The following is a 54,904-nucleotide window of genomic DNA, read 5'->3' on the forward strand; positions in this document are numbered from 1 at the left end:
AATGGGGCTTCTCGAACCGCATGTGCGACACCACCGTCGCCCTCGCCAAGACCCTCTAACCTTCCGCCCCTTGGTCACTGATAGTTCAGTCGACACCCTCCCCCTAGCGGGGAGGGATCAAGGGGGGGGCGGCTAGCCCCAATATCTTCTGCTGGCTAGTATCGCCCGAGCGGCATGCAACAGGGGCTAGCGATGTTGAACAAGTCCATCCGCTGGCGCGGCCTCGACCCCGTCACCCTCGAGCACTGCCACATCATCCCCGCTAGCTCGGGCACCCGCATCCGGGGCACGGTGATCACCCCCGATTACGGCCTCTTCTACCGCCTCAAGCTCGATGAGGCCGGCCTCGTGCGCAGCATCCGCGTCGAACGCACCAATGGCGCGGTGCTGGAACTGTTCGCCAACGGTGCCGGCAGTTGGTCCGACGATCGCGCCGAACCCCTGGCCTCCCTCAATGGCTGCCTCGACATCGATCTCTGGCCCACCCCGCTCACCAATTCGCTCCCGATCTGGCGCAGCGCCTGGGTCGACAACCAGCCGCAGCGCTTTGCCATGGCCTGGATCGATGGCGACGACATGACCGTTCGGCGCGAAGAACAGCTCTACACCCGGCTCGACCCCACCCACTTCCGCTTCCAAAGCAACAATGGCAGCTTCGAACGCGTTCTTGAACTCGACGGCGAGGGTCTTGTGCTCAACTATCCCGGCCTCTTCGAACGAGCCGACTGAAGCCCCCACAAGGCGGCTTCCCCGTTTCCCCCGTCTCTGCTACGCCCCCAGCAACACAGATCCGGAGCCAGCATGACCGCCTCCTTCAAGACCCTTGATGACTTTGATCTCGCCGGCAAGCGCGTCCTGGTTCGCGCCGACCTCAACGTGCCCGTTGCTGACGGCAAGGTCACCGATGCCACCCGCATCGAGCGCCTGGTACCCACCATTCGCCGCATCACCGAGGCCGGTGGCAAGGCCATCCTGCTGTCCCACTTCGGCCGCCCCAAGGGCGTGGTGAACCACGACTATTCGCTCGAACAGGTCGTCCCCGCCATTGTGGAAGCCGTGGGCGTACCCGTTGGCTTCATCCTCACCGATTGGAACGACGTCTCCAACGCCCAGCGCGGCATCGATACCGGCCCCGATGGCGCCGTTTATGTGCTCGAAAACACCCGCTTCCACCCCGGCGAAGAAAAGAACGATCCCGAACTTGCCGCCCGCATGGCCAGCCTCGGTGACCTCTATGTCAACGACGCCTTCTCGGCCGCTCACCGCGCCCATGCCTCCACCGAAGCCATCGCCCACCTGCTGCCCGCCGCGGCTGGCCTTGCCATGCAGGCCGAGCTCGAAGCCCTGGAAGCAGGCCTCGGCAACCCCAAAAAGCCGGTTATTGCCCTGGTCGGCGGCGCCAAGGTCTCCTCCAAGATCGACCTCCTCGAAAACCTCGTCACGCGCGTCGATACCCTGGTGATCGGCGGCGGCATGGCCAACACCTTCCTTTTTGCCCAAGGCCACGACGTCGGCAAATCGCTCTGCGAAAAGGACCTCGCCGACACCGCCCGCCGCATCCTCGATGCCGCCCAATCCGCCGGCTGCACCATCATCCTGCCGGTCGATGGCGTCGTCGCCACCGAGTTCAAGGCCAATGCCGCCAACCAGACCGTCGCCGCCGACGCGGTCCCGGCCGATGCCATGATCCTCGATGTCGGCCCCCGCTCGGTCGAACAGATCAACGCTGCCATCAATGCCGCAAAGACCCTGGTGTGGAACGGCCCCCTTGGGGCTTTCGAGATGACGCCCTTTGATGCGGGCACCGTTGCCGTGGCCCAGCACGCCGCCGAGCGCACCCGCGGCAATGGCCTCGTTTCGGTTGCTGGCGGCGGCGACACCGTTGCGGCCCTCGCCCATGCCGGCGTCAAGGACAGCTTCACCTATGTTTCGACCGCCGGCGGCGCTTTCCTTGAATGGATGGAAGGCAAGCCCCTGCCCGGTGTCCAGGCACTCACCCGCTGAACCTCAGGAGGGGTCTATCAACTCGGACCCCTCCACCTTGGTTGCATAACCATTCGTCTAATCGACTTTCTAAGGCAGAAGTCTAACTTCCTCCTCAAAGAAACTGAGGGGACTGCCATGCCAATGTCGCTCAATGCCGTCGCGCAAAAATTGATGGAGCCGGGGAAAGGCATCCTTGCCGCCGACGAGTCCGAGCCCACCATCGCCAAGCGCTTTGCCAAGATCAACCTGCCCAACTCGCTCGATCTGCGCCGTGATTACCGCGAAATGCTCTTCCGCTCCGAAGAAGCCATGCGCAACTATATCTCGGGCGTGATCCTGACCGAGGAAACCCTCGAACAGCACGCCGCTGACGGCACCTCGTTCCGTGCCATCATGGCCGATGCCGATGTGATCCCCGGCATCAAGGTCGATCGCGGCGCCTTCCCCATGCCCGGCGACACCGGCGAAAAAATCACTGAAGGTCTCGATGGCCTGCGCCAGCGCCTTGAGCAATATGCCCGTCTCGGGGCCGGCTTTGCCAAGTGGCGTGCCGTCATCACCATCAATGACATTGCCCCCACCCGCAACAATATCCGCGCCAATGCCCATGCCCTGGCGCGCTACGCCATTCTCTGCCAGGAAGCCGGTATCGTGCCGGTGGTCGAGCCCGAAGTCGTCGGCGATGGCGAGCCCGGCAACCATTCGCTGGAGCGCAACGCTCAGGTCACCGGCGATGTGCTCGAGAACGTCTTCAAGGAACTGCGCCTCGCTGGCGTTGACCTTGGCGGCATGCTGCTCAAGCCAAATATGGTGCTCCCGGGCGTCAATTCGCGCGATCGGCCGACCGTGGATGATGTTGCCCGCCGCACCGTGGAAGTGCTGCGCGAGCATGTGCCAGCCGCGGTTCCCGGCATCGCCTTCCTTTCGGGCGGCCAAACCGACGAGGAAGCCACCTCCCACCTTTCTGCGATGAACAAGATCGGGGGCCTGCCCTGGCCGCTGACCTTCTCTTATGGCCGCGCGCTGCAAAACGTTGCCCTGCGCACCTGGGCCGGTCGCCGCGAGAATTTCCCCCAGGCTCAAGCCGCCTTTACCCATCGCGCCCGCATGAACTCGCTGGCCGCACTGGGCCAGTGGACCCACGAACAGGACCGCATCGCCGCCTAGGCGCCTCATCCTCCTTTTCGGCCGGCGACAGCGCTTTCGACCGCTGCCGCCGGCCTTTGCTTGCCGCCATTGCGCATGAGGCGCGTTTGCCCTTATGGGAGAGCGACCCTTTTGTCGCCCCAATGGCGCGCCACAACCCGGTGCGTCCCCTCGTTCCGGAATCCCATGGCTCCTCAGCTTTTGCTTCTCACGCCCGCCGCTGCCACGCCCGAATTGGCTCCAGCCGCACTGATGGGTGTGCTGAGCGCGGCGCCCGTCGCGGCGCTGCTTGTGCGTCGCGGCCAACGCAACGACGCCGATTATGCCACGCTGGCCAAGAACTTCATCAATATTGGCCAAGGCGCCGGCTGCGCCGTGCTGCTCGAAGATGACTGGGCCCTGGCCAAGCGCCTCGGTGCCGATGGCGTGCACATCACCGGCGACGAGGACGATGTTCGCGCCGCTCTCAAGGCCCTCAAGCCCGCCATGATCGTGGGTGCCGGCCCGGTATCCACCCGGCATGATGCCATGGTCCGGGGCGAACTCGATGTGGATTACCTCTGGTTCGGTGCCCTCGATGGTGAGCCCGACGCTGCTGCACCCGATCTGGCGCAATGGTGGGCCGAAACCTTCGAAATCCCTGCTGTGCTGCACGATCCCGCTGCGAGCGAAGGCCATGCCGATGCCCGCGGCGCCGAGTTCCTGGCTCTCGGCAACAGCATCTGGTCCGCCCCCTCTCCGGCTCAGGCACTGGCGCAATTTGCTCAAAGCTTGGGGGTGACCGCATGATCAGGGGCCTCCTGCTACTCGCCATAGCGCTCCTGCCCCTCTCGGCCGGCGCGCAGGAACTGCCGCCCCAACCCAGGCCACGCCCCGCGCCGCCTTCGAGCGAAGCTCCGGCGACCAGCCAACCCACAGCCCCGACCGAAGCGCCATTGCCTGGCGAGCCCGCGCCTGTGCCGGACGCCCCACCAGCCGATGAGCCGGCCGCGACCCCCGATATGCCACCCGGCGACAGCACCCAAGCGCCTTCCGCGCCAGATGCCGCGCCCCCGGAAACCGAAACCGCGCCCGACGCAAACGCCGGTCCCCGCCTGCCGGTGGACGAAGCCTTTGGCGCCTTTCAGCGCGGCTACTTCCTCACCGCCCTCGAATACGCGCTGCCGCGCGCCGAAAAAGGCGATGCCGCGGCTCAAACCTTGATTGCCGAGATCTTCGCCAAGGGCTTGGGCGTCGCCCAGAACGAGGAGCGTGCGGCTGGCTGGTACCGGCTTGCCTCCAACAATGGCGACATCCTCGCGACCTTCGAACTCGCACTGCTTTATCAGGACGGCGTTGGCGTCGAGCGCGACCGCAAGCGTGCCGCCGAGCTCTTCGCCAAGGCGGCTGAGGGCGGCTATATTCCCGCCAAATACAACATGGCGCTGCTGCATGTGGAAGGCATCTACGCCACCCCCAGCCTTGTCACAGCCGCAACCCTGATGAAGGAAGCCGCCGACGCCGAATTGCCTGAAGCCCGGTATGACTACGGCTCCATGTTGATCGAAGGAGCGGGCAGCCCACCCAATCCAGTCGAGGGTGCCCGCTATATCGCCCTTGCGGCCGAACAAGGCCTTGTCCCCGCCCAGATCGACTACGCCACCCTGCTTTATCTTGGCCAGGGCGTGGAAAAGAACGTCGAGGAAGCCGCGCGCTGGTATCGTACTGCCGCTGAAGCGGGCAATCCGGTAGCGCAGAACCGCTTTGCCAAGCTCCTGGCCGTTGGCGAGGGCATTGAGCTTAACCTTGAGGACGCGGCCATGTACCGCGCCCTCGCCCGACGCCAGGGCTTGAGCGATCCCTCCCTTGATCGTCTCCTGGTCTCGCTTTCACCCGAAGGGCTTGCTCGCGCCGAGGAGCGCGCCCGCTTCTGGCCGTCCACCCCCCCAGCTGCCCCAGCTCCTGCTGAGCCTGCCGGTGCCGAGCCGGCGCCCGAAACGCCGCCACCAGCCGACCCGCCCTCCTTGCCAGGCCCTCTCGACGAAGGCCAGGCCCCGGCCGCGGCGGCCCCCGCTTCGCCGATGCCCGGAGCCGCCCCGGTTACCGAGCAGGCTGCCCCTCCTCCGCAAAGCCCTTGAACCGCGTCCCGTTCTAAGGCAAAAAGCTGCCCACGCCCGACCCTCCCGTTCTTTGGCCAATCGCATAACCTGCGCTCGGCCCAAGCCGACAATTGCGCACCGAAAGCATCTGTTTATGGCCAAGATCAATGGCAACGAAGTCCGCCCCGGTTTCGTCATCAACCACCAGGACCGCCTCTGGGTCGCCGTCAAGGTAGACCACGTCAAGCCTGGCAAGGGCGGCGCCTATGCCCAGGTAGAGCTCAAGGCCATCCTTGGCGGCACCAAGCTCAACGAGCGTTTCCGCTCCGCTGAAACCGTCGAACAGGTCGAACTGGAATTTCGCGATTTCACCTATCTCTATGAGCAGGGTGACAACCTTGTTTTCATGGATCAGGACAGTTTCGAGCAGGTTGAGCTGCCCCGCGAATTCGTCGGGGAGCGCGCAGCCTTCCTACAGGACGGCATGAAAATCACGCTCGAAATGCACGAAGACACCCCCTTGGGCATCCGCTTCCCCGCCAATGTGGTGCTCGAAGTCACCGAGGCCGATCCGGTGCAAAAGGGCCAGACCGCGTCCAACCAGTTCAAGCCTGCTATCGTGTCCAATGGCCTGCGCGTCATGGTGCCGCCCTTTATTGCGGTGGGCGAACGCATCGTGGTGGATACCACCGAGGCCACCTATATGCGCCGGGCGGATTGATCCATGTCTCGTTCAGCTCTCCTCAATGTCATGGTTTCGGCCGCCATCAAGGCCGGCAAGTCGCTCACCAAGGATTTTGGCGAAGTCGAGTCGCTGCAGGTTTCCCGCAAGGGTCCCGCCGATTTCGTGTCCAAGGCCGATCTGCGCGCCGAACAGATCGTCTTTGATGAACTGCGCAAGGCCCGCCCGACCTATGCGTTCCTGATGGAAGAAGGCGGCGAAGTGGCCGGCACCGACGGCCAGCACCGCTGGATCGTCGATCCGCTCGATGGCACCACCAATTTCCTCCATTCCATCCCCCTCTTTGCCTGTGCCATCGCGCTTGAGCGGGGCGGCGAGATCGTTGCCTCGGTGATCTTCAATCCCGTGATGGACGAACTCTACACCGCCGAAAAGGGCGGCGGCGCCTGGCTCAACGATCGTCGGCGCCTGCGCGTGGCCTCACGCCGCCATCTGGCCGATGCGGTGGTGTCCACCGGCATCAAGACCCAGGGCACGGCCAATGATGCGCTGCAGCTGCGCCAGGTGGCCGCCATCAACCCCGCCATCGCCGGGCTTCGCCGGTCGGGCTCCATCTCGGTGGATATGGCTTGGCTGGCTTCAGGGCGCTTCGATGCGCTGTGGGAAGCCGGTCTGGCACCGTGGGACGTTGCGCCTGGCCTGCTGATGGTCAAGGAAGCTGGCGGCTTTGTTTCCGATTATGCCGGCAGCACCGGCTCGGTTGCCAACGGCCAGATCGTGGCAGGCAACGAAGCGCTCCAGCCCGCTCTGCTCAAGCAGTTGCAGGCTATCCGGTAAGGCGCTCCAATCTAGAGCGCCTCGGCGACGAAATCCGGCACCACCGAATAGGTCAGCCCCGCCATGGGGCCGACAAACCGAACATCCAGCCCGTCGGGCAGGTACGCGACGGTCACCTGCCCCAGGCCCGCCAGCGTCGTGCGGATCAGGCGCGAGCCAAACCCCTTGACCGCCGGCTCAGCCACGGGCGGGCCGCCCTGTTCGCGCCATTTCAGCATCAGATCCTCGTCGGGCGTGATCTCCCAACTCACCTTCACATGCCCCGTCCCCGACGAGAGCGCGCCATATTTGACAGCATTGGTCGCCAATTCATGGAACACCAAGGCAAACGACAGCGCCGCCTGCGGCGAGATCTCGAAGTCGGGTCCGTCCAGGGTGAAATGCGTGCCGTCCCCGTCATGCACGCTGACCGACGCCACAACGAGCTGGCGGAACATCGCGCTATGAAAGTCGGTGGTCAGCAACAGATCGTGCGCCCGCGCCAGCGCGGCGAAGCGTTCCACCAGCCGGTCCTTGACCGGCCCCATTTCAGGGAATGGCCGCATGGTCTGGGACACGATCGATTGCAGCACCGCGATGGTGTTCTTGACCCGGTGCGCCAGCTCGCGCGTCATCAGCCGCTGCCGCGCTGCACTCTGTTCGAGTTCGCGCAGATGATCGCGCGTCTGGAACTGTCGACGCCGCCCACCCAGTGCCCAGGCCACCGCGCTCAGCAGCGTCGCCGAGCCCATCGGCTTTTCCAGCATCATGACATTGCTCAGCTCGGGCGGCAGCAGGGCATGCGCCGCATTGGGCGACAACTCGGCATTGCGCCGCCCGATGATGAAGATGAACGGATAGGACGACCAACTCGGCTGATCTTCCAACGCCTTGACCAACACCGACCAGTCGCGCCCGACCATGGCATCTTCGGTCAGCACCACGGCGCCCGTATCGTCGCCCAGCGCCTCGGCCAGCTCGTTGAGCGAATGAACCACATTGGTCTCGAACTTGCGGGTCGCAAGGATCGAGCACACGCTTTGGGCATCACGTCCGAGCGGGGCCAGGACGTGGACCACCTCACTCCGGTTGTGCATCGGTGCGGCTCTCGATCAGCCGGCCTTCGGCGCCGATATATTCGGGCGTGCCCGTCATGACGCCCTTGAAGTCCGTCAGGCGTTCCCCAATCCGCACGCCATGGGAATCCACCGCCAATTCACGAATGGAGTCCTCGTGATAGCCCCCACGGTTCTTGATCACCGATACGGCCTTGCGCAACCGCCCTTCGGCTTCAAAGAACCGGAACAACAGCACCACATCAGCGATATAGGAGATGTTGAGCTGGCTGGTGCTCATCGTCCCCATGATCCCCGATTGCGGGTTGACCAGCAGCGTCAGCACGCCCTGTTGGCTGAGATAAGCCAGCAACTCATGCAGCTGCAGCAACAGCTGCTTTTCCTCGGGCATGGACACCAGATAACCGTTCATGCTGTCGATGATCAGCACCCTAACCTGGCGCTGCTCCACTTCCTGGCGCACGCGCCAGGCAAACTCACCCGGGGCAATTTCGGCCGGCTCGACCTGCTCGATCTTGAGCAGACCACTTTGGATATATTTGCCCGGATCGAGCCCCATGCTCCTGGCCCGCGCCATCAGCGTGCCGATCCGCTCGTCGAACTGGTACATGGTGACCGCCTCGCCCCGCGCGCAGGCCGCCATCGCGTACTGGATCGAGACGGTGGATTTGCCCGCCCCCGCGGGGCCGGTCAGCAGCGTACAAGTGCCGCGCAACGGCCCCCCGCCCAGCAAGGCGTCGAGCTCAGGCACCCCGCTTGGCACCGCCGTACCGGGAAATTCACTATGGTGATGGGAGGCGATGAGGCGCGGATACACTTTCATGCCCCCGCGCTGGATGGTGACATCGTGAAAGCCGCCGATGAAGTCGATGCCGCGCATCTTTTGCACTTCGATCCGCCGCCGCGCCGCGCCAAACTCGAGCGTATTGCGCTCAAGCGTAATCACCCCATGCGCCAACGAATGCAGATGCGCGTCGCGCACGCCATTCTCGCCGGTAAGGTCATCGACCAGGATCACGGTGATGTTCTTTCCCGCAAAATACTGTTTCAGCGCCAGCACCTGCCGGCGGTAGCGCAGCGAGTCCTGGCTCAGCAGCCGCAACTCCGACAGGCTGTCGAACACCACGCGCTTGGGCGACACTTCCTCGACCCGCTTGATCAGCAGCTCGACTGTCGCCGTCAGTTCCACTTCCCAGGGATGGATCAGCGTTTGCTCGCGCCCGCCGCCCAGCACATCGGCGGCCGAGGACAGCTCGAACAGGTCGATCTTGTCCAGCGTCCAACCGTGTGAATCCGCCACCGCTGCGATTTCCTCGCTGGTTTCGGACAAGGTGATGTAAAGGCATTTCTCGTTCTGGCGCACGCCCTCGAACAGGAACTGCAGGCCCATCGTGGTCTTGCCCGAACCCGGCGCCCCTTCCAGTAGATACAGCCGCCCAGGCGTCAGCCCACCCCGCAGAACGATATCAAGTCCAGCGGTGCCAGTCAGAATACGAGGGTCGGCCATTGGTGTTGTGTTCCACCGGGGATTTGCTGTCGGCTGCAGCCATTGCGCCGATCTTCTTACATATTCCCCCCAATTCCGTCGACGTGCTGCGCAAAATCCGCGGCAGTGAGGTGAACAAGGCACACAACCCTCTTGGCGGCTCCAAGGTTGCGCCCCTGCGCAACCGGTATATTTGCGCAAAGCCCCGCCAGCCTTGCGACTCAAGGGCACTATCATGCGTTGACGCCACGCCAGGACGGGAGCGATCAACCATGAATGACTGGGCCCCCGACCTTTACATCGTCGCCATGACTGGCGCTGGGCTCCTGATCGCCCTTGTGGCCTGGCTGCCGCTGGCGCTCCGCCGGATGCCCTTGTCGCTGCCGGTCGTGTGCCTGGCGATTGGCGCCGCGCTTGTCGGCTTGCTGCGGCTGCCCATCGATACCTCACCCATCGCCCACCCCTATATCACCGAGCGGCTTACCGAGTTCGTCGTGATCATCGCGCTGATGGGAGCCGGCCTCAAGATCGACCGCGTCTTTCGCTTCCGCGACTGGGCCATCACCTGGCGCCTGCTGCTGATCACCATGCCTCTCGGCATCCTCGCCATTGTTGGAGTCGGAACCGGCCTGCTGGGCCTGCACTGGATCCCGGCACTGCTGCTCGCGGCCGCGCTTGCGCCTACCGACCCGGTGCTGGCCGCCGATGTGCAGGTTGGGCCGCCCCACGAGGGCGGCGAGGACACCGTGCGCTTCGCGCTCACCTCCGAGGCCGGGCTCAACGATGGCTTTGCCTTTCCATTCGTGCATCTGGCCATTGCGCTTAGCATCGCCACCGCCACCGGCGAGCCCTGGCTCGTCAACTGGCTGACCTACAACGTGCTGTGGGAAATCGTCGCGGGCCTTGGCTGCGGCTGGCTCGTTGGCCACATCTTTGGCTGGCTGACCTTCAAGGTCCCTGGCGAACCGCTGGCCAAGACGGGCGATGGCCTCATTGCCATTGCCGCGACCTTTGTGTCCTATGGCGTGTCCGAGCTCATCCATTGCTACGGCTTTTTCGCCGTCTTCGTCACCGCCCTGACCCTGCGTAACGCCCACCGCAATCACGATTTCCAGCGCGACATGCACGACATCACCGAGCAGATCGAGCGCATTTCCATGATGGTGCTGCTGCTTTGCTTTGGCGGCGCCATCATGGGCGGCCTGCTCTCGCGCATCGGCTGGATCGAGATCGGTGCCGCTGTCGTCATCCTGTTTGTCGTGCGACCGCTCACCGGTCTTATTGGGCTCATCGGCTACAAGGCCACCGGTGGCGAAAAGCTCACCATCGCCTTCTTCGGCATTCGTGGCGTCGGCTCGATCTATTACATGGCCTATGGGCTCAATCACGGCCAGTTTGCTGGCGGCGAGCAGCTCTGGGCCATTGTCTCCCTCGTGGTCTTGCTCTCGATCATCTTGCATGGCCTGACCGTCACGCCCGTCATGCGCACGCTCGACCGCTTCCACGGCCGCGATCCGGACGCCGAAACAGCCACCCCGCCGCCGGGCCTGCAGGGCCCCGCCGACACTACGGCCTGAGCCAAGCCGCCCAGCTGGGTCCTCCGCGCGCAGAAAAGCCCGGCAAACCTGCTACACCGCCCCCATTGCAGCACTCGCAGGGTTGTCACACCCCTTGGCGCTCTTTACTGTCCACAGCAGATGATTTGTGGCGTGCACGGGTGAGGCGACGGAAACCGAGATGACGCAAGGATACGATCCCTACCATCTTTCCAGTCCCACCGTTTACCTGGTCAAGATCCTCATCTTCCTGGTGATCGTGGCGCTGGTCGGCGCCATTCTTTATTCCACCATCGTCGCATTTTTCTGGGCCAACCCGTTCATCAACTCGATGATCTTTTTCGCCCTGGCAGTCGGCATCTTCTTGTCCTTCCGGCAGGTAATCCGGCTGTTCCCCGAAGTGAAATGGGTCAACTCGCTGCAGGACGGCACGGTCACGACGGTGCGGCCGCCCATCCTGCTGGCCCCTGTTGCCGGCATTCTGCGCGAGCGCATCGGCGAGGCGATCATCACGCCCTCCTCCATGCGCTCCATCCTGGATTCAGTGGGCAACCGGCTCGATGAAGCCAAGGATACCTCGCGCTACCTTACGGGCCTCCTCGTCTTTCTGGGCCTGATGGGTACCTTCTATGGTTTGCTGGAAACGGTGACCTCGGTGGCGGGCGTCATCAATGCGCTTGATGTCACCTCAGGCGACAGCGCGTCCCTGTTCGGCAATCTCAAGGAAGGCCTGTCGGCCCCACTATCGGGCATGGGTACGGCGTTTTCCTCGTCCCTCTTTGGCCTTGCCGGCTCGCTCGTCCTGGGATTCCTGGATCTGCAGACCAGCCAGGCGCAGAATGCCTTTTATACCGATCTCGAGGACTGGATGACCTCGATGACCGAGCTTGATCATCCCGTCACGGCTATGCAGGCCAATGCGGGGGTCGGCGGCGCCGAGGTCCAGGCCATGATCGATCGGCTTGGCACCTCCATGCAAAGCCAGAACTCCTCGCAGAACGCCATTCGCGCCATGGCCGAACTCGCCCGCGGCATCGACAGCCTCGTCAAGCATATCCGCACCGAACAGGACGATCTGCGCCGCCACATCAACGAGCAGGGCGAAACCAACAAGAAGCTGCGCGAACTGATCGAAGCCGTCCTGTCGCAGGGCGACACCGAACGGCGGAACTAGCCAATGCCGGGAGCCCGCTCGCGCCGCCGGCAGGAAGCCAATTACTGGCCCGGCTTTGTGGACGCCCTGTCGAGCCTGTTGCTCGTCATCATTTTCATGCTGTCCCTGTTCATGCTGACCCAGTTCTTCCTGGGCACCGAACTGCAGGGCCGCGACACGGCGCTTGCCCGCCTCAACAGCCAGATCGCCGAACTCACCGATCTGCTGCAGTTGGAACGCGCCAACTCCGAGGATCTTGACGCCCAGATCGCCAATCTCACCGCCACTCTTTCGGGTGCCGAGGCCGAAAACCAGCAGCTTTCCGGCCAGCTGGCCGGCATCGGCAGCGGGATTGCCGGGCGCGACCAGACCATAGCCGGGCTGCAGACCGAATTGAGCGAGGCGCAGGAGCTATCCGACGAAGCCAACGCCCAGGTTGCCTTGCTGAACCAGCAACTCGCGGCCCTGCGCACCCAGATCGGCGCGCTCGAAACCGCGCTCGAGGCGTCGGAAACCCGTGACACCGAATCGCGCACCCAGATCGCCGATCTTGGCCGGCGCCTTAACGTTGCGCTGGCGCAGCGCGTTCAGGACCTGGCGCGCTACCGATCCGATTTCTTTGGCCGCCTGCGTGAAATTCTTGAAGGTCGCGCCGATGTGCGCGTGGTCGGCGACCGCTTCGTGTTCCAGTCTGAAGTGCTGTTTGATCCCGGCCAGGCCAATGTCCAAGCCGAAGGCACGCCCGACCTGGACGCCCTTGCCGATGCCATCCTGCAGCTCGAAACGGAAATCCCGCCCGACATCAACTGGGTGCTGCGCATCGATGGGCACACCGACCGGCGCCCGATCTCGAACCTGCAATTCCCCTCCAACTGGGAGCTCTCGGCGTCGCGCGCCATTTCTGTGGCCAAGTATCTCGTGACTCGCGGCGTCTCGCCCAACCGGCTCGTTGCCGCCGGCTTTGGCGAATTCACCCCGCTCGATCCCGGCGACACAGAAGAAGCCTATCGCCGTAACCGCCGCATCGAGTTCAAGCTCACCGAAGGCTAACCCAGCGCAAACCAAAGGTTTGTCGCTCCAGCGCAAAGGCGCAGCCTGTCGCGCCCAACGCCCCTCACCCATAGGCTTGGAACGCCACGCCCATTTCGCTGTCGTTGCGCCAAACCACCTTGCACACCTCAAGGCGGTGCCCCGGCATCAGCAGGTAGAAGATTTCAGGTAAGGCTTGGGCCGCCTGGACGGCGATCTTGGCGCCCATAGTCGAGATATTGTGGACGTCGCCGTCCTCGCGGGCCACTCCGCCACCATGAACAATGGTGACAGCCAGCCTGGTTTCCGTGCGCGGCACGGCACGGCGATCATTCTGTGACGCCATAGGATCAATCTTCTCGACGTGGAACCGCCATACTAGATAGGAACCAGCAAACACCGGGTGCAACGGATGGGTCAAATGCAATCAAAAGGCGCATAAAGCTGCGCCAAGGGGCACGGCCCGTCGCACCTTAGTCCACGCGGAACTGCAGCTTGGCCAGCTCGGCATAACGGCCGCCCTTGAGGACCAGCTCGTCATGAGTGCCCTGATCGATGATGCGTCCGCTATCGAGCACGAGGATCGTGTCGGCATCGCGGATCGTCGCCAGTCGGTGGGCAATCACAAGGGTGGTACGCCCGCGCATCAGGTATTCCAGCGCCTGCTGCACCAATTGCTCGCTTTGTGCGTCGAGCGCGCTCGTGGCCTCGTCGAGCAGCAGGATGGGCGCATTCTTGAGGATCGCCCGGGCAATGGCGAGCCGCTGCTTCTGCCCGCCTGAAAGCATCACACCCCGTTCGCCAACCACCGCATTATAGCCAAGCGGCAGATCGAGCACGAAATCGTGCACCAACGCTGCCCGCGCCGCGGCCTCGACTTCCGCCATGCTGGCTTCTGGTTTACCGAAGCGGATATTGTCCGCCACGGTGCCGGCAAAGATGGTGGGCTCCTGCTCCACATAGGCAAAATGCTGGCGCAGATCATAAACGGAGACGTCGCGCACATCGATGCCGTCCACGAGGACGGCGCCGCCCGTCACATCATAAAACCGCTGCAACAGCGACAGGATTGTCGACTTGCCCGAACCGGACGAGCCAACCAGGGCCACCGTTTCGCCCGCGTCGACCTTGAAGCTAAGGTCATGCAGCACGGGCTCGCCACCCTCGGGGTCATAGGAAAACGCCACATTGCGGAACTCCACCGTCCCGAGCGGCGGCTGCGGCAACTTGGTCGGATTGGCCTTCTCGCGGACCTCCGATTTGGTGGAGAGAATTTCGGTTAACCGCTCGGTTGCACCGGCAACCGTTTGCAGCGTGCCCAGCACTTCCGAAACATTGGTCAAAGCCCCCGATGCCATCAGCGCATAAACCAGGAACTGCGCCAACTGCCCGGCCGTGACCGTACCCTCGAACACCGAGCGGGCACCCCACCAGACCAGGAACACGATGGCCGAGGTGCCCAGAAAGATCACCATGCCCACCAGCACCGAGCGCGCCGTCAGGCGCGCAACTTCAGCGGCAAAGCTTTCCTCGCTACGCGCATCATAGGCCCGCGCCTGCACCCCTTCCTGGGTGAAGGATTTGACCGTTCGCGTCGCGCCCAGCATCTCGGTCGCCATCGCCGAAAGATCGGCCAACCGGTCCTGCGTCGAGCGCGACATGCGCCGCAAGCGCCGTGAGTAAGCGATTACCGGGAGCAGGATTGCTGGCGCCGCCACCACCACGCCCAGCGTCAGCATCGGGCTGGTCAGCAGCATCATCGCCACCGCGCCCACAATGGTCACGATTGAACGCAGGGCCAGCGAAAAGCTCGAGCCGATCGCGCCCCGGATCGTCGCCACATCGCCATTGAGGCGGCTGGTCAGCTCACCAACCCGGTGGGTATCGAAATAGCGGGCATCAAGGCTGAGCAAATGCCGGAACGAAGCCTGCCGCAGATCGGCCAGCACCCGCTCGCCCAACACGGAAATGAAGTAAAACCGCGCCCCGCTCGCGATCGCCATGACTGCGGCGATCCCGATGATCAGCCAGCTATAACGCCCCACATTGGCAAGGTTCTGCTCCAGAAACCCCTCATCGATCGCCCCGCCCAGCGCCGCCGGAATCGCCAGCGAGGAAATCGCCGAAATCAGCAGGAACAGCACGGTCAGCGCCAGCCGGGTTGGATAGCGCAGCACAAAAGGCAGCAATTGCCGCAAGGGGTTCAGTTGCTTTGGCTTGAGCACGGAAGGCGTGGCCTGGGTTGGCGCTTTTGCCGGAACGGCTTGATCTGTCATCGCTCGGCTTCAGCCACTTCTTTTGGCGGCGCCTCCGACGGTGGCGCGGCGGGCCTTACATATGCACTGGACCACCCGCTCGCAACGGCTTTGTGCTTGGACAAAAAGCCCCGCCCCTGCCCTTGCGGATTGCCCCGGCTTTGGCTATGAAGCCGCCAACACCAGTTCAATGCTCTCCGGGCGCCACGGCGCCCGTTTGATTTGAGGCACCGCGATGAAGTCCGAAATCCACCCCGACTACCACACCATCAACGTGGTAATGACCGACGGCACCACCTACCAGACCCGTTCGACCTACGGCAAGGAAGGCGACACGCTGCAGCTCGACATCGATCCCAACACCCACCCGGCCTGGACCGGCGGCACGGGCCAGCTGCTCGACCGCGGCGGCCGTGTTTCGCGCTTCAAGGAGCGCTTCAAGGGTTTCGGCATCTAAGCCACTCCCCTTTTCAAGTGATTTGCCCGGCCTTTGCGCCGGGCTTTTCGTTTCTGCGCCCGGCAGCGGAACACCACCATGCGCCTTTCGCTCTTTGCCCTGGCCGCTTTGTTCGAGATCGGCGGCTGCTATCTGGTGTGGCAGGCCTGGCGCCATGGGCATGCCTGGCTCTGGCTCCCCGCCCTTCTGGCACTCGCCAGCTTTGCCTGGCTCCTGGCCCTTGCCGGCACCGACAGCGCTGGCCGCGCCTTTGCCATCTATGGTGGGATCTATATCGCCGCGTCGCTGGTCTTCATGGCTTCGGTGGAACAAATCCGGCCCGATCGCTGGGACCTGCTGGGCGCCGCAATCTGCCTGCTGGGCGCGGCCGTGATCGTCTGGGCGCCGCGTGCCTGAGCGTCAGGGCCGCCCGAACGCTGCCTTTAGGCGCGACAACTGGTCGGCAATGTCATTGGCCACGCTGCCATCGAGCTGCGGCATCCGCCCGCGCTCCATCTGGTCAAACTGCATCACCCGGTCAAACAGCCGGTCGCCCTTGTCGATATAAAGCCGCAAGGCTTCGGGCAGCAGCTCATAGCCGGGCCCTCCGCGCTGCGACGGCGTCGCCGAAAACTTGACCTTCTCCTTTTCGGAGCGGGCATTTTCCTTGCTGATCTCGCCTTCGTTGACGGCGCGCTGCAGCAAGAGCCATGATGCCAGCTGCATCAGCCGGGTCGTCAGCCGCATGGATTCGGTGGCGTATAAGAACGAGGCCTCGCGCCCCAGCAACTGGCTTTCCGCCCGCCCGTGCCCGTCGAGATAGCCCGCGACCTCTTCGATCAGCGCCATGCCTTCGCGATACAGCAGGTCGAAACCGCCCGAAGCCACAATGCGCGGACCAATCGATATTGCCTGCCCGGATTCGCCAGCCTCAGCCATCTCGTTCCTCGCTCTCGCACTGCGTCATGATAGGACGAAACACCCTGCCCGTCACGCTTGCCGCTGCGGGAGCATGAAAGCAGCCTTAATGGGCCAAATGGTGGCCATCAAAAAAGAAAAAGAGCCGCGAAGGGCGGCTCTCGAAGTTTACAGGGAGGGGTCAAACAGAGGAAGAAATCTCTGATCCAAAAACCATCTGGATAACAACACCCTAACTCGTCCGGATTAATTGCCCGTTAATGGCGCAAGATTTTTTAACCCTGCTCCTTTGCAGGTTCTTAGAGCTTGAAGGCCGCCTCCGCTGCCTTGCGGGTTGCCCCGCGTGCGGCGATGGCCGCCCTTAGCCGCTCGATTTCAGCCTCCAGCAAAACGATGCGCCCCTCGAGCTCGGTCACCGAAAGGGCGTCCAGCACGCTGCCGATCTCGTGGCTCTTGGGCTTGCCGCTTACCTCGTCTTCCATCTTGCCGTCCTTTCCTGTCGCGGGGGCAGCTTAACCGCTCCCCCTTGCCGGGCAAGGCCACATGGGCCAGCATGGCCCCATGACCATTCCCGCTACCATGACCGCCATCTCTATCGCCGAGCCGGGCGGCCCCGAAATGCTTGCGCCCATCCAAATGCCACTGCCTGCCTGTGGCAACGGCGACGTGCTGATCCGGGTTGCTGCGGCGGGGGTCAACGGGCCCGACCTCGCTCAGCGCCGTGGGGTTTATGATCCGCCCCCCAGCGCATCGCCCCTGCTCGGCCTCGAAGTGGCCGGGGAAATCGCGGTCCTTGGCGCCGATGTGTCGGGCTGGCAGGTCGGTGACCGCGTCATGGCCCTGACCAATGGCGGCGGTTACGCCCAATATGTCGCGGTCCCCGCCGGCCAGGTCTTGCCCGTTCCAAATGGTTGGAGCCTACCCGAGGCGGCAGCCCTGCCCGAAACCTGGTTCACCGTCACCCAGACCCTCGTCATGCGTTCGGGGCTCGAAGCGGGCATGAGCGTTCTGGTGCATGGCGCTGCCGGTGGCATTGGCGGCGCCGCCGTCGCCATCTCCGCCATTCTTGGCGCTCGCCCCATCGGTGTCGTGTCCTCGCCGGAAAAGGCGGCCTATGCCGAAAAATTGGGGGCCGTGGCCACCATTGACCGCATGCGCGACGATATCGCCGAGCGCGCTTTGGCGCTTACTGAGGGGCGCGGGGTTGATCGGGTGGTTGATCTCCTGGGCGGCGCCATGGCAGCCGTCAGCATTGCCGCCAGCGCTCGTGGTGGCCATATCGTCCAGATCGCGACCCTTGCCGGCAGCAGCGCCAAGATTTCCTTGGGCACGCTCATGGCCAAGCAACTGACGATCTCCGGCTCCACCCTGCGCCCGCAAAGCGCGGCCACCAAGGCGGCCATTGCCGCCCGGATCCGCGCCGATCTGCTGCCCGCGCTTGAGCGTCCCGGCTTCGTCCGTCCGGCGCTGACCACCTTTCCGCTTGAGGAGGCGGCCGAGGCGCATCAGGCCATGGAACAGCGCGCCCATGCCGGCAAGATCGTGCTTCTCACGGCCTTTGGTGCTGGGGAACCGCCGTTATAGCCATTGCGGATCAGGCCCTGACGCCATATATTGTGGTCATTCCCCCTCAGCATGAAGCAAAGAGGCGGAGCGGCCCGGAGGAATACCGGCCGCGCCACCAGGAGTGATTTGACGATGACCCAACCCTTGTTGATGCCCAAGGCAACAGCTGTCTGGCTCGTCGACAACACGGCGTTGTCCTTCGAGCAGATCGCAGCTTTCTGCACGCTTCATCCGCTCGAAGTGCAGGGCATCGCCGATGGCGACGTCGCCGGCGGCATCATGGGCGTGAACCCCATTCAGAATGGCCAGCTGACCCGCGAGGAGATCGAAAAGGCCGAGGCTGATCCCAATTATCGCCTCAAGCTGTCTGATCCCAAGGTCCGTGTTGCCGCTGCCAAGCGCAAGGGCCCGCGCTATACCCCCATTTCGCGTCGCAATGAGCGCCCCAATGCCATCAAGTGGCTGGTGCGCAACCACCCCGAACTCAAGGACGCGCAGATCATGCGTCTGGTCGGCACCACCAAGTCCACGATCGATTCGGTGCGTGAATCCACCCACTGGAACTCGGCCAACCTGACCCCGATGGATCCGGTGACGCTGGGCCTGTGCAGCCAGATCGATCTCGATCTCGAAGTTGGCCGCGCGTCCAAGGGCGTTGTGGGCTCCGAAGTTGCCGAGGAAGGCACCATGCTGATGACGGCCGAGGAAGCGCTCGCGCGTTCCGGTGCGCGCGGTCATTCCGATGCCGAAGGCTACAATGACGAGGAAAGCACGCGTCGCTCTTCTGACCAGCACACCGAGTTCGATGCCGACTCGGTGTTCTCCAAGCTCAAGTCCCTCAAGAGCAACAGCGACAACTAATCCTCTAGCCCCGAACAGCTCCGCTCCATGGTCGACCTCTACTTTGTTTCAGTGGCCGGCCTGGCGGTTCTGATCGTTGGCCTGTCCAAAGCCGGCCTGCTGGGCGGCCTGGGCGTTGTCGGCGTCCCCCTCCTCACCCTCATCATGCCGGCCCGCGATGCCGCCGGCATGATGCTGCCAGTGCTGCTGGCCATGGACGCCATCGCCATCTACGCCTATCGCCAGCAGTTCAGCTGGCACATTCTCAAGATCATGCTGCCCGGCGCGGCGGTCGGCACGCTGATCGGCTGGGCGCTTTGGTCGGTGGTTTCCGACGCCATGGTGCTGCTCTTTGTCGGCATCATCACCCTGCTTTTTGTGCTCGACGCTGTTTTGCCGCTGCGCAAAAAGCTCGAGGGGCTACCACCCTCCACGCCATGGGGCGGGTTCTGGGGCGGCTTTGCCGGATTTACCAGCTTTGTGTCCCACACGGGCGGCCCACCCTTCCAGATCTATGTTCTGCCCCAGCGCCTGCCGCCGCCAATTTATTCGGGCACCAATGCCATCTTCTTTGGCGCCGTGAACTCGGCCAAGCTGATCCCCTATTTCTTCCTGGGCCAGCTCTCCGTCCAGAATCTCACCCTGTCCGCCGCGCTGATCCCGGTGGGCGTTGCCGGCGTGCTGATCGGCATCTGGCTGGTGCGGCGCATCTCCGTCACCCTCTTCTACCAGATCGCCTATGGGCTCGTGTTCTTCCTGGCGCTCAAGCTGATCTGGGATGGCGTGCGGGCGGTGTTCCTCGGTCTCTGACCGCAACAAAAAAGGCCACAGCTCCCGCCATGGCCTTCCCGGTCCAACTGTGTTGGAGCGCAGAGCTTACTGCATGCCGCTATTGAATTTGTAGAGTTCGTCCTTGATTTCGAGCTTCTTTCGCTTCAACGCGCTCACCGTGAGATCATCGAGCGGCTTGTTCTGCAGCTCCGCCTGGATCTGACGATCCAACTCCTGATGACGGCGCTCCAACGCCGCGATGTGGCCTTCAGTCGTCATGACAACTCCTTACGCCTGACTGGACGACGCTAAGGTTCCAGATAAAATGTGACTTGTCGATGACAATAGGTCCGCCGATCAAATCCGTGTGCAAAACGCCGCCGGATCGGGTAATGGGGAACAATGTTGCGTGCCCTGGGGGAACCGCCGTTCGATGCTGCCGCTGACCAAGGAACAGGAAGCCGGCCTCGGGCTTGAACTGGCCACGAAACGCCAGGAACACGCCGATCTGGACGCTGCCATCCACACCCTGACCGGCTCGGCTTTTGCCGACCGAATGCTGATTCAGCGGCTCAAGAAGCGCAAGCTCGCGCTCAAGGATCGCATCGTCCAACTCGAAAATATTCTCCTGCCCGACATCATCGCCTGACCCCTCCCCCGCTTGAGTTGTGGCAACAATTGGGCTAGGAGCGGCCTTTGTGCAGCCCGCGGGGGGACCGAGGCCATGCTCACCAAACCAGCCGTTGCGATTGTCATGGGCAGCCAGTCCGATTGGCCCACCATGCGCCTTGCCGCCGAAACGCTTGAAGCGCTGGATGTGGAATATGAGGCGCGCATCGTTTCCGCGCACCGCACGCCCGAACGCCTGGTCGAGTTCGCCACCACAGCCCGCGCGGATGGCTTCCAGATCATCATTGCCGGCGCTGGCGGCGCCGCCCACCTGCCCGGCATGATCGCCGCCATGACCCCGCTGCCCGTGTTTGGCGTGCCGGTGCGCTCCAAGGCGCTTTCGGGCCAGGATAGCCTCCTGTCCATTGTGCAGATGCCCGGCGGCATCCCGGTCGGCACCCTCGCCATCGGTGAGCCCGGCGCCATCAACGCCGCCCTCCTCGCCGCTGCCGTATTGGCGTTGCATGACGACGAGCTTGCTGAACGGCTCGATGCCTATCGCGCCAACCAGACCGCTTCCGTTCCGCTTTTCCCCACCGACACCGAGTAGATCATGCCCGACACCACGCCCCTGCCGCCCGGGACCACCATTGGCATCCTTGGCGGTGGTCAGCTCGGCCGGATGCTGTCGCTTGCCGCCAGTCGCCTGGGCATGCGCACCCACATCTACTGCCCCGACCCCGATAGTCCCGCCTTCGAGGTAACCCCCCACAAGACCGTCGCCGCCTATGACGATGAAGTGGCGCTCGCGGCCTTCGCCGATGCCGTCGATGTGATCACCTACGAGTTCGAGAACGTCCCCGCCGCGACTGCAGCCTTTCTCGCTGAGCGGAGGCCCCTGCGCCCGGGCGCTCAGGCACTGGCCGTGTCGCAGGACCGCCTGGCCGAAAAAGCCTTCCTTGCCTCCAAGAACATACCGGTAGCCCCTTATCGGACAGTGGAATCACTCGATCAACTGCAAACCGCCATGGCCGAGCTCGGTTTCCCCGCCGTGCTCAAGACCACCCGCCTCGGCTATGACGGCAAGGGGCAGCGGGTGCTGCGTGATCGCGCCGAAGCTGCCGAGGCTTTTGCTGCGCTCGCCCCCAAGCCGCTCGTGCTCGAGGCCTTCATCCCCTTCAGCCAGGAGATCTCTGTCGTTGTTGCCCGCAGCCTTTCCGGCGAGGTGCGCAGCTACGAGCCGGCCGAGAATGTGCACCGCAACCACATCCTCGCCACCAGCACCGTACCGGCGGCGATTCCCCCCGCGCTCGCTAAGCATGCCGGCATGATCGCCAAAGCGATTGTCGTCGCCCTCGATTATGTCGGCGTGCTGGGTGTCGAGTTCTTTGTTGTCCCAGGCGAGTCGCGCCCTACCCTGCTGGTGAACGAAATCGCGCCGCGCGTACATAATTCCGGTCACTGGACCGAGGCGGTGTGCCTCACCGATCAGTTCGAGCAGCACATCCGGGCGATTCTCGGCTGGCCGCTCGGCGATCCCGCCCGACTCGCCGATGTCGTCATGGAGAATCTGGTGGGTGACGAGGTCGGCCGGGTGCCCACTTCGCTGCAAGGCTTCACCCAGCCTCACCTTTATGGCAAACTGGAAACGCGGCCCGGTCGCAAGATGGGCCATATCAATCGCCTGTTGCAGCCGGACCGGCCCTAAACTTGGGCTTTTTCGCTTGCAAAGGTGGACAAGTCCGCGGGGTTGGGCTATAGAGCCCCCACGGTGACCGGCCCTGCTGGTCGGCGACGTGGCTTTATTTAGTCGCGGCGCTTCCATCCAATCATATTTCACCAGGCTTTAAGGGGCGGTTGACCTTTGCAAGTAGTCGTTCGCGATAACAACGTTGATCAGGCGCTGCGCGCGCTCAAGAAGAAGCTGCAGCGCGAAGGCGTCTTCCGCGAGATGAAGCTGCGCAACTACTACGAGAAGCCCTCCGAGAAGAAGGCGCGTCAGAAGGCCGAGGCCGTGCGCCGCGCTCGCAAGCTGGCTCGTAAGCGCGCCCAGCGTGAAGGCGGTCTGCCCGCTCCAACTCCAACGGCACGTCCCGGTCAGCCCGCTCGCCCAAGCGCAAGCACGCTGCCCCGCACCTAAGTCGTTCAGAATTCATTCATAATGCGTTCATAACGCCGCTCCTTTCGGGGCGGCGTTATGCTTTTGGCCCTTCAGCCTCCGGCTGCAGGGACCACCCGCTCAAAGAACGGCCGCGCATGCTCGGGCCAGATACCCCGCTCCCACAGGTCCACATGGGTCCCGCCGGGCTCGATCCACAGCTCATCCTTGTTGGGAACAAGCTCGTATAACCTCTGGCCATTGCTGACATCTATGGTCGTGTCCGCAGTTCCATGCGCCACCAGCACCGGCTCGGCCACATCCGTGATCCACTCATTGACGGGGAACTGGTCCTGCATCACCCAGTACACCGGCAGCATTGGATAGCGCTCCCCGGCTACCGTCACCGCCGACAGGAACGGCGTTTCCAGCAGCAACGCCGCCGCATCCCGCTCGCTCGCGACATAGGTCGACGGCCCTGACCCCAGAGATCTCCCCCAGATTACAACGGGATAGCCTTTGCCCGCGGCCCAGTCGAACGCGGCCAAGGCGTCGGTTAGAATGCTATCCTGGCTCACCGAACCAGGGGAAGCGGGGAAGCCGCGATAATCAAATGCTAGGAACCCAAAGCCTTCCGACGCCCATTGTGCGAAGCGCTCATTCTCGGCCGAAAAGCTGCCGCTATTGCCCTTGTAATAAACGATCAGCGGCTTGCCCGGCTCAGGCGCCTTGTACCAGCCATTGACCACGCCATCGCCTGAGGGAATCGCCACCGCCTCGGCCCCGGCGATTCCCGCCGCCTCAAGTGGCGTCACCTCCCCTTCGAGGAAGTACTGCAGGCTGCGCTGGTTGAAATACATATACCCGACAATGGCGGCATAGCCGAGCACCACCAGCACCGCCAGCCCGGCAACCAATCTCCCAACAATCCGCATCTAGAACTCCGAAATGGTCTTGTCCAAGGCCTGGGCGAACACCTCAGGGGGCTGCGCACCGGACAGGGCATATTTCTCGCCGAACACAAAGAAGGGCACCCCGGTAATGCCCTGGGCTGCCGCCTGCTCAGCCAACTGCTGGGTGATTGCCAGCTCGTGCTCATCATTCATGGCATCAAGCGCATCGCCCCGGTCAAACCCGAACGAGGCCGCGATGTCGGCCAGCACATTGTCATCGAAGATCTGCCGGTGCTCGAGAAAATAGGCCTCGGCTATGGCATTGGCCAATTCGTGCTGAATGCCGAGCGGCTTGCTCAGCCGGGTTATGGTGTGGGCCTTTGCCGTCGGATACATCCGCGGCTGGCGGGAGAGATCAAGCTCGATCCCTGCCTTGAGCGCTTCGCTTTCCACTCGCTCCCACATCTCGGCGGGGTCACGGCCATAACGCTGGCGCAGCATTTCGCCAACATCCACGCCCTCGGCGGGCGTATTGGCATCGAGGTAAAAGGGGTGATTTTCAATGATGACGTCGATGTCGTCGGGCAGTGCCGCCACGGCCTGATCGAGCCGAGCGGAGCCGACAAGGCACCAGGGGCACACGACATCGGTGAACACATCAATTTTGAGGATAGGTGACATGGCAAATCCTTGAGCCAACGCGGCCCGTTGTTTGCCATCATGTCGCGCGAAATGGAGCGGGGGACAATCCCACTGCCATCAATTACGCGTCGCCACCCTGGGTGACCGCAAATGGCGGCGACCAGCCGCCGGCAACCACGCCAAAGCCAAGAACGGCGCCAAAGCCCAGCCACGCAAGGCCTGGCAGCACCAGCAGCGTGGCGCGGCCCGAGACGCTTGCGGCACGCCCGGCGGCCGCCAGACCGATCAGCATCAGCACCATGGAAACAACCGTGCTCATGAAGGGATCGGCCACGGTCAGCAGGAATGGTGCAAGGATCGCGCCGACCATCAACGCAACAATCCAGCGCGCCGCTGAGCGCCCTTCATAGCCACGCCCGGCCACCAGCCACCGGGCAGCGCCCCAAAGCGGCAGGCTGATGGCGAGCGCCAAAGCACCCGTCCACTCCGGTAGGCCCAATGGCGCATGCAGTACCGGCTGGACACCAAGCGCTTCGGCAGCACCATAGGCAGCAACCAGACCCAGCAGCGGGAGGGCAGCGCTCAGTCCCGCGCCAATCCCGTCATGCCGATCGGCATCGAGCAGCGAAGGAAAGTTGTGGGTAACTGCCGTGAAGGTGGCCATTTTGGCTCTCACTGGTTGCTAAATTCTTGCAAACCAATGGCCGCGGGGCCTTAGGAGTTCCTTTTTGGGAAACACGCCCTCGTGAAGGGACCATTAACGCCCGCCCATACCATGCCCTGCTGGTACACTTCTGGGAGAATATCGTGACGACTGAGCTCGATTCGTCAGCGCGTCTGGAGGCACTGGAAACGCGTGTCGCTTTCCAGGATCAGACCATCGAAGACTTGAATGCCACCATCACCGAGCAGTGGCGCGTGATTGACGGGCTCACTCGTCGGCTCACCGTGCTGGAGGAACAAGTCCGGGCGGGTGGCTTTATCGCTGATCCCCGCTCCGAACCCCCTCCTCCGCACTACTAGAGCAGGTTGCCGCTTACGGCCTCACGAAGATGTAGAGCAGCACGATCACTGCCGCGATCGAGATCGTCGTCCACTTCACCAGCGTCACAAAGCGCGCATAGGTCGACTCATGCTGGGAATAGTCCATCGCCGATTCATGCTGAAGCGGTGGATGCAGGTGGGAATGGGCTGGGTGGTCTTCTGCGGCCATTTGGTCCTCGAAATTCGTCGTGTTCATCTGCCCGGAGGCGTTCAGGGGCTCGTGCTTTCCAGCTCGTCGATCAGTCGCTCGATCATGCCAAGTCCCAGCGACCAGAACTGCGGATCCTTGGCATCAAGCCCGAATGGCGCCAGCAGTTCCGTATGGTGCTTGGATCCACCAGCCTTCAACAGCTCGAAATACCGCTCCGCAAAGCCCTCGTCGGCCTTCTCATACTGCGCGTAAAGCGAGTTCACAAGGCAGTCACCGAAGGCATAAGCATAGACATAAAAGGGCGAGTGGATGAAGTGCGGCACATAGGCCCAGAAGATATCGTAACCCTCATTGGGGATGATCCCCTCACCCAGCGATTCCTTTTGCACTTCCAGCCAGATGGCGTTGATTTCCTCAGTGCGCAGCTCACCCTGCCGACGTGCCGTGTGCACCCGGCGCTCGAACGTGTAAAAGGCAATCTGCCGCACCACCGTATTGAGCATGTCCTCCACCTTGGAGGCTAAGAGGGCAAAGCGCTGCTTGGGGTCGGTGGTCTTTTCCAGCAGGTACCGGAAGGTCAGCATCTCACCGAAGACACTCGCCGTCTCGGCCAGGGTCAGCGGCGTATTGCTCAGGATCGGCCCCTGCGCCGCCGCCAGCCTTTGATGGACACCGTGACCCAACTCATGGGCGAGCGTCATCACGTCCCGCGAGCGGCCCATATAGTTGAGCATCAGATAGGGATGCGCACTCGGCACCGTGGGATGAGCAAAGGCGCCCGAGAGCTTGCCATTGCCCACTGGAGCGTCGATCCATCCACTATCGAAAAACGGCGCTGCGACTTCCGCCAGGTCAGGCGAAAACCGGCCATAGGCCTCCAGCACGGTAGATTTGGCGGTTTCCCAATCAAAGGTCCGCTCGTCGCTCGTCGGCAAGGGCGCATTGCGGTCCCAGGCATTGAGCTGGTCCTTACCGAACCACTTGGCCTTCATCTTGTAGTAGCGGTGCGACAGCCGTGGATAGGCCCCCTGGACGGCGGATTGCAGCGCATCCACCACTTCGCGCTCCACCGAATTGGCCATGTGCCGGCTGTCGGCAATGTCCTCAAAGCCGCGCCAGCGATCGGAGATTTCCTTGTCCTTGGCCAGCACATTGGTGATGTGGGTGAACAAGCGTCCATTCTCGCGCAAGGTCTTGGCCAAGGCATGGAACGCGCTTTCGCGCCGCTTCTCCTCGGGCTCGGACAGCAGATGCAGCGTTTCCTCGAGCTTGAGCACTTCCCCATCGACCTCGAATTCGAGGCTGGCCATGGTCTCGTCGAACAAGCGGTTCCAGGCTGAAAAGGCCGTGACCGACTTGTCGTGGAACAGCTCCTCGAGCTTTTCGTCCAACTGATATGGCTTGGCCTTGCGCAACTCGGCGAACCAGGTGCGGTAGCGCGCCAGTTCCGGATCGCGCTCGAACGCCGCGTCAAGATCGGCATCCTCGATCCGGTTCAACTCGAGCTCGAAAAACAGAATGCGCGTGGAGAGATCCGTCAGCGCCTGGTTGGTGTCGCCCATGAACTTGGCCCGGTCGGGATCGGTGGATCGCTGCGCATATTGCAAAAAGGCGAACGAGCCGATGCGCCCACTCAGATCCGCCAGCGCTTCGCTGCGCTTGATCACATCGGTGAGCTTGCCCGCCCGGGTTAGCTCTGCGAGCCTGCCCTTGTAGTCGCTCTCAAAGCGCGCGGCATCATCCTTGGCCTGCTGCAAGGCGGCGGCAAACTCAGGGCTCTCGCGTCCCGGGTAAAGATCGTTGAGATCCCAGACCGGCAAGGTACCCAATTGATTGTGCCCCTTCTGGCTCGCGGCTTGTTCGGTCATCGGGGTTCTCCAGCGCGGTTCTTGGTGAGGGGCGGACCATAGCCAGCACCTCACGGGATGAAAAGGGGGCCTTCGCCGCCTATCGTGCCAGCCGCAATATGGCGCCCCGCCATTATGATTAATGCTGTCTTAATTTGCCGGCCGCATACTTCCACAAAACCGCACAGCGCGATTCGAGCGCCTGGCAAGAGAAGTGGATTTTGCATGACGCGTGTTCTGGTGGTCGACGATGACCCGGTGCAATTGCGGCTGACGGCCGAAGTCGCCAATCAGGCCGGCTTCAAGCCACTCACCGCAACCAGCGGCGAACAAGCCCTGCAGATCTTGCGCGAAGACCCCAATCTGGGTGCGATGATTCTTGACCTGGTAATGCCTGACCTCGACGGCATGGCCGTGATGGAAACCATGCGCCGGGAAGCTCTTTCCACGCCGGTGATCGTCCAAACCGCCAACCCGTCGCTGGAAACCGTGGTCAGCGCCATGCGCCACGGGGCCGTGGACTATTTCGTCAAGCCGGTCGCCCCCGAGCGGCTGGTGATCTCCTTGCGCAACGCCATGAAGCTGGGTGCGCTGGAAGCGGCGATCCGTGCCGAACAAAGCCGCCGCGCCGGGACCTTCTCGGCTGCCGACCTTATTGGCCGTGCACCGGCGATGACCCGCGTCCTGACCCTTTGCGGCAAGGCCGCCCGCAATCCCATACCCGTGCTGATCGAAGGCGAAACCGGCGTCGGCAAGGAATTGATCGCCCGCATTATTGGGGGCAGCGGGGATCGGGCCGGCAAGCCATTCATCAGCGTCAACTGCGGCAGCATCTCCCCTTCCCAACTCGACGCCGTGCTTTTCGGCTTCAAGAAAGGCGCCTTTGCGGGGGCCCTCGCCGATACCCCCGGCAAGTTCGCCGAAGCCCATACCGGCACCATCTTCATCGATGAAGTGGGCGAACTGCCTCCCGCCACCCAGGAGCGGCTGCTGCGCGTTCTCGCCGATGGCGAAATCGTACCGCTGGGCGCCGGGCGCCCGGAGCGCGTCAATGTGCGCGTGATCTCGGCGACCAATCGCCGCCTGCTCAATCTGGCGAAATCGGGCGAGTTCCGTGAGGACCTTTATTATCGGCTGAACGTGCTGCCCATCTACGTGCCCCCGCTCCGGCAGCGGCTCGAGGACATCCCGGCTCTGGTCAACCACTTCCTTGCGCGCTTTGCCGCTGAAGCTGGCAAACGCATCCTCGGCATTTCTCCCGAAGCTTTGGAACTTCTCGCCAGCTATCCCTGGCCCGGCAATATTCGCCAGCTGGAAAACGTCGTTTATCGCGCGACCGTGCTCTGCGAGGAAGCCTTCCTCGAGCCGGCCGATTTCCCGCAGATCATGGCCCATGCTCAAGGGCGCGACGCCGCCATTCTTTCCCTCGCGGCCATGCCGGTGCCCGCCGCGCCGGTTCACATCGATAACGCTCCGCCGCGCCAGCGCGAAATGCTCGAAACCAGCCCCGTCGAAGACCGCTTCCTCGATGAATCCGGCAATGTGGCGGCTCTGGCCGAGATCGAACGCGCCTTGATCGTTTTTGCGATCGAGCACCATGGCGGGCGCATGTCCCGTGTTGCCCGCGCACTCAAGATCGGCCGCTCGACCCTCTATCGCAAATTGCATGAATATGGCCTCGCGGAGCAGTTGATTAACGACGCCGCTTAACCGCACAGCATCGACAGGATGGCGGATCGCCGAGCGATTGCGGGCCTTTGCACAAGGCCTTGCAGACCGTTGCACCATAGCCACATCGCTCGCTCACAACATTGCGAGTGATTGTTCCTGTTAACATTTGATGCTTATGCTTTCGATGTATGGGGCGGCCCGCCGGACCTTGGGTTGAGGCACGGCTGGGCTGCGTAACGCCTCGTACACGGAGCACAAATGCACAAGATCCTGGTTTGTTTTCTCGCCGTTGCTGCCGCCAACGCCCCTCTTCCCATCCTGGCGCAGGATGTAGCGAGTATCACCCCAACCCGGATTGTCATCGCTCCCGCGCAAAGCGCATTGGCGCGAACCATAAAGGCCAGCCTGTCCGCCGCCTATACAGCCAATGGCCGCGGTACCGCGGCCTATGCCGAAGCGCAGAAGCTCTACTTTCTTTATGGCGAGCGCTATTTCGAGCCAATCTGGCTGAGCGAACAGGCCAATGGGCAGGTCGTGTTCTCACCTGCTGCCCAGCAGATCCTCGATCTGTTTGCCCGGGCCGAATCCGAAGGGCTCAATCCCGCCGATTACCTCACTCCTGACCTGCAGCTTCCCGCAACGGGCGGGGATCCTGTCGCCATGGCGGCGCTCGAAACCGCGTTTTCTGCCGCGACCCTGCGCTATGCGACCCACATCTATACCGGACGCGTCGCTCCTCGCTCCGTCGATGCCAACCTAGATGTCGAGCCCAAGACCCTTGATGCCGGCGCACTCCTTGTGGAACTGGCGGCCAGCAAGGATCCGGCCAAGGTGCTGGCCAAGCTCGAGCCAACCCATCCCGAATTCCTGGCGCTTAAAGCGGCACTGGCCAAGTTCAACGACAATGCCACTAATCGTCCCGCCCCCATTCCGACCGGGGTCGTGCTCAAGGCTGGCATGACCGATGAGCGCCTGCCCCTGATACGCCAGCGGCTGGGCCTCGTGGCCGATGCGTCCCTGGTTTACGACCAGGGCGTGGTGCAGGCGGTCAAGGATTTCCAGCAGGGCCTGGGTCTTGAACCTGATGGCGTCGCTGGCCCTGCCACGGTCGCGGCCCTCAACGGCGGGAACGCCGCCACCCGTGAGCAGATCATCGCCAATATGGAGCGCTGGCGCTGGATGCCGCGCGAGCTCGGCAATTTCCACGTCCTGGTCAACATTCCCGAGTTCCGCCTGTCCATCAACCGGAACGGGGCGGAAACCTATACGACCCGCGTCGTCGTCGGCACGGTCAAGAACCAGACGCCGGTGTTTTCCGACAACATCCGCCACATCGTGGTCAATCCGTACTGGAATGTCCCCAGTTCCATCGTCAAAGGCGAGATTGCGCCCAAGACCTGGCGGAACCCGGGCTATATCGACGCCCAGAACATGGACCTGATCTATAACGGCGACGTCGTCAGCCCCTGGCAGGTGAACTGGTCCGCGGTTGGCAACACGTTCCCCTTCAAGGTGCGTCAGCGCCCCGGCCCCAGCAATGCCCTGGGCCAGATCAAGTTCTTGTTCCCCAACAAGCACGATGTGTATCTGCACGATACCCCGTCAAAGGCTCTGTTCAGCCGCTCCCAGCGCGCTCTCAGCCATGGTTGCGTGCGGGTGCAGAACCCGATGGAGTTTGCCGACGCGCTGATGGCCAACGAAACCAAGATCAGCCGGGCCTCGCTCGAAGCCATGTTTGGCTCCAGCGAGCGCTGGGTGAACCCCGAGCAACAGATTCCTGTCCATCTCAGCTATTTTACCCTGCGGCCCCAGGCCGACGGCAACCTGCAATCCTATGGCGACATCTACGGCCACGACACCAAGCTGATCCAGGCGCTCGGCTTGTCGCCCGCAGCGCTCCCTCAACCGGTGATGGCCGAAACCATTGCCGATGTCGGCCCCTGAGCCGCACAACACCATCTCTGATCAGGCGCTGGCAGTTTCTGCCGGCGCCTTTTCTTTCGGCGGGTTTCTACCCTGTTCCCCGTGGAGCCGAGCGCCCCTTAACCGCTCGTCAACATTTTCGCCTTGGTTCGGCCCGGATTTTGTCCTTAAACATTGGCGTGAGTGGCCGCCATCGTGTTCGAGTTTTGTTAGCGTTAATCAAACTCTAGTCACTTGGCCGGTACGATCCGAAATGCAGATAGCTTCAACCGGGCAGTGTTTAGTGTGGCGGTAAAATCGGATAACCTGGCCCTTCGTGGCACTCGACTCCTGGCAGCAGCGCTGCTGAGTTTTTCGCTCCTGATCGGCCAGGCCGCCGTGGTTCCGGCCAATGCCGCCTCCGAGCGCAGCCTTTATCTCTACTACACCCACACCAAGGAAACGGCCCGCATCGTTTTCAAGCGCAACGGGCAGTATGTGCAGTCCGGGCTCAACGAGCTCAACCGCTTCCTGCGCGATTGGCGTCGTAACGAACCAGCCAAGATGGACCCACGCCTGTTTGACCTGGTTTGGGAAGTCTACCAGGAAGTGGGGGCTACCCAGCCCATCAACATCGTTTCCGCTTATCGCTCGCCCGCGACCAACAAGATGTTGCGCCAGACCTCCTCCGGTGTTGCCGAAAACTCCCAGCACACCAAGGGCCATGCCATGGACTTCTTCATCCCAGGCATTTCGCTGTCCAAGCTGCGCGCCGTCGCGATGCGCAAGCAGGTCGGCGGCGTTGGCTATTATCCCAGCTCGGGCAGCCCCTTTGTTCACCTTGATACTGGTTCGGTCCGCGCCTGGCCACGCATGACCCGTGCGCAGCTCAAGGACGTGTTCCCTGATGGGCGGACCATGCACTTGCCTGCCGATGGCAAGCCCTTGTCGCAGGAAGGCTATCGCCTCGCCCAGGCCGAATGGCAACGTTGCCGCGCCGTGCCCTGCGGCAATGGCGGCTCGGGCACTCAGGTAGCCAGCGCCGGCAATTCTTTGGTCGACATGTTCTTTGGCGGCAACAAGGGCAACAACCAGCCCGCGCCCAGGCCAGCCCCCGCTCCGGTGCAGGTTGCATCAGTAGCTGCGGCCGCTCAGTCCCCGCAAGCGGCTGCCCGCGTCGCCGTTGCTCCCCCCATTCCGATGATGCGGCCGGCGAGCATGTCCGCGCCTGCCTCGAGCACGGTCGCCGTTGCTGAACAGGAGGTACCGGTGCCCTTCTCCACGGTTGGAAGCGCCCCCTTGGCAGAGGCAGAACTTGTCACCGCCTCGAACGCACCAGTGCCGGCCACCAAATCGCCGACCCTCATGATGGCGACCGCCTCCACTCTGCCAGCGGGCAATGGCGAAACCGCTGTGGTCGCCCTGGCAGCGCTGAGCCAGCCTTTCCCGCATCCGCCGCTGCAGGCCGGCCGCTCGTCCGAGCCTGACATGATGACGGCTTACCTGCCGCCCCTCGGCCAGAACGGCCAGGCACAGGACATGCTCCAGCAACTCATCGAGCAGGAAACCGCAGCCCAGGTTGCCGCCGCCCCCGTCGCGCCGGTACCCAACCTGCCCCCCCTCGGCGCTGCCGGTGTGAAGACCGCCTCGCTGGGTGGCGAGCCCGCCCGAGACTCCACGGCATCGCTCTTTGCCTCGACCTTCAACTCGGTTCAGGGGCAAAGCGAACCTGTCGCCAAGGCGCTCGCCGCCATGATCGCCAAGGACGAGGCTTCTGCCGCGCCAACGCCTGCCGCATTGACCGCCCCCGATCTGGAGCATGCCGCAGCCCTTCTGGTCGCGCCCGCGCCGCTGTCTTCCGATCACTTCGCCTTGATTGAAGCCCAGTCCCATGATGTCGATACGGCAACGGCACTGGCCCCCGCGGTGGCGCTATCCCCCAGCAATGCGCCGCTGGCCGTGACCCATACGCGCTTTACCGCGTCCAATTAGCCTCACCCGCCGGCCTCTCCACAACCGGGGAGAGGCTGGCTGAGGCACGCCGGCTTGTTGCAAAGCCTCTCGGCGCCCCGTAAAACCTTGAGCTATCTTTTAGTTCGGCAAAGGAAGCCAGCATTGGCCGATAAGCCATCGACGCCCCTGCTCGATACCGTTCAAACCCCCGCCGAACTCCGCGCCCTGCCCCGCGAGGATTTGCGTCAGCTTGCCGATGAGTTGCGCGCCGAAGTCATTGACGCCGTTTCGGTGACTGGTGGTCATCTGGGTTCCGCCCTTGGCGTCATCGAACTCACAGTCGCCCTCCATGCCGTGTTCGACACGCCCCATGATCGACTGATCTGGGATGTCGGCCACCAGGCTTATCCCCATAAGGTTCTGACCGGCCGCCGCGATCGCATCCGCACCCTGCGCCAGCGCAGTGGCCTGTCCGGGTTCACCCGCCGCGCCGAAAGCCCCTATGATCCCTTTGGGGCCGGGCATTCCTCCACCTCGATTTCTGCCGGCCTTGGCATGGCTGTCGCCAGCGATCTTCAGGGCACCAAGCGCAATGTCGTGGCCGTGATCGGTGATGGCTCGATGTCCGCGGGCATGGCTTATGAAGCCATGAACAATGCGGGCGCCATGGATGCCCGCCTGATCGTCATTCTCAACGACAACGACATGTCGATCGCCCCGCCCACCGGGGCCATGAGCGCCTATCTCGCTCGCCTCGTGTCCGGCCCGCTTTATCGCGGTGCCCGCGAAGCGGCCAAGACCATCGCCAAAAAGCTCCCTTCGTTCCTGCACGAGCCCGCGCGCCGCACCGAGGAATTTGCGCGCGGCATGCTGACTGGCGGCACGCTTTTTGAGGAACTCGGCTTTTACTATGTGGGCCCGATCGACGGGCATAATCTCGATCACCTCCTGCCCGTCCTCGAAAATGTGCGCGATGCCGATGAAGGCCCGATCCTCATTCACGTCGTCACCAAGAAGGGCAAGGGCTACGCGCCCGCCGAGGACGCCGCCGACAAATATCACGGCGTGTCCAAGTTCAACGTGATCACTGGCGCCCAGGCCAAGGCGCCCTCCAATGCGCCGTCCTACACCAATGTTTTTGCCCAATCCCTGATCCAGGAAGCCGCCGAGGATCCCAGCATTGTTGCGGTTACCGCCGCCATGCCGTCCGGCACAGGGCTCGACAAGTTTGCCGAAATCTATCCCAGCCGCATCTTTGATGTCGGCATCGCCGAGCAGCACGCTGTAACCTTTGCGGCGGGCCTCGCCACCGAAGGCATGCGCCCGTTCTGCGCGATCTATTCGACCTTCCTGCAGCGCGCCTATGACCAGGTGGTCCATGACGTGGCCATCCAGGGCCTGCCGGTGCGCTTCGCTATCGATCGTGCCGGCTATGTCGGCGCCGATGGTCCCACCCATGCCGGCAATTACGACGCCGCCTATCTCGGCGCCATTCCCGGCATCGTGCAGATGGCCGCCGCCGACGAAGCCGAACTCAAGCACATGGTTGCAACGGCCGTGGCTTATGACTCCGGCCCGATTGCTTTCCGCTATCCGCGCGGCGATGGGGTGGGCGTCGATATGCCCGAGCGCGGCATCATCCTGCCCATTGGCAAGGGTCGTATTGTTCGCCCCGGCAGCACCATCGCCATTCTCTCATGGGGCACGCGCCTGGCTGAAGCTCTGGCCGCTGCCGACCGCCTCGCCGCCCTGGGGCTCAACCCGACCGTTGCCGATGCGCGGTTCATGAAGCCGCTAGACGAGGAACTCGTCACGCAGCTCGCTCAAAGCCATGATGTGATGCTGACGCTGGAAGAAGGCTCGATCGGCGGCTTTGGCAGCCATGTCGCCACCTTCCTCGCCAGCAATGGCCTGCTCGATGGCAAGCTGCGCTTCCGCCCGCTGATGATCCCCGATCGTTTCGTGGAACACGCCACTCAGGCTGATATGTATGCCGATGCCGGCCTTGACCGCACCGGCATCGTCACTGCAGCACTTCGGGCTCTTGGATATGACGAAGCCGCCATGGCGGCGGCTATCGGGTCTATGGCAATTCGGTGATGGATCGGGCCCTGCCGCCGACAAGCTCGGCGGCGGGCCGGTTCTGGCCTCAGTCTTCCGGCGGTGCCGCCACCATGCCCAGCGCGCTCATGTAAAGCTCCAGCAGGGCTTCCTGCTCCATGCGCTCATTGGCATCCTGTTTGCGGATGCGAACGATCTGCCGCAGGATCTTGACGTCAAAGCCATTCCCCTTGGCCTCGGCATAGATTTCCTTGATGTCGGCGGCGATGGCTGCCTTCTCTTCTTCCATGCGTTCGATGCGCTCGACGAACGCCCGGAGCTGGTCCTGGGCAACACTATCTTCGGCCATAAAAACATCCTTCTCGCTTTAACCCTGCTTCAAACAGCAGCACAGGTTCGGGTTCAAGCGCTTTCGCCGCCAATCCACACCTGCGTCCCTGGGCCGCACGCCACTGCAGGCCGGAGCATTGCTCTGCAATACCCGGCCTATTTCCGCCCAAAGGCTTGTTTATGCATTGACCTATTGGTCACCATACGCTCAAACACCAACGGTCCTCCGATGTATTCCGGCATGCTCTTGTACCTCTTTCGCCTTAGCTTGACGCTTGTCGGCGCGCTGGTTTCCAGCTTCCTGCTGTTTTCCGCACCGGCTCGCGCCGATCTGCGCATCTGCAACGAAACCGCCAATCTGGTGTCCGTGGCGATTGGATACCGGGCTGAGCGCGGCTGGATGAGCGAAGGCTGGTGGCAGGCCCCGTCCGGCGATTGCCGGGTACTTTACCAAGGCGATCTCGAGCGGCGCTTTTATTACATCTATGCTGTTGATGATATTGGCGGCGGCGCCTGGGACGGCGCGGTCTTCATGTGCACGCGTGACGAAACCTTCACGATATTCGGGGTTGAGGATTGCCTCGCCCGGGGCTATGAGCGCACCGGGTTCTTTGAAATCGATACCCAGAACCAGACGGACTGGACCTTGCAGCTGACTGAAAACATGGGCGCTCCCGATGTGGTGGGCCCGGACAGCCAGGAAAATCTGGAAGACCCGGCCCTTGTGGTTGATCCGGATGACGTGACCATCGATGCGCCGGCGGCCTCCCCAGGTTCACCTGCCGCCAATTCGGTCCCGCCCCCGGATGCGCCCCCGGCTTCGGACCCGGCGCCGACGGATCCTCCGCCGGCGAACCAGTAGTTTAACCGAACGGACAAGCTATGAGACGTATGCGACGTGTGAAGATCGTGGCGACCCTCGGGCCCGCCAGCCACGACGAAAAGATGATCGAGGAACTGGCGCGCGCCGGCGCCGATGTGTTCCGCATCAATATGAGCCACGCCAGCCACGAAGTGCTGCACCAGACCGTGGCGCGCATTCGCAACGTCGAAAAAACCCTAAACCACCCGCTTGGCGTTTTGGTCGACCTGCAGGGTCCCAAGCTGCGCGTGTGGAAGTTCGCCGAAGGCAGCATCCAGCTGACCGCCGGCCAGAAATTCATCCTTGATAGCTCCGATACGCCCGGCACCGTCGAGCGCGTTTACCTGCCCCACCCGGAAATCATCGAAAGCGTTTCGGTGGGCGACCGCCTGCTGCTCGATGATGGCAAGCTCCAGCTGCGCGCCACCAAGGTTGGCGACGGTGCCATCGAAACCGAAGTCGTCTATGGCGGCAAGCTGTCGGACAAAAAGGGCGTGTCCCTGCCCGATACGCTGCTGCCCACTGGCGCCCTGACCGAGAAGGACCACAAGGACCTGCTCGAAGGCCTCAAGGCCGAGGCCGACTGGATCGCTCTGTCCTTTGTGCAGCGCCCCGAGGACATCATCGATGTCCGCAAGATTGTCCAGGGCCGCGCGGGCGTCATGGCCAAGATCGAAAAGCCCCAGGCCATCGATCGCCTCGAGGAAATCATCAAGCTGTGCGACGCCATCATGGTCGCGCGCGGCGATCTGGGCGTCGAGCTGCCGCTTGAAACCGTACCGGGCCTGCAAAAGCGAATGATCCGCATGTGCCGTCGCTACGGCAAGCCCGTGGTGGTCGCGACGCAGATGCTGGAATCGATGATCACCTCGCCCGTGCCGACCCGCGCCGAAGTCTCGGACGTGTCGATTGCCGTGTTCGAGGGCGCCGACGCGATCATGCTCTCGGCCGAATCCGCCTCGGGCCAGTACCCGGTGGAAGCGGTCGCGACCATGAACAAGGTCGCGGTGGCAGTGGAAAGCGACGCCAATTACCGCGGCATCATCCGCGCCGCCCAGACCGAACCGGAGGCAACCGCCGCCGACGCGATCTCGGCTGCTACCCGCCAGGTCGCCGAAACCCTCGATCTCGCGGCGATCGTCACCTACACCGCCTCGGGCTCCACCGGCATCCGGGCGGCCCGCGAGCGGCCCTCCAAGCCCATCATTCTTCTCTCGCCCAATCAGCGCACCATCCGGCGCATGTCGATCTGTTGGGGCGTACATTGCGTGCAAACCGAAGACGCCGCGAGCCTTGAAGACATGGTCGATCGCGCCTGCATCATCGCCTACCAGGAAGGCTTTGCCCGCCCTGGCGACCGTATCGCCATCACCGCCGGCATTCCCCTGGGCACGCCCGGCGCCACCAATATGCTGCGCATCGCCTTTGTCCGCCAGGACGGCGCCGGCTCCAGCTAAGCGCGCGACACGGCACCACAACAAAGCCCGCCATTTGGCGGGCTTTTCTTTTAAGGTCGACCGCATCGTCACCAAGCTCGTGCACCACCAGGTGCCACCCAAGGTCGAATACGGGCTAACAGCGTGGAGCCAGTCGCTTTGCCCCGCCCTCGACGCGCTGCTGCAATGGGCCGAAGCCAGGCGCCCTGAACATCTGGCGTTCCCTAAAACCCTAAAGCCAACCCTTGCGCTTGAAATACAGGAACGGCAGCAAGGCCGACAGCACCATCAGCCCAATCGCCCAGGGATAGCCCAGCTGCCAATGGAGTTCGGGCATATGCTCGTAGTTCATGCCATAGATCGACGCCACCAGGGTTGGCGGCAGGAACACCACGGCAGCCACCGAGAAGATCTTGATGATCTGGTTCTGCTCGAGATTGATCATGCCCAGCGTCGCATTGAGCAAAAAGTCCAGCCGGGCCGACGATGCCCGTGCATGCTCGCCCAGCGAAGTGGCATCGCGTTGGATCAGTCGAACCAGATAGCGGCTTTCCTTGTCGTCGGACGTGTCCTCGACTGCCGAATAATAGGTCACGAGCCGCGACATGCTCACCAGGCTTTCCTGGATCATCGTCAGCAGCTCGGCCTTCTGCCCGATCTGGGAAATAACCTTTTCGAGGCTGCGCGTCTTCTTGTTGGCCTTGGCCTTGGTGGTGTTGAACACCTCGTGGGACAAATTGTCGGTCTCGTTGCCAATCCGCTCCAGCGCGTCCGCCGTGCGGTCAATCATCGCTTCGATGAGCCCGAGCATGATTTCCTCGCCCGAGCCGTGCACTGCCCCCTTCGCCCGCTGCGCCCGGTTGGTGTAGGCCAGGAAAGGTGTGGGCTCGGCGTAACGGACAGTGACCAGGGAATTGTTCTTGAGGATGAAGGTGATCGGCGTCTTGATCGGCGTTTCCGTGTCCAGATGCGCCAGACCCGTGAGGGTCATGAAAATCGCGCCATCTTCCATATAAAGCCGGGCCGAGAGCTCAATTTCCTCCATCTCGGCTCGGCTGGGCACGTCAACGGCCAGCAGCCGCTCGACCTCCTGCACGTCCGTGTCACTCGGGCTGATCAGGTCGAGCCAGATCGGCACGACGCCGGTGTGCCCGCTTTCAAAGGGCACCAGCCGATCCTGGGTCCGGGTATAGATGCGCAGCATGGCAGCTCCTCGTTCTGGGTGGTGAGCTTAACGGACAAACCAGTGCCTGCTCGAGGGTGAAACGAACGGCGCCTCGAAGCGCTCCTGCCGCGCGAGCATCATTGTCGTCCGGCAGGCGCCTGCTGCGTCCTTGGAGGCCACCAGCAAGGGAGAGGCATGTTGTCCCCATCCGTCCGGCCAATTACGCTCCGTGCCTATCTAGCGCGTCCTCAACCCGGTCCCGGCCTGCCATGATCCCCACCATCACCGCCTTTGCCGATTCTCCTGACCAAGGTGCGGGCCTCGCTCGCGACATGCGCGTGCGCTGGGCGCTCGAGGAAGTGGGCCAGCCCTACCAAGTGCGCCTGGTGTCCTTCGCGCAAATGCGCGCGCCCGCCCATCTGGCCCTCCATCCCTTCGGACAGATCCCGACCTACGAGGAGGGCACGCTCACCCTGTTCGAATCGGGGGCCATCGTCCTGCACATCGCCGAGCAGCATCCCGGCCTCCTCTTGCCCGAGGAACCGGGCGCCCGCTCCCGCGCCATCACCTGGATGTTTGCGGCCCTCTCAACGGTCGAGCCGCCCATCGTCGAGCTCGAAGTCGCCGAACTCCTTGAACGCAACGAGAGCTGGTCGCAGCAGCGCCTACCGCTGGTGAAGGATCGCATCCACCACCGGCTGCGCCAGCTTGCTGCCTTTCTGGGCCCCAAGGACTGGCTTGATGGCGCCTTCAGCGCCGCCGATCTGATGCTGGTGCATGTGCTGCTGCGCTTGAGCGGAGCCGGCATCCTCGAGGATTATCCCGATCTCTGCTGCTATCTCGCCCGCGCCCAGGAGCGACCGGCTTATCGGCGCGCCTTTGCCGCCCAGCTCGCCGTCTTCACCGCAAGCCAGCCCTCAACCTGACGCCGGGGCTGTTTTCGGTCCACAGCCCAAAAACAACAAAGCCCGCACAAGGCGGGCTTTGCAGAAACTTGCATGAGCAAGCAGATCTTAGCCCTGGCGGGCCTTGAAGCGCTTGTCCACCTTGTTGATGATGTAAACGCGGCCGCGACGGCGGACGAGCTTGTTCGCGCGGTGGCGAGTCATCAACGCCTTCAGCGAGTTGCGGACTTTCATCTTGATATCCTCGGGTCAAACAAAAGGGGCGCCTAGGCGCCCGGAACTTGCGGGCATTCATAGGGATTTCCCCCTGCCCTGTCAACGCGGCACAAGCAGAGTTTTCACCCTCTTTTCACCGCTTTGCGCACCCCGGCAAGCTCGGCAAGCCGAGGCGCCGATTCCCTTGAGCCTAGTGCCCCAGCACCGCATCCTCGGGCACCCCGATCTCGCGCCAGCGATGGCAGGCAACGAGCCGCCCATCCTCGATGGTTTCGAGCACTGGCCGCTTTTCCGCGCAATAAGGCTTGGCGAAGCGACAGCGGGTGCGGAACGGGCAGCCTGAAGGCGGATTGATCGGTGAGGGGATTTCCCCCCGCAGGGCATCCACATTGCGTTGCCGCGCCAATTTGGGGTCCGGAATGGGCACGGCCGTCAGCAGCGCCCGCGTATAGGGGTGCTTGGGATCCTCATAGATCTCGTCGCCCGTCGCCAGCTCCACGATTCGCCCAAGATAGAGCACAAGGATGCGGTCGGACACATGCCGGACGACGCTCAGATTGTGCGAGATGAAGATCAGGGTCAGCCCGAACTCGTCCTTGAGCTCGGCGAGCAGGTTGAGGATCTGCGCCTGGATCGACACATCCAGCGCCGAAACCGGCTCGTCGCAGACAATGAGCTTGGGCTCGGTGATCAGCGCCCGGGCAATGCCGATGCGCTGGGCCTGCCCGCCCGAAAACTCGTGCGGATAGCGGTTGATCATCTCGGGCAACAAACCCACCGCGGCCATGATCTTGAGCACGCGGGCCCGCCGCTCGGCCTTGTTGAGCTCGGGCCGCAAGGTGCGCAAGGGATCGGCGATGATGTCGCCCACAGTCATGCGCGGATTAAGCGATGCCAGCGGATCCTGGAAGATGATCTGCAGGTCCTGCCGGCGCTTGCGCATCTCCTCCGCCGGCACCCGGGTCAGATCCTGCCCCAGCCACAGCACCTGCCCCTCGTCCGGCGCAATCAGCTGCAGGATGCAGCGCCCGAGCGTTGACTTGCCGCAGCCGCTTTCCCCCACAATGCCAAGGGTCTCGCCCTTGCGGATGGAAAAGTTGATGTTCTCGAGCGCCGTCAGCGTCAGCTTGCGGCTGAACAGGCCGACGGAAATGGAGAAGGTCTTTTTGAGATCCTTGATCTCGAGCAGGTTGATCGGGGTCTGGTCCATCAGGCGACCTTTCCATAGGCCATCGGGCCTTCATAAAAGCAGGCTTTCTCGCGCCCATTGCCGGTGTCCATCAGCGGCGGGCGCTCTTCGAGGCACCGGTCAAAGCAGAACGCGCAGCGCGGATTGAACGAACAGCCCTTGGGCAGGTTCTCCAGACTTGGCGGCAGCCCCTGAATCGGGTCGAGCCGCTCGGCGCGCTTGGCGATATGGGGCGTCGAATGCAGCAGCCCCAGCGTATAGGGATGGCGCGGATGGTAGAACAAATCGTCCACCGTGCCCTTTTCCACCGCCCGGCCGCCATACATCACCATCATGCGGTCGGCGACCCCGGCAACGACTCCCAGGTCATGGGTGATCAGCACCAGCGACGTGCCGAAATCCTCGGTCAGCGTCTTGAACAGCTCCAGCATCTGCGCCTGCACCGTCACGTCGAGCGCCGTGGTCGGCTCATCGGCGATCAGGATCTTAGGCTGGCACAGCAGCGCCATGGCGATCATCACGCGCTGCCGCATTCCGCCCGACAGCTCATGGGGAAAGCTGTTGGCGCGCTTGGCCGGTTCAGGAATCCCGACGCGCTCAAGCATGTCGACGGTGGCGCGGGTGGCGGCCTTCTGCTCGAACCCGCGATGCTTGACCAACACCTCGGCCAGCTGCGTGCGGATGCGCAGCGTCGGGTTGAGTGAGGTCATGGGATCCTGAAAGATCATCGCGATGTCCCGGCCGCGATAGCGGTCGAGCTCATTGGGTCCCAGCGCCAGCAGGTCCACATCACCCATTATAGCGCGCCCAGACGCGCGCCCGTTCTTGGCCAACAGGCCCATGATCGACAGAAAGGCCTGGCTCTTGCCCGAGCCGCTTTCCCCCACCACAGCCAGCGTTTCACCCCGCGCGAGGGTAAAATTCACCTCGCGCACCGCCTGGACTTCGCTTTCGTGCAGCGCGAAGGTGACCGACATATCCTGGACGTCGAGTACGTGCTTCATTTCAAACAGGGCCTTTCTGGCGCGCCCGGCACGAAGCCGGGCAGCGCTTAGCGATCCTTGGGGTCCAGCGCATCGCGCAGGCCATCCCCGATATAGGTGAGGCAAAGCAGGAGGGTGACCAGCACCACCGCCGGGCCGATCAGCATCCAGGGCAGCGTTTCCGCCACGGGCGAGCCGAACGAGATCAACGTTCCAAGCGATGTCTGCGGCTCTTGCACCCCCAGCCCCAGATAGGAAAGGAAACTCTCCGTGAGGATGATCTCGGGCACGGTCAGCGTCGCATAGATCACCACCGGCCCGGTCAGATTGGGCACGATATGGCGCATGATGATGGTCCAGGGCTTGGCCCCGCCCGCCCGCGCCGCCTCAACGAACTCGCGCTCCTTGATCGACATGGTCTGGCCGCGCACGATCCGCGCCATGGTCAGCCATTCCAGGCACCCGATACCCACAAACAGCAGCACGGGATTGCGCCCGAAGATCACCACGAGAATGATGACGAAGAGGATATAGGGCAGCGCGTACATGATATCGACAAAGCGCATCATTACCGCGTCGACCTTGCCGCCGAAATAGCCGGCGACCGCGCCATAGATCACCCCGATCACCACCGAAACCAGCGTAGCAACGCCGGCCACGATCAGGCTCATCTGCGTGCCCTGCATGATACGGGCCAGCATGTCGCGCCCGTTCTGGTCGGTCCCCGCGAAGTGCCCGTTCTCGAAATTGGGGGGCTTCCTGATCGCGCTCCAGTCGATCTTGTCATAGGTCCAGGGCAGCAGATACGGGCCGACAAAGGCGAAGAGGATGATGAAGCCGATCAAGAAGATCGACACCACCGCGGCCTTGTTGCGCACGAGGCGCCGCATCGCATCCTGCGTCAGCGACCGCCCCTTGGGGCCGTCCTCCAGCGCCTTGGCATAGTCGGAAAGAATGGCGTCCTTGCCTGTGATGCCGGCCATCAGCGCAACCTCACCTTGGGGTCAAGCCAGGCATAAAGCAGGTCAACCACGAGGTTCACGGCCAGAATAATAAACATGTACAAAATGGTCGTTCCCAGCACGAGGCCATAGTCGCGGTTGAGCGCGGCGCTGATGAAATATTTGCCGATCCCCGGCAGCGCGAAGATCTGTTCCACGACCAGCGAGCCGGTCAGCAGATAGCTCAGCCCCGGCCCCAGATAGGACACGACGGGCAAGAGCGCCGGCTTGATGGCGTGCCGCGCCAGGATCAGCCGCGTACCCAAGCCCTTGGAGCGCGCGGTGCGTACATAATTGGTGCCCAGCACTTCGATCATCGAGCCGCGCATCAGCCGCGCCGTGCGCCCGGCATGCGGCAACACCAGCACCGCCACGGGCAGCACCAGATGGGCGATCGAGCCGTTCTGCCAGCCGCCCGCCGGCAACCAGCCCAGATACACCCCGAACACCAACTGCAAGATGCTGCCGATCAGGAAATTGGGCACGACGAGCCCCACCATTACCAGCATCACCAGCAGGTAGTCGGGCCACTTGTTCTGGTTCACCGCAGAGATCGCGCCCGCGATCAGCCCCACCACCGTGCCGATGATAAAGGCAGTGAAACCCAGCATCAGCGTGAAGGGCAAACCGATCCACAGCATCTGCGACACGGTGAAGTCGTTGTAGACCATCGAGGGGCCGAAATCGCCCTGCAGCAGCCGGCCGATATAGATGAAATACTGGCTGATCAGCGGCTGGTCGAGGTTGTAATGCGCCCGCAGATTGGCCAGGGTCTGGGGCGGCAGCGCGCGCTCCCCGTCGAAGGGCCCCCCGGGGGCCAGCCGCAAAATGAAAAAACACGCCGTCACGGCGATCAGCGCTACCGGCAAAGCCGACAGCACGCGCCGCAAAGCAAATCCGAACATGGGTGAACCTTTCTGGTCCCCCGCAGCAGCACCGCGGTGCGCTCGAGGCGGAGGATGCCGGCGCCGCTCGGGGCGGCGCCGGCCCTAGTGTTATTCGGCCTTGGTCAGCCAGCGCGTACGGTGGATGTCCTTGGCATTGTTGACAAAGCCGGTGATCGAGGGCGTCACGACGTTCTGGGCGATATACCAGTAGATCGGGATCGCACCGGTTTCATCCATGGCGATCTTTTCGGCGTCGCCCAGCATCTTGGCGCGAGCGGCCAAGTCAGACTCGGCAGCGGCCGACTTCACCAGCGCATCGAACTCGGGGTTGGAATAACGGCCATAGTTGTTGCCCCAGTTCATCTGGCCATCCTGCATGATGCCGGTGGTCAAGAGCTCCAGCGTGTTGGACGGATCGGAATAATCGAGCAGCCAGCCGGCACGGCCGACCTGGAAGTCCCCGGCGCGCAGCGCGTCATAGTGCACGGCGGTTTCGGAGTTGAAGAGCTCGGTCTTGATCCCGATCTGCTCCCACATGGAGGAGATGGCGACGGCCACGCGCTGGTGGTTGTCATTGGTGTTGTACTTGAGCTGGACCGGCAGCGGGTTGGAGGCGTTGTAGCCCAGCCCTTCCATGATCGCCTTGGCTTGCGCCACGCGCTCTTCATAAGGCAGGTCGATCCATTCAGGCTGATAGGGCTCGACGCCTTCATAGTTCGCCGTGCCTTCCGGCACCCAGCCATAAGCGGGCAATTCGCCCGTGCCCAGCACATCGGGGCCGATCACGTCGCGATTGATCGCCATCGACATGGCCTTGCGCACCTCGGCATTGTCGAAGGGCGCTTTTTCCTGGTTGATCACATAGTAATAAACGCCCAGGAACGGGGCGAAGAAGTCCTGCCCGGGCAGGTTGGTCTTGATCCACTCGGCCTGGTCAGCCGGGATATCAACGAGGATGTCGTATTCGCCGGCACGATAGCGCGCGAGGGCCGCGGCCAGGTCATCCTGCACGAAATAGTTGACCTCATCGATCTGCACATTGGCAGCATCGTAATAGGTCTCCGACTTGACCGACTTCACATAGGAGCCGGGCACCCATTCAGTGATCTTGTAGGGACCATTGCCGACGATGTTCTCGGGCGCCGTCCATGCATCGCCGACCTTGTCGACCACATGCTTGGGAATGGGATAAGCGGTGTAGTGGGTCAGCGCCTGGAGGAAATAGGGCGTCGGGCCTTCAAGCGTGATCTCGACGGTCTTGTCGTCGAGCGCCTTGACGCCCAGTTCATTGAAATCGGTGATCGCCCCTTCTGCCAGTTCCGAGCCATTCTTGATGGGGAACTGCAGATAGGCATATTCCGAGGCGGTGGCGGGATTGAACAAGCGCTGGAAGGCAAACACAAAGTCTTCTGCCGTTACCGGCTCGCCGTCGCTCCACTGAATGCCGTCGCGCAGCTTGAAGGTATAAACCAGCCCGTCTTCGGAAACCGTATAGCTTTCGGCCTGGCCGGGAATGGCATCGGCATTGGCGTCTTCAGCCATCAGGCCTTCGATATAGTCGCCGATGATCCGGTTTTCCCAGTCGCCCGAGGCCTTGTGCGGGTCGAGCGAGCCGGGCTCGGAGCCGTTCATCATGTTGAGCGTAACAGCGGAGGCCGCGCTGCTCATCAGCAGCGCCATGGCGCTCGCTACTGACACAGCCTTAAGAGTTTGCGCGAATTTCATGCTCGTCCCATCTCCTTGTGGAAGTCCTGATGTCGATTCTTGTGTGCCCGCTTTGCCGCGGTTGCCTTGTTTACCGGCAGTTTTGACCTGCCGGTCATTTTCTGGACGGTAAACCGCCTTTCCGCCCACTGACAAGCAAAACCTTGACCTATGCGTCAACGTAACCACGGCTTGCACAATATAGGCGCCAGTAAACGCCCCTCCCGGCCATGCAGAGGCGCTGCAACATTACAATTTTCGCAAAATAGTGCAGAACTAGCCGCCGAGAATACCTGAGCGCTGCACTCCATATATGGCGAGCGCCACAACGATCAGCAGTGCAAAAGGCAGCCAGGCTGGCGGCTCTCGCCGTTTGCGCGGGGGCTGTTCCGGCTTTTTCTCGATCCGGCGAAACTTGACCACATTGTCCTTCACGCCGCCCGCTCCACAATCGCCGCCACGCCCTGTCCACCTGCCGTGCAGACCGACAGCAGGGCCCGCTGCCCCTGCCCTTCGGCCAACATCTTGGCCGTCAGCCCCAGAATGCGCGCGCCCGTTGCCGCAAAGGGATGCCCATAAGCGATGCTCGACCCCTTGAGGTTGATCCGCTCGGGATCGATCGGCCCCAGCACCTCCTCGCGGCCCAGCTCGCGCCGGCAATAATCGGGATCGTTCCAGGCCTTGAGCGTGCACAACACCTGCGCGGCAAAGGCCTCGTGCAGCTCGAACAGGTCGAAATCGGCGAAGCCCAGCCCCTTGCGCGCCAGCATCTCGGACACGGCAATGGTCGGCGCCATCAGCAGGCCCTCACCATGGGCAAAGTCATTGCCCGCCACCCGCCCGGCAGTCAGATACGCGAGCACCGGCAGCCCGCGCTCGCGCGCCCAGTCTTCGCTCGCCAGCAGCACCGCTGCCGCCCCGTCGGTCAGAGGCGTCGAGTTGGCTGCCGTCAGCGTGCCATGGCCCGAACTCTTGTCGAAAGCCGGCTTGAGATCCGCCATCTTGGCGAGATTGGCATCAGCCCGCACATTGTTGTCGCGGTCGAGCCCCGCGCAGGGCACCAGCAGATCGTCGTGGAAACCTTCGTCATAGGCAGCCGCGGCCTTGCGGTGGCTGTCGACCGCCCACTCATCCTGCGCCCGCCGGGTGATGCCCCATTCGCGCGCCATCAGCTCGCAATGCTGCCCCATCGACAGCCCCGTACGCGGCTCCTGCGTCGAAGGGGCCACCGGCGTCAGCTCCCCGAGCGAGAACCCCTTGAACACACCGAGCTTGTCGCGCGTGGTGCGCGCCTTGTTGAGATCGATCATCCGGTGCTGGAACTTGTCCCCAAAAACCACCGGGCTGTCGCTGACGCTGTCGGCACCGGCCGCAATGGCGCTGTCAATCTCGCCGGTCGCGATCTTGGCCCCAAGGCTGAGCGCTGCCTGCAGGCTCGTGCCGCAGGCAATCTGCATTGTCGTGCCGGGCGTGCGCGGTGACAAACCTGCATCGAGCAAGGCTTCGCGGGCGAGGTTGAAATCGCGGCTATGACTGATCACCGCCCCCCCAATCACCTCGTCGATCTTTTGCCCCTTGAGCCCGAACTTGTCGGCGAGACCACCCAGTGCCGCCGCCAGCATCGAAAGATTGGTTTGCTCGCTATAGGCCGTGTTCCCCCGCGCAAACGGGATCCGCGCCGACCCCACAATCGCGACTTTGCGCAGTTCAGTCATCTTGCTCTCCAAACAGCGCCATCACGCCTTCCCATCCCGGCGCGCCTGCAGCGGCCCGCCCAGGAACGGCGCAAAGCCGGTGCCCAAAATCACCCCGATATCGGCCAGATCCGCATTGGCGACCACGCCCTCAGCCAGCACAACTTCGGTAGTATCGACCAGCGGGCGGACCAGTTCACGCCCCAAACCTGCGAGATCGGCATGGGCCGGGGTTTCACCCTTTTGCGCCTTGCCGTCGCTCCACTTGTAAAAACCCTGCCCGCTTTTGCGCCCAAGCTTGCCGCGCCGCACCAGTTCGGCAAAGCGCGACCCCTCGGGCACGGCATGCCCCAGCTCCGTCGCCACCGACTGGCCGACATCGAGCCCCACCGTATCCATGAGTTCGATCGGCCCCATCGGCATGCCGAAGGCCACGGCCGCGGCATCGAGCAGTTCGGGGCTTTCCCCCGCTTCCACCCGCTCCACCGCGCCCAGCATATAAGGCATCAGCACCCGGTTCACGAGAAAGCCCGGCGCCGATTTCACCACCACCGGCGACTTGCCGATCGCCACCGCAAAACCCGCACCCTTGCCGATCTCCTCGTCGCTGTTGAAGCGCGAGCGGATCACCTCGACCAGCGGCAGTTGCGCCACCGGATTGAAGAAATGCAGCCCGATCAGCCGGGATGGATCGCTCAGCCCCTCCGCAATCCGCTCCAGCTCGATCGATGAGGTATTGGTCGCCAGGATTGCCCCCGGCTTGATCTCGGTCTCGAGCTCGGCAAAAATCTGCCGCTTGATCGCCAGATCCTCCACCACCGCCTCGATTACCACATCGGCCCGCGCCACGCCCTTGCCATCGGGATCGGCCTGCAGCCGCAACATGGCGGTATCCACCTCGAAGCGTTTCTTCAGCCGCTTCTTGAACAGCGCCTTGCCCCGCTCCAGCGCCGGCTTGATCCGATTCATGTCGAGGTCCTGCAGCGTCACGCTCATGCCGCGCAGCGCGCACCAGGCGGCAATATCCCCGCCCATCACCCCGGCCCCGATCACATGCACGCGCCGGAACTGCTGCCCCTTGGCTGCCTGCTTCTTGAGCCCCTCGGACAAAAAGAACACCCGGCGCAGATTGGTCGCCGTGGTCGAACCCATCAGCGGCACAAAGGCCGGCACCTCGCCCGCAATCATCGCGCGCCAGTCATTGCCGTGTTCTTCAAACAGCTCGATCAGCCCATAGGGCGCCGGGTAATGCTCGCGCTTGGCCTTCTTGCCGACCTTCTGGCGCATCTTGTCTGCCACATAGCCGCGGATCGGCCCCATCGCCATGATTGTCTTGGCGATCGGCGCCACAGTGGACCGGCGCTTTTGCAGCACGGCCTTGCGCCCTTCCCAGCGCAGATTGTCGCGATGGCGCACCAGCTTGTCGACGAGCCCCAGCCCGCGCGCTGGGCCCGCCCGCAGCATCTTGCCGGTGAGCATCAGGTTCATGGCATCCACCGGCCCGGCCTGCCGGATCGAGCGGCCGGTTCCACCAAAACCCGGAAAAATCCCCAGATTGACCTCGGGAAAGCCGAGCTTGGTTTTCTCGTCCTTGACCGCGATCCGGTAGTGGCAGGCCAGCGCCAGCTCCAGGCCGCCGCCAAGGCAAAAGCCGTGAATGCCCGCGACCACCGGAATCTTGAGGTTCTCGATCCGGTCAAACAGTTTATGGGCCTGCCGCAGCGCGTCTGGCAGCAGCGCCAGGTCCATCTTGTCGAATTCGCGCACATCGGCGCCGGCGATAAAGCCGCTATCCTTGCCCGACAGCAGCACCACGCCCACGAGTTCGCGCCTGTCGGCCATCCCCTCGATGCGCCCGATCAGCTCTTCAAGCTCGAGGATCGCCGCGGTGCTGAGCGTATTAACTGGCGCATCGGGGCTATCGATGGTCAGCCAGCCGATATCTTCCACATCCTTGTGGAAGCGCCACGAGCCCGTCACGCCCTCAAAGGGCAGGATGGGGGTGTCCATCAGCTCTTCGATCATTCCGCTGCCCTCCGCGCCGGTTCCGCTGCCAATTTGTCGGGATCGAAATCATCAACCCGCACCGCGCGTTCCGTCGCCGCGTCGGCTGCACGCATGATACCCGCTTCATTGTCGTTGAGAACGCCCGCCGCTACCGCATCGGCAATGGCGTCGCGGTCGAGCCGGCGCTCGATCACCCCCTTGCGGGCGGCCTTGACGAACCGCGCCTCGATCTCCTCGGCCTCGGTGACCTTAAGCAGCGCATCTTCCAGCACGCCCGTGACATCATCGGGGTCCATCGACACATAGGCGCCCGTGGTCATGCGGTCGCGGAACTGGCCGGGCTGCAGCACGGCGCGGGCATACCGGTTGTTCACCCGATCCGCTGCCGGGCGGGCATGCCACCCCAGCGGAAAGCACAATACCCGCATCGCATTAGCCATGACCCTATTGGGGAAATTGGCGAATACCTCGCCGAATTTGCCCTCAAGGGCAGCAATGCGATCCGCCATGATGGCATCCACCAGTTCCCGATCTTCGGCCAGCCGCCCCTCATCCTCGAAGCGCTTGAGCACCGCTGACATCAGGTAAAGCTCGCTCAAAATATCAGCCATGCGGCCCGACAGCTGCTGCCTGGCCTTGAGCGCGCCACCCAGCGACACCGTGATCCAGTCAGCCACCAGCGCGAAGCACTGGCTGTAGCGATGCAGCTGCCGATACCAGCGACCCGCCTCATGCTCGGCTGGGCTCGAAGCAAAGGAGCCGCCCGTCAAGCCATGCAGGAAACTCGCTACGATATTGCGCAGCATGAAGCGCGTATGCCCGCCAAAAGCCTGGTCGAACTGCTCCAGCCCATGCGCCTTGTCCGGGTTCTGCACCGCCTGGATTTCGCGATAAAGGAACGGGTGCGCCCGCAGCACGCCCTGGGCAAAGGTCATCAGCGTACGGGTGAGGATATTGGCCCCTTCGACGGTGATGGCGACCGGCGTCGCCATATAGGCGCCAAACAAATAGTTGCTCGGCCCGTCCTGGATCGCCCGGCCCCCGTGGATATCGAAGGCATCATCGATGGTGTCGCGCATCGCCTCGGTGGTCCGATATTTCAGCAGCGCCGAAATCACCGCCGGCCGCTGGCCTTCATCCACCATGGAGGCTGTCAGCCGCCGCGAAGCTTCATAGACATAGGCGTTCTTGACCATCCGCCCCAGCGGCTCGGCCACCCCTTCCATCATCCCCACCGGCATGCCGAACTGGCGCCGGATCCGCGCATAGGCGGAGGTCACCCGCAGGCTCTGCTTGATCGAGATCGTGCCGATCGCCGGCAGCGAGATCGCCCGCCCGGTGGACAGGCATTCCATCAGCATGCGCCAGCCCTGCCCGGCATAGGCCGTGCCCCCGATCAGGTAATCGAGCGGAATAAACACGTCCTTGCCCGTGGTGGGGCCGTTCATGAAGGCTTGCCGCGAGGGATAATGGCGCCGCCCGATCTCCACCCCGGGGTGATCAGAGGGCACTAGCGCCAGCGTGATGCCGATATGCTCGCCCTTCCCCAGCAGGTTCTCGGGGTCCTTGAGGATGAAGGCGAGGCCCAGCAGCGTCGCCACGGGCGCGAGCGTAATATAGCGCTTGTCCCAGGACAGGCGCACCCCCAGCACTTCGCGCCCTTCATACATTCCCTTGGTGACAACACCGATATCGCGCATCCCGCCGGCATCGGACCCCGAATGCACGCCCGTCAGCGCAAAGCACGGCACTTCGAGGCCGGTCGCGAGCCGCTTGAGATAGCGCTCCTTTTGCTCTGATGTGCCGTATTTTTCCAGCAACTCGCCTGGCCCCAGCGAATTGGGCACCATCACCGTGATCCCCGCCGCCACCGAGCGGCTGGCGATCTTGGACACGATCATCGATTGCGCCTGTGCCGAAAATCCGAGCCCCCCATGCTCCTTGGCGATCAGCATGCCAAAGAAGCGGTTGTCCTTGAGGAACTGCCACACCTCGGGCGACAGATCAGCCAGATTATGCCGCGCTTCCCAGTCATTGATCATCGAGCACACCTGCTCGGTGGGCCCGTCCAGAAACGCCTGCTCTTCCGCGCTGAGGGTCAGCGGGCGGATCGCCGTCAGCTTGCTCCAGTCCGGCCGCCCCGAAAACAGCTCCGCATCCCAGCCAACCGTGCCGGCATCGAGCGCTTCCTGCTCGGTACGCGACACGCGCGGCAACATGGATTTGACCACCCCATAAAGCGGGCGCATCACCACCGCCTTGCGGATCGGCGCCAGGCTTAACAGCAGCAGCACGATCCCGGGCAGCAGCGCCAGCACGAGCCCCGCGCCCGTCAGCCGATAACCGACTTCGAGATCGATGCCCGACATCAGCCCGATCACGAGGGCCGCCACGCCCCACTGCCAGAGCGGCGCCTCGCGGATGGCCAGCACGGCGATGGCGACCAGGGACAGCACAATCAGCAACAACGCCACGGCAACATCTCCTTGAGGCACACCCGCAACCATCGGGCACCTAACCACTCTAACCAGCCTTACGTAAACGTCAACTCCGCGCCCCTTGCGTAGAGCGCCAGCGCTGCAGCCTTCAAAAACCCGGGCAATTGTTTGACGCTAACGTAAACCCATGGGATAAACTGCCGGCAAACAGGCGCCCCGAAAGGGCGCGCCTACCCGCAAGCGGGCACGCACCCGCGGGACGGCAGGAGGAGAACAGCAATGGATATGGTCAATCCCGAGCCGGGACCGCTTCGCCCCTGGATTGCCAATTATCCCGAGGGCATCCGCTGGGATATCACCATCGATACGCGCCCCGTCCATGAACAGGTGCTGGCCGGCTGCGCCAAGAACCCCTCGGCCGTCGCGCTCGATTTCCTCGGGGGCACCACCAGTTTCGGCGAACTGGCCAAAAGCATCATCGCTCTGGCCGGCGCGCTGCAGCACCAGTTCGGCATTGGCAAGGGCAGCCGCGTCGCGCTGATGCTGCCCAACACGCCCTTTTATCCCATCGCCTATTACGCCGTGCTGCGCGCCGGCGGCACCGTGGTCAACTGCAACCCGCTTTATACCGTCCCCGAGCTCAGCCACATCATGGCCAATGCGGGCGCCGAGCTGATGATCACGCTCGATCTCAAGCAGATCTTTGACAAGGCCGAGGCCCTCGCCGCATCGGGCCACGTCAAATCGCTGGTCGTCTGCCACTTCCCCGAAGCGCTGCCCCTCGCCAAGCGCGTCCTCTATTCGGTCGCGAAGCGCAAGGACCTTGCCGACCTCAAGCGCTCCCCCGCGCGCGATCGCATCACCACGCTCAACAAGCTGCTCGCCCGCCGCGAAACCCCGGACGCCGTGGTCATTGACCCAGAGCGCGACATCGCCGTCCAGCAATATACCGGCGGCACCACCGGCCTGCCCAAGGGCGCACTCCTGACCCATGCCAATATCTCGGCCAATATGAGCCAGATCGACAAATGGGGCTGCGAGCTCTTCTACCCGCCCTCCAAGGTCGTGGCCGTCCTGCCCTTTTTCCACATCTTCGCCATGACGGCCTGCATGAACGTGCCCCTGTGCAACGGCACCCCCGTCATCATGCTGCCCCGCTTCGAGCTAAAGGCGCTGCTGGACCTCTTCACCCGCACCAAGGCCAATGTCCTGCCCGCGGTACCGACGCTGCTGGCGGCCCTCGGGCGCTCCTCCGCCGTCAAGCCCGAACAGCTGGCAAGCCTGCAGGTCGCCATTTCCGGCGGCGCCCCGCTCAGCAACGAAGTGCGCGCGCAATTTTCCACCAAGTCCAAGGCCCTCCTGGCCGAAGGCTACGGCCTCACAGAGGCCTCCCCCGTCGTGTGCTGCGCCGCGCTGCGCGTTCCCTCCAAGCCCATGAGCATCGGCATGCCGCTGCCCGCCACCGATATCCGCTTTGTCGATGTCGATAGCGGCGAGGTCGTGGGCATCGGGGTCGATGGTGAATTGCAGGTCAAGGGCCCCCAGGTCATGGTCGGCTACTACAATGACCCCGAAGCGGACGCGCAGGCCTTCAGCGATGGCTGGCTGCGCACCGGCGATGTCGGCCATATCGATGAAGACGGCTATGTGTTCCTTGTGGACCGCATCAAGGACCTCATCATCTGCTCGGGCTTCAATGTGTATCCGCGCGTCATCGAGGAAGCCCTGCTCACTCATCCCGCGGTCGAGGAAACCAGCGTCATCGGCGCCCCCGACCCCTATCGCGGCGAAGCGCCCGTCGCCTTCGTCAAGCTCCAGTCCGGCCAAACCGCGACCGAAGCCGAGCTCAAGCACTTCCTCACCGATAGGCTCAACAAGATCGAGCTGCCGCGCGAGATCATCTTCAAGGATGAATTGCCCAAGACCCTGATCGGCAAGCTTTCCAAGAAGGAGCTGCGCGCCGAATACGCCAAAAGCCATCCGGGGTCGGCGAGCAAATGAACCGCGCCGAACCGGAAAACCGCGATCTCTTCGCCATCGCCGATCTGGCGCGCGAATTCGGCATTTCAACGCGCGCCATCCGCTTCTACGAAGCCAAGGGCCTGCTCGCGCCCGAACGCGTGGGCGCTGCCCGCATCTTCCGCCGTCGCGACCGGGCCCGCCTGATCCTGATCCTGCGCGGCAAGCGCCTCGGCTTTTCCCTGCGCGATATCTCCGACTATCTCAGCCTCTACGACGCCGACCGCAACGAGCAGCTCCACCTGCTCGCCGGCAAGGTCGAGCAACGCCTCGGCTCCCTCGAACAACAACGCGCCGACCTCGAACTCACCATCGCCGAACTGCGTGAAATCAAGCAACTAGCCGAGGAGCGGCTGCACAAGCGCTGAGTTGAATTTTTGTACGTAAGTGCGTACATTAATGGCAAGGAGAAGCCCCATGCGCACCAAATCCATTTCCGACTTCCGCAAAAACATCGCCGCTGACATCGATGCAGTGGTAACCGACCTCGAGCCCTTGATCGTCACCCGCAACGGCGGCAAGCCGCCGGTCGTGGTCATGTCACTGGAGGAATTTGAATCCTGGAAGGAAACTATTCACCTTTCCAGCACCCAGGCTAATGCCGATCGGCTGGCCCAGGGGAATGCCGATTTCGAAGCGGGCCGCGGCATCAGTGCCGACTGGCCTGAATGAGGCTCCTCTTCACCGAGCCTGGTTGGGATGACTATCAGTATTGGCAGGCCAATGATCCAGATACGCTGGCCAAGGTCAACGAGCTGATCAAAGATTGCCGCCGCTCGCCATTTTCAGGCATCGGCAAACCCGAGCCCCTAAAGGGCAACTACAAGGGCTGGTGGTCACGCCGCGTCACCCAGGAGCACCGGCTGGTCTACCGCGTCGAGGCCGCCGTCTTGTGGATCAACCAGTGCCGCATCCACTACGACCGGCGCTGACGATCTGGCGCCGCTAACTCCCGCCCCGCGGCTTGACGTTCTTGGTCAAGAGATCCGGCTTTTTCGGCTTCACCCAGCCTTTGGGTGGCTGGCGCACCGGCACATGCGTCCCGAGGCCCATCGCGCCTGGCGGCGGCTGGCCCACGGTCACCGTGCCCTCGCCCTCCTCGCCCGGAGCACCACCCTCTCCCTTGAGCCGGGCAATCTCATTGCGCAGCCGAGCGGCTTCCTCGAAGTCCATCGCTTCCGCTGCCGCCTGCATCTGCGCTTCCAGCGCCAACAGCCGCTGGTGATTGGATCGTGATGACATGTTTTTCCGCCCTTTTCTGCCACGCACTGCTGTCACCCCGGCCTTGAGCCGGGGTCCATCCTGAGATGCCAGCATTATACAACCGCTCAAGTAGCCTCGATAAACACCGCCATATCTTCCAGTGTCGCCGCTTCGTTCGCCGGCTTGTCCCAGCGAATGCG

The 54,904-nt window shown here is 63.1% G+C and carries 58 protein-coding genes and 1 pseudogene (2 of these 59 only partly in view); 33 read left to right on the forward strand and 26 right to left on the reverse strand.

What is annotated here, in order from left to right; all coding sequences use genetic code 11:
- From gap to HRU92_RS10455, 8 genes are all read left to right on the forward strand, one after another.
- A protein-coding gene (gene gap, locus HRU92_RS10420) for a type I glyceraldehyde-3-phosphate dehydrogenase (RefSeq protein ID WP_172124131.1) crosses the window boundary here: on the forward strand, positions 1 to 59 show its 3' portion. 949 nt of this gene lie to the left of the window's left edge; 59 of the gene's 1,008 nt are visible here — the last part of the coding sequence; its start codon lies off the left edge, out of view; it ends in the stop codon at positions 57 to 59.
- Positions 60 to 192: 133 nt separating this feature from the next.
- Positions 193 to 729, forward strand: coding sequence for a putative glycolipid-binding domain-containing protein (locus HRU92_RS10425; RefSeq protein WP_172124133.1), 537 nt, complete (start codon positions 193 to 195; stop codon positions 727 to 729).
- Between the two features lie 72 nt (positions 730 to 801).
- Positions 802 to 2,004 carry a phosphoglycerate kinase gene (locus tag HRU92_RS10430; RefSeq protein WP_172124135.1) on the forward strand — a complete coding sequence of 401 codons (1,203 nt, stop codon included), beginning with the start codon at positions 802 to 804 and terminating at the stop codon, positions 2,002 to 2,004.
- 123 nt (positions 2,005 to 2,127) lie between these two features.
- A complete protein-coding gene (locus HRU92_RS10435) occupies positions 2,128 to 3,153 on the forward strand; it encodes a class I fructose-bisphosphate aldolase (protein ID WP_127755286.1) in 1,026 nt (341 codons plus the stop codon).
- Positions 3,154 to 3,318: 165 nt separating this feature from the next.
- Complete coding sequence (locus HRU92_RS10440) at positions 3,319 to 3,921, forward strand: thiamine phosphate synthase (protein WP_172124137.1); 603 nt, start codon at positions 3,319 to 3,321, stop codon at positions 3,919 to 3,921.
- Positions 3,918 to 5,249, forward strand: a complete 1,332-nt coding sequence (locus HRU92_RS10445) for a tetratricopeptide repeat protein (protein ID WP_172124139.1) — start codon at positions 3,918 to 3,920, stop codon at positions 5,247 to 5,249. The genes HRU92_RS10440 and HRU92_RS10445 overlap by 4 nt, the downstream gene beginning before the upstream one ends.
- Positions 5,250 to 5,364: 115 nt before the next feature.
- Entirely contained in the window at positions 5,365 to 5,931 is a 567-nt protein-coding gene (efp, locus tag HRU92_RS10450; RefSeq protein WP_127753973.1) for an elongation factor P, read from the forward strand.
- Between the two features lie 3 nt (positions 5,932 to 5,934).
- Positions 5,935 to 6,729: an inositol monophosphatase family protein gene (locus HRU92_RS10455; protein WP_127753974.1), complete on the forward strand. Its 795-nt coding sequence runs from the start codon at positions 5,935 to 5,937 to the stop codon at positions 6,727 to 6,729.
- Positions 6,730 to 6,740: 11 nt separating this feature from the next.
- Here HRU92_RS10455 and HRU92_RS10460 read toward each other — a convergent pair whose 3' ends face one another.
- Entirely contained in the window at positions 6,741 to 7,805 is a 1,065-nt protein-coding gene (locus HRU92_RS10460; RefSeq protein WP_172124141.1) for a sensor histidine kinase, read from the reverse strand.
- Positions 7,789 to 9,291, reverse strand: a complete 1,503-nt coding sequence (locus HRU92_RS10465) for an ATPase domain-containing protein (RefSeq protein ID WP_172124143.1) — start codon at positions 9,289 to 9,291, stop codon at positions 7,789 to 7,791. The genes HRU92_RS10460 and HRU92_RS10465 overlap by 17 nt, the downstream gene beginning before the upstream one ends.
- 251 nt (positions 9,292 to 9,542) lie before the next feature.
- Between HRU92_RS10465 and HRU92_RS10470 the strand changes: the two genes are divergently transcribed.
- The 3 genes from HRU92_RS10470 to HRU92_RS10480 all read left to right on the forward strand — a co-directional run bounded on the left by HRU92_RS10470 (position 9,543) and on the right by HRU92_RS10480 (position 13,029).
- A complete protein-coding gene (locus HRU92_RS10470) occupies positions 9,543 to 10,847 on the forward strand; it encodes a cation:proton antiporter (RefSeq protein WP_172124145.1) in 1,305 nt (434 codons plus the stop codon).
- 160 nt (positions 10,848 to 11,007) lie between these two features.
- Entirely contained in the window at positions 11,008 to 12,000 is a 993-nt protein-coding gene (locus HRU92_RS10475; protein WP_127753978.1) for a flagellar motor protein MotA, read from the forward strand.
- A 3-nt stretch (positions 12,001 to 12,003) separates the two neighbouring features.
- Entirely contained in the window at positions 12,004 to 13,029 is a 1,026-nt protein-coding gene (locus tag HRU92_RS10480) for a peptidoglycan -binding protein (protein ID WP_127753979.1), read from the forward strand.
- A 64-nt stretch (positions 13,030 to 13,093) separates the two neighbouring features.
- Here HRU92_RS10480 and HRU92_RS10485 read toward each other — a convergent pair whose 3' ends face one another.
- The gene (locus HRU92_RS10485) at positions 13,094 to 13,354 is read right to left on the reverse strand and encodes a PilZ domain-containing protein (protein ID WP_172124147.1); all 261 of its coding nucleotides are present in this window, start codon (positions 13,352 to 13,354) and stop codon (positions 13,094 to 13,096) included.
- A 127-nt stretch (positions 13,355 to 13,481) separates the two neighbouring features.
- A complete protein-coding gene (locus HRU92_RS10490) occupies positions 13,482 to 15,284 on the reverse strand; it encodes an ABC transporter transmembrane domain-containing protein (protein ID WP_172124148.1) in 1,803 nt (600 codons plus the stop codon).
- Positions 15,285 to 15,498: 214 nt separating this feature from the next.
- Between HRU92_RS10490 and rpmE the strand changes: the two genes are divergently transcribed.
- Complete coding sequence (gene rpmE / locus HRU92_RS10495; protein WP_127753982.1) at positions 15,499 to 15,720, forward strand: 50S ribosomal protein L31; 222 nt, start codon at positions 15,499 to 15,501, stop codon at positions 15,718 to 15,720.
- A 78-nt stretch (positions 15,721 to 15,798) separates the two neighbouring features.
- A complete protein-coding gene (locus HRU92_RS10500; RefSeq protein ID WP_172124150.1) occupies positions 15,799 to 16,116 on the forward strand; it encodes a YnfA family protein in 318 nt (105 codons plus the stop codon).
- 3 nt (positions 16,117 to 16,119) lie between these two features.
- Here HRU92_RS10500 and HRU92_RS10505 read toward each other — a convergent pair whose 3' ends face one another.
- Both HRU92_RS10505 and HRU92_RS10510 read right to left on the reverse strand, forming a co-directional pair.
- The gene (locus HRU92_RS10505) at positions 16,120 to 16,638 is read right to left on the reverse strand and encodes a DUF1465 family protein (RefSeq protein ID WP_127753984.1); all 519 of its coding nucleotides are present in this window, start codon (positions 16,636 to 16,638) and stop codon (positions 16,120 to 16,122) included.
- Between the two features lie 278 nt (positions 16,639 to 16,916).
- The gene (locus HRU92_RS10510) at positions 16,917 to 17,099 is read right to left on the reverse strand and encodes a DUF1192 domain-containing protein (protein ID WP_127753985.1); all 183 of its coding nucleotides are present in this window, start codon (positions 17,097 to 17,099) and stop codon (positions 16,917 to 16,919) included.
- A gap of 79 nt (positions 17,100 to 17,178) precedes the next feature.
- On the opposite strand from HRU92_RS10510, the gene HRU92_RS10515 reads away from it, so the two are divergent.
- The 3 genes from HRU92_RS10515 to HRU92_RS10525 all read left to right on the forward strand — a co-directional run bounded on the left by HRU92_RS10515 (position 17,179) and on the right by HRU92_RS10525 (position 19,833).
- Positions 17,179 to 18,201 (forward strand): NAD(P)H-quinone oxidoreductase, encoded by a 1,023-nt coding sequence (locus HRU92_RS10515; protein WP_172124152.1) that lies wholly within the window; start codon positions 17,179 to 17,181, stop codon positions 18,199 to 18,201.
- 114 nt (positions 18,202 to 18,315) lie between these two features.
- Positions 18,316 to 19,044 carry a cell cycle transcriptional regulator TrcR gene (locus HRU92_RS10520; protein WP_172124154.1) on the forward strand — a complete coding sequence of 243 codons (729 nt, stop codon included), beginning with the start codon at positions 18,316 to 18,318 and terminating at the stop codon, positions 19,042 to 19,044.
- Positions 19,045 to 19,071: 27 nt separating this feature from the next.
- Positions 19,072 to 19,833 (forward strand): sulfite exporter TauE/SafE family protein, encoded by a 762-nt coding sequence (locus HRU92_RS10525; RefSeq protein ID WP_172124156.1) that lies wholly within the window; start codon positions 19,072 to 19,074, stop codon positions 19,831 to 19,833.
- Positions 19,834 to 19,899: 66 nt separating this feature from the next.
- Here the strand turns inward: HRU92_RS10525 and HRU92_RS10530 are convergent, their stop codons facing one another.
- Entirely contained in the window at positions 19,900 to 20,073 is a 174-nt protein-coding gene (locus tag HRU92_RS10530; RefSeq protein WP_127753989.1) for a YdcH family protein, read from the reverse strand.
- Between the two features lie 154 nt (positions 20,074 to 20,227).
- On the opposite strand from HRU92_RS10530, the gene HRU92_RS10535 reads away from it, so the two are divergent.
- From HRU92_RS10535 to rpsU, 4 genes are all read left to right on the forward strand, one after another.
- Positions 20,228 to 20,443 (forward strand): DUF465 domain-containing protein, encoded by a 216-nt coding sequence (locus tag HRU92_RS10535; protein ID WP_127753990.1) that lies wholly within the window; start codon positions 20,228 to 20,230, stop codon positions 20,441 to 20,443.
- 75 nt (positions 20,444 to 20,518) lie between these two features.
- Entirely contained in the window at positions 20,519 to 21,013 is a 495-nt protein-coding gene (gene purE, locus HRU92_RS10540) for a 5-(carboxyamino)imidazole ribonucleotide mutase (protein ID WP_127753991.1), read from the forward strand.
- Between the two features lie 3 nt (positions 21,014 to 21,016).
- Positions 21,017 to 22,111 (forward strand): 5-(carboxyamino)imidazole ribonucleotide synthase, encoded by a 1,095-nt coding sequence (locus tag HRU92_RS10545; protein WP_172124158.1) that lies wholly within the window; start codon positions 21,017 to 21,019, stop codon positions 22,109 to 22,111.
- Positions 22,112 to 22,267: 156 nt separating this feature from the next.
- Positions 22,268 to 22,543, forward strand: a complete 276-nt coding sequence (gene rpsU / locus HRU92_RS10550; protein WP_127753993.1) for a 30S ribosomal protein S21 — start codon at positions 22,268 to 22,270, stop codon at positions 22,541 to 22,543.
- A 71-nt stretch (positions 22,544 to 22,614) separates the two neighbouring features.
- On the opposite strand, the gene HRU92_RS10555 is transcribed toward rpsU, so the two are convergent.
- From HRU92_RS10555 to HRU92_RS10565, 3 genes are all read right to left on the reverse strand, one after another.
- Positions 22,615 to 23,436 (reverse strand): alpha/beta hydrolase, encoded by an 822-nt coding sequence (locus HRU92_RS10555; protein ID WP_172124160.1) that lies wholly within the window; start codon positions 23,434 to 23,436, stop codon positions 22,615 to 22,617.
- A complete protein-coding gene (locus tag HRU92_RS10560) occupies positions 23,437 to 24,075 on the reverse strand; it encodes a DsbA family oxidoreductase (RefSeq protein WP_172124162.1) in 639 nt (212 codons plus the stop codon).
- Between the two features lie 82 nt (positions 24,076 to 24,157).
- A complete protein-coding gene (locus tag HRU92_RS10565) occupies positions 24,158 to 24,700 on the reverse strand; it encodes a tryptophan-rich sensory protein (RefSeq protein WP_127753996.1) in 543 nt (180 codons plus the stop codon).
- Between the two features lie 143 nt (positions 24,701 to 24,843).
- On the opposite strand from HRU92_RS10565, the gene HRU92_RS10570 reads away from it, so the two are divergent.
- On the forward strand, positions 24,844 to 25,059 hold the full coding sequence (locus HRU92_RS10570) for a SlyX family protein (protein WP_172124164.1): 216 nt from the start codon (positions 24,844 to 24,846) through the stop codon (positions 25,057 to 25,059).
- A 13-nt stretch (positions 25,060 to 25,072) separates the two neighbouring features.
- Here HRU92_RS10570 and HRU92_RS10575 read toward each other — a convergent pair whose 3' ends face one another.
- Complete coding sequence (locus HRU92_RS10575) at positions 25,073 to 25,276, reverse strand: aa3-type cytochrome c oxidase subunit IV (RefSeq protein WP_248307065.1); 204 nt, start codon at positions 25,274 to 25,276, stop codon at positions 25,073 to 25,075.
- Positions 25,277 to 25,290: 14 nt separating this feature from the next.
- Complete coding sequence (locus HRU92_RS10580; RefSeq protein WP_172124166.1) at positions 25,291 to 27,099, reverse strand: M3 family oligoendopeptidase; 1,809 nt, start codon at positions 27,097 to 27,099, stop codon at positions 25,291 to 25,293.
- A 204-nt stretch (positions 27,100 to 27,303) separates the two neighbouring features.
- Here HRU92_RS10580 and HRU92_RS10585 point away from each other — a divergent pair, with 204 nt between their 5' ends.
- The 4 genes from HRU92_RS10585 (at position 27,304) to dxs (ending at position 34,704) form a co-directional block, all read left to right on the forward strand.
- Positions 27,304 to 28,788, forward strand: coding sequence for a sigma-54 dependent transcriptional regulator (locus HRU92_RS10585; RefSeq protein ID WP_172124168.1), 1,485 nt, complete (start codon positions 27,304 to 27,306; stop codon positions 28,786 to 28,788).
- A gap of 219 nt (positions 28,789 to 29,007) precedes the next feature.
- Positions 29,008 to 30,693 (forward strand): L,D-transpeptidase family protein, encoded by a 1,686-nt coding sequence (locus tag HRU92_RS10590; RefSeq protein WP_172124170.1) that lies wholly within the window; start codon positions 29,008 to 29,010, stop codon positions 30,691 to 30,693.
- A 264-nt stretch (positions 30,694 to 30,957) separates the two neighbouring features.
- Positions 30,958 to 32,643 (forward strand): DUF882 domain-containing protein, encoded by a 1,686-nt coding sequence (locus tag HRU92_RS10595; protein ID WP_349236714.1) that lies wholly within the window; start codon positions 30,958 to 30,960, stop codon positions 32,641 to 32,643.
- 123 nt (positions 32,644 to 32,766) lie between these two features.
- Complete coding sequence (gene dxs / locus HRU92_RS10600; RefSeq protein WP_127754003.1) at positions 32,767 to 34,704, forward strand: 1-deoxy-D-xylulose-5-phosphate synthase; 1,938 nt, start codon at positions 32,767 to 32,769, stop codon at positions 34,702 to 34,704.
- 49 nt (positions 34,705 to 34,753) lie between these two features.
- Here the strand turns inward: dxs and HRU92_RS10605 are convergent, their stop codons facing one another.
- Positions 34,754 to 35,014 carry a DUF2312 domain-containing protein gene (locus HRU92_RS10605; protein ID WP_127754004.1) on the reverse strand — a complete coding sequence of 87 codons (261 nt, stop codon included), beginning with the start codon at positions 35,012 to 35,014 and terminating at the stop codon, positions 34,754 to 34,756.
- A 222-nt stretch (positions 35,015 to 35,236) separates the two neighbouring features.
- On the opposite strand from HRU92_RS10605, the gene HRU92_RS10610 reads away from it, so the two are divergent.
- The 3 genes and pseudogenes from HRU92_RS10610 to HRU92_RS20540 all read left to right on the forward strand — a co-directional run.
- Complete coding sequence (locus HRU92_RS10610; RefSeq protein ID WP_248307066.1) at positions 35,237 to 35,857, forward strand: DUF1036 domain-containing protein; 621 nt, start codon at positions 35,237 to 35,239, stop codon at positions 35,855 to 35,857.
- 20 nt (positions 35,858 to 35,877) lie between these two features.
- Positions 35,878 to 37,314: a pyruvate kinase gene (gene pyk, locus HRU92_RS10615; RefSeq protein WP_127754006.1), complete on the forward strand. Its 1,437-nt coding sequence runs from the start codon at positions 35,878 to 35,880 to the stop codon at positions 37,312 to 37,314.
- 52 nt (positions 37,315 to 37,366) lie between these two features.
- Positions 37,367 to 37,486, forward strand: a pseudogene (locus HRU92_RS20540) (winged helix-turn-helix transcriptional regulator); the annotation flags it as partial.
- A 39-nt stretch (positions 37,487 to 37,525) separates the two neighbouring features.
- Here the strand turns inward: HRU92_RS20540 and corA are convergent.
- Entirely contained in the window at positions 37,526 to 38,497 is a 972-nt protein-coding gene (gene corA, locus HRU92_RS10625) for a magnesium/cobalt transporter CorA (protein ID WP_172124174.1), read from the reverse strand.
- 230 nt (positions 38,498 to 38,727) lie between these two features.
- Between corA and HRU92_RS10630 the strand changes: the two genes are divergently transcribed.
- On the forward strand, positions 38,728 to 39,384 hold the full coding sequence (locus HRU92_RS10630) for a glutathione S-transferase family protein (protein ID WP_172124176.1): 657 nt from the start codon (positions 38,728 to 38,730) through the stop codon (positions 39,382 to 39,384).
- Positions 39,385 to 39,471: 87 nt separating this feature from the next.
- Here the strand turns inward: HRU92_RS10630 and ykgO are convergent, their stop codons facing one another.
- From ykgO to HRU92_RS10680, 10 genes are all read right to left on the reverse strand, one after another.
- Positions 39,472 to 39,597 (reverse strand): type B 50S ribosomal protein L36, encoded by a 126-nt coding sequence (ykgO, locus tag HRU92_RS10635; RefSeq protein ID WP_046139985.1) that lies wholly within the window; start codon positions 39,595 to 39,597, stop codon positions 39,472 to 39,474.
- Between the two features lie 172 nt (positions 39,598 to 39,769).
- Positions 39,770 to 40,789 carry a dipeptide ABC transporter ATP-binding protein gene (locus tag HRU92_RS10640; RefSeq protein WP_172124178.1) on the reverse strand — a complete coding sequence of 340 codons (1,020 nt, stop codon included), beginning with the start codon at positions 40,787 to 40,789 and terminating at the stop codon, positions 39,770 to 39,772.
- Complete coding sequence (locus HRU92_RS10645; protein ID WP_172124180.1) at positions 40,789 to 41,772, reverse strand: ABC transporter ATP-binding protein; 984 nt, start codon at positions 41,770 to 41,772, stop codon at positions 40,789 to 40,791. The genes HRU92_RS10640 and HRU92_RS10645 overlap by 1 nt, the downstream gene beginning before the upstream one ends.
- A 47-nt stretch (positions 41,773 to 41,819) precedes the next feature.
- On the reverse strand, positions 41,820 to 42,734 hold the full coding sequence (locus tag HRU92_RS10650) for an ABC transporter permease subunit (RefSeq protein WP_127754011.1): 915 nt from the start codon (positions 42,732 to 42,734) through the stop codon (positions 41,820 to 41,822).
- Positions 42,734 to 43,657 (reverse strand): ABC transporter permease subunit, encoded by a 924-nt coding sequence (locus HRU92_RS10655; protein ID WP_172124182.1) that lies wholly within the window; start codon positions 43,655 to 43,657, stop codon positions 42,734 to 42,736. The genes HRU92_RS10650 and HRU92_RS10655 overlap by 1 nt, the downstream gene beginning before the upstream one ends.
- Positions 43,658 to 43,747: 90 nt before the next feature.
- Positions 43,748 to 45,364, reverse strand: coding sequence for a peptide ABC transporter substrate-binding protein (locus HRU92_RS10660; RefSeq protein WP_172124184.1), 1,617 nt, complete (start codon positions 45,362 to 45,364; stop codon positions 43,748 to 43,750).
- Positions 45,365 to 45,619: 255 nt separating this feature from the next.
- On the reverse strand, positions 45,620 to 45,778 hold the full coding sequence (locus tag HRU92_RS10665) for a hypothetical protein (protein WP_164854869.1): 159 nt from the start codon (positions 45,776 to 45,778) through the stop codon (positions 45,620 to 45,622).
- The gene (locus tag HRU92_RS10670; protein ID WP_172124186.1) at positions 45,775 to 47,058 is read right to left on the reverse strand and encodes an acetyl-CoA C-acetyltransferase; all 1,284 of its coding nucleotides are present in this window, start codon (positions 47,056 to 47,058) and stop codon (positions 45,775 to 45,777) included. Before HRU92_RS10670 ends, HRU92_RS10665 begins: the two co-directional genes overlap by 4 nt.
- A gap of 21 nt (positions 47,059 to 47,079) precedes the next feature.
- The gene (locus HRU92_RS10675) at positions 47,080 to 49,062 is read right to left on the reverse strand and encodes a 3-hydroxyacyl-CoA dehydrogenase NAD-binding domain-containing protein (RefSeq protein ID WP_248307067.1); all 1,983 of its coding nucleotides are present in this window, start codon (positions 49,060 to 49,062) and stop codon (positions 47,080 to 47,082) included.
- Positions 49,059 to 51,518, reverse strand: coding sequence for an acyl-CoA dehydrogenase (locus tag HRU92_RS10680; protein WP_173088131.1), 2,460 nt, complete (start codon positions 51,516 to 51,518; stop codon positions 49,059 to 49,061). Before HRU92_RS10680 ends, HRU92_RS10675 begins: the two co-directional genes overlap by 4 nt.
- Before the next feature lie 243 nt (positions 51,519 to 51,761).
- Between HRU92_RS10680 and HRU92_RS10685 the strand changes: the two genes are divergently transcribed.
- From HRU92_RS10685 to HRU92_RS10700, 4 genes are read left to right on the forward strand one after another with little or no spacing between them, the layout of a single operon-like run.
- Entirely contained in the window at positions 51,762 to 53,483 is a 1,722-nt protein-coding gene (locus HRU92_RS10685) for a long-chain fatty acid--CoA ligase (protein ID WP_172124190.1), read from the forward strand.
- Positions 53,480 to 53,869, forward strand: a complete 390-nt coding sequence (locus HRU92_RS10690; protein ID WP_172124192.1) for a MerR family transcriptional regulator — start codon at positions 53,480 to 53,482, stop codon at positions 53,867 to 53,869. Before HRU92_RS10685 ends, HRU92_RS10690 begins: the two co-directional genes overlap by 4 nt.
- A gap of 49 nt (positions 53,870 to 53,918) precedes the next feature.
- Positions 53,919 to 54,173 carry a type II toxin-antitoxin system Phd/YefM family antitoxin gene (locus HRU92_RS10695; RefSeq protein WP_172124194.1) on the forward strand — a complete coding sequence of 85 codons (255 nt, stop codon included), beginning with the start codon at positions 53,919 to 53,921 and terminating at the stop codon, positions 54,171 to 54,173.
- Entirely contained in the window at positions 54,170 to 54,433 is a 264-nt protein-coding gene (locus HRU92_RS10700; protein WP_172124196.1) for a Txe/YoeB family addiction module toxin, read from the forward strand. The genes HRU92_RS10695 and HRU92_RS10700 overlap by 4 nt, the downstream gene beginning before the upstream one ends.
- A 13-nt stretch (positions 54,434 to 54,446) precedes the next feature.
- Here HRU92_RS10700 and HRU92_RS10705 read toward each other — a convergent pair whose 3' ends face one another.
- Positions 54,447 to 54,743 carry a UvrB/UvrC motif-containing protein gene (locus HRU92_RS10705; RefSeq protein WP_127754020.1) on the reverse strand — a complete coding sequence of 99 codons (297 nt, stop codon included), beginning with the start codon at positions 54,741 to 54,743 and terminating at the stop codon, positions 54,447 to 54,449.
- Between the two features lie 86 nt (positions 54,744 to 54,829).
- Positions 54,830 to 54,904, reverse strand: the end of a protein-coding gene (locus HRU92_RS10710; RefSeq protein WP_172124198.1) for a cisplatin damage response ATP-dependent DNA ligase. It continues 1,503 nt past the right edge of the window; 75 of the gene's 1,578 nt are visible here — the last part of the coding sequence; the start codon falls outside the window, past its right edge; its stop codon occupies positions 54,830 to 54,832.

The sequence above is a fragment of the Devosia sp. 1635 genome (genome assembly GCF_013185955.1).
Taxonomy (GTDB): Bacteria; Pseudomonadota; Alphaproteobacteria; order Rhizobiales; family Devosiaceae; genus Devosia.

Bases quoted from the DNA above. Each gene is read 5' to 3' on its own strand.
- HRU92_RS10480 (WP_127753979.1), top strand. From the start codon at position 12,004: ATGCCGGGAGCCCGCTCGCGCCGCCGGCAGGAAGCCAATTACTGGCCC.
- HRU92_RS10490 (WP_172124148.1), bottom strand. From the start codon at position 15,284: ATGACAGATCAAGCCGTTCCGGCAAAAGCGCCAACCCAGGCCACGCCT.
- HRU92_RS10535 (WP_127753990.1), top strand. From the start codon at position 20,228: ATGCTGCCGCTGACCAAGGAACAGGAAGCCGGCCTCGGGCTTGAACTG.
- HRU92_RS10475 (WP_127753978.1), top strand. From the start codon at position 11,008: ATGACGCAAGGATACGATCCCTACCATCTTTCCAGTCCCACCGTTTAC.
- HRU92_RS10505 (WP_127753984.1), bottom strand. From the start codon at position 16,638: ATGGCTGAGGCTGGCGAATCCGGGCAGGCAATATCGATTGGTCCGCGC.
- HRU92_RS10555 (WP_172124160.1), bottom strand. From the start codon at position 23,436: ATGCGGATTGTTGGGAGATTGGTTGCCGGGCTGGCGGTGCTGGTGGTG.
- HRU92_RS10670 (WP_172124186.1), bottom strand. From the start codon at position 47,058: ATGACTGAACTGCGCAAAGTCGCGATTGTGGGGTCGGCGCGGATCCCG.
- HRU92_RS10525 (WP_172124156.1), top strand. From the start codon at position 19,072: ATGGTCGACCTCTACTTTGTTTCAGTGGCCGGCCTGGCGGTTCTGATC.
- HRU92_RS10685 (WP_172124190.1), top strand. From the start codon at position 51,762: ATGGATATGGTCAATCCCGAGCCGGGACCGCTTCGCCCCTGGATTGCC.
- HRU92_RS10500 (WP_172124150.1), top strand. From the start codon at position 15,799: ATGCGCCTTTCGCTCTTTGCCCTGGCCGCTTTGTTCGAGATCGGCGGC.
- corA (WP_172124174.1), bottom strand. From the start codon at position 38,497: ATGCTGCGCATCTATACCCGGACCCAGGATCGGCTGGTGCCCTTTGAA.
- HRU92_RS10485 (WP_172124147.1), bottom strand. From the start codon at position 13,354: ATGGCGTCACAGAATGATCGCCGTGCCGTGCCGCGCACGGAAACCAGG.
- HRU92_RS10565 (WP_127753996.1), bottom strand. From the start codon at position 24,700: ATGGCCACCTTCACGGCAGTTACCCACAACTTTCCTTCGCTGCTCGAT.
- HRU92_RS10435 (WP_127755286.1), top strand. From the start codon at position 2,128: ATGTCGCTCAATGCCGTCGCGCAAAAATTGATGGAGCCGGGGAAAGGC.
- HRU92_RS10580 (WP_172124166.1), bottom strand. From the start codon at position 27,099: ATGACCGAACAAGCCGCGAGCCAGAAGGGGCACAATCAATTGGGTACC.
- HRU92_RS10560 (WP_172124162.1), bottom strand. From the start codon at position 24,075: ATGTCACCTATCCTCAAAATTGATGTGTTCACCGATGTCGTGTGCCCC.
- HRU92_RS10465 (WP_172124143.1), bottom strand. From the start codon at position 9,291: ATGGCCGACCCTCGTATTCTGACTGGCACCGCTGGACTTGATATCGTT.
- HRU92_RS10690 (WP_172124192.1), top strand. From the start codon at position 53,480: ATGAACCGCGCCGAACCGGAAAACCGCGATCTCTTCGCCATCGCCGAT.
- HRU92_RS10455 (WP_127753974.1), top strand. From the start codon at position 5,935: ATGTCTCGTTCAGCTCTCCTCAATGTCATGGTTTCGGCCGCCATCAAG.
- HRU92_RS10640 (WP_172124178.1), bottom strand. From the start codon at position 40,789: ATGGACCAGACCCCGATCAACCTGCTCGAGATCAAGGATCTCAAAAAG.
- HRU92_RS10700 (WP_172124196.1), top strand. From the start codon at position 54,170: ATGAGGCTCCTCTTCACCGAGCCTGGTTGGGATGACTATCAGTATTGG.
- HRU92_RS10460 (WP_172124141.1), bottom strand. From the start codon at position 7,805: ATGCACAACCGGAGTGAGGTGGTCCACGTCCTGGCCCCGCTCGGACGT.
- HRU92_RS10645 (WP_172124180.1), bottom strand. From the start codon at position 41,772: ATGAAGCACGTACTCGACGTCCAGGATATGTCGGTCACCTTCGCGCTG.
- HRU92_RS10610 (WP_248307066.1), top strand. From the start codon at position 35,237: ATGCTCTTGTACCTCTTTCGCCTTAGCTTGACGCTTGTCGGCGCGCTG.
- rpmE (WP_127753982.1), top strand. From the start codon at position 15,499: ATGAAGTCCGAAATCCACCCCGACTACCACACCATCAACGTGGTAATG.
- HRU92_RS10425 (WP_172124133.1), top strand. From the start codon at position 193: ATGTTGAACAAGTCCATCCGCTGGCGCGGCCTCGACCCCGTCACCCTC.
- HRU92_RS10445 (WP_172124139.1), top strand. From the start codon at position 3,918: ATGATCAGGGGCCTCCTGCTACTCGCCATAGCGCTCCTGCCCCTCTCG.
- HRU92_RS10470 (WP_172124145.1), top strand. From the start codon at position 9,543: ATGAATGACTGGGCCCCCGACCTTTACATCGTCGCCATGACTGGCGCT.
- purE (WP_127753991.1), top strand. From the start codon at position 20,519: ATGCTCACCAAACCAGCCGTTGCGATTGTCATGGGCAGCCAGTCCGAT.
- HRU92_RS10530 (WP_127753989.1), bottom strand. From the start codon at position 20,073: ATGACGACTGAAGGCCACATCGCGGCGTTGGAGCGCCGTCATCAGGAG.
- HRU92_RS10675 (WP_248307067.1), bottom strand. From the start codon at position 49,062: ATGATCGAAGAGCTGATGGACACCCCCATCCTGCCCTTTGAGGGCGTG.
- HRU92_RS10515 (WP_172124152.1), top strand. From the start codon at position 17,179: ATGACCATTCCCGCTACCATGACCGCCATCTCTATCGCCGAGCCGGGC.
- ykgO (WP_046139985.1), bottom strand. From the start codon at position 39,597: ATGAAAGTCCGCAACTCGCTGAAGGCGTTGATGACTCGCCACCGCGCG.
- HRU92_RS10440 (WP_172124137.1), top strand. From the start codon at position 3,319: ATGGCTCCTCAGCTTTTGCTTCTCACGCCCGCCGCTGCCACGCCCGAA.
- HRU92_RS10655 (WP_172124182.1), bottom strand. From the start codon at position 43,657: ATGTTCGGATTTGCTTTGCGGCGCGTGCTGTCGGCTTTGCCGGTAGCG.
- HRU92_RS10575 (WP_248307065.1), bottom strand. From the start codon at position 25,276: ATGAACACGACGAATTTCGAGGACCAAATGGCCGCAGAAGACCACCCA.
- HRU92_RS10660 (WP_172124184.1), bottom strand. From the start codon at position 45,364: ATGAAATTCGCGCAAACTCTTAAGGCTGTGTCAGTAGCGAGCGCCATG.
- HRU92_RS10430 (WP_172124135.1), top strand. From the start codon at position 802: ATGACCGCCTCCTTCAAGACCCTTGATGACTTTGATCTCGCCGGCAAG.
- pyk (WP_127754006.1), top strand. From the start codon at position 35,878: ATGAGACGTATGCGACGTGTGAAGATCGTGGCGACCCTCGGGCCCGCC.
- HRU92_RS10695 (WP_172124194.1), top strand. From the start codon at position 53,919: ATGCGCACCAAATCCATTTCCGACTTCCGCAAAAACATCGCCGCTGAC.
- HRU92_RS10510 (WP_127753985.1), bottom strand. From the start codon at position 17,099: ATGGAAGACGAGGTAAGCGGCAAGCCCAAGAGCCACGAGATCGGCAGC.
- HRU92_RS10545 (WP_172124158.1), top strand. From the start codon at position 21,017: ATGCCCGACACCACGCCCCTGCCGCCCGGGACCACCATTGGCATCCTT.
- HRU92_RS10585 (WP_172124168.1), top strand. From the start codon at position 27,304: ATGACGCGTGTTCTGGTGGTCGACGATGACCCGGTGCAATTGCGGCTG.
- HRU92_RS10650 (WP_127754011.1), bottom strand. From the start codon at position 42,734: ATGGCCGGCATCACAGGCAAGGACGCCATTCTTTCCGACTATGCCAAG.
- HRU92_RS10705 (WP_127754020.1), bottom strand. From the start codon at position 54,743: ATGTCATCACGATCCAATCACCAGCGGCTGTTGGCGCTGGAAGCGCAG.
- efp (WP_127753973.1), top strand. From the start codon at position 5,365: ATGGCCAAGATCAATGGCAACGAAGTCCGCCCCGGTTTCGTCATCAAC.
- HRU92_RS10605 (WP_127754004.1), bottom strand. From the start codon at position 35,014: ATGGCCGAAGATAGTGTTGCCCAGGACCAGCTCCGGGCGTTCGTCGAG.
- HRU92_RS10630 (WP_172124176.1), top strand. From the start codon at position 38,728: ATGATCCCCACCATCACCGCCTTTGCCGATTCTCCTGACCAAGGTGCG.
- HRU92_RS10520 (WP_172124154.1), top strand. From the start codon at position 18,316: ATGACCCAACCCTTGTTGATGCCCAAGGCAACAGCTGTCTGGCTCGTC.
- HRU92_RS10590 (WP_172124170.1), top strand. From the start codon at position 29,008: ATGCACAAGATCCTGGTTTGTTTTCTCGCCGTTGCTGCCGCCAACGCC.